A 56,469-nucleotide genomic window follows, 5' to 3' on the forward strand; every position below is an offset into this window, starting at 1 on the left:
GGATTAGAGCAACATGGCTTTAAATTATTGATGCCCATAAAGAAAAAGAAGAATTTCCCGTTATTTAGTGTTGAGAAAAAGTACAATAAACTGATTGGAAAAATACGAGTTGTGATCGAACACATCAATAGTCAATTGAAAACATTTAGAATATTAAGTGAACGTTATCGAAATAGACGGAAAAGATTCGGTTTACGCATTAACTTAATTGCTGCACTGGTAAACCGAATAAACTTGTAATAACCACTTTCGCAAGAGGTCTATTATTTGAAATTAGAATTTCGTGAAAGAATTTATAAAAATGAACTGTCAAAATCTTTGTGGCGGCAATTATCCAAAGATCGACAAGAAATGAATCTAATTATGGCGCAAATTTCTTTACTATTTACTACATGTGAGAAAGCAGATGCGCCTCTTTATATTATTCACAATTTTGTAGACTATTTTGCAAAAAAATTAATAAATAATTTTGGTTGTGAGTATGTCTTAAGTAGTAAAGATTTACGGAAACCTATTGATATAATTAATGAATATGAAGAATATAGTGCTGAATATTTTAATGAATTTAAAAAAGTATGCCAATTGGGTAAGTTTGAAGATATTAGGAAAAGTGAAAGTATGATTATATGTATTCGTGATTATCTGCTATACGAATTTATTAATCACTTCAAAAATATATCTAATAAAAAAGCAGCCTAAGCTGCTTTCTTAATTTCTATTTTGGTTCAGGTGGGGTCATGCCAAACTGCATATACGCCATATTAGTAGCAATACGTCCGCGTGCAGTTCGCATCACATAACCTTGCTGAATTAAATATGGCTCAATGACATCTTCCAATGTACCTGAATCTTCTGCCATAGCCGCAGCTAAAGCTTCAACACCCGCAGGGCCACCATCAAAACGCTCAAGTAACATACTTAAATAACGGCGGTCTAAAGTATCTAAACCGGCTTTATCTACATTGAGCATATCTAAAGCGCGCTGTGCCATTTCTTCAGTGACTTCGCCTGTGCCTTTGACCTGTGCGTAATCACGGACACGACGTAATAAACGGTTAGCAATACGCGGTGTACCACGGGCACGACGGGCAATTTCGATTGCGCCTTCGTCTGTCATGGGTACATCCATCAAACTCGCAGAACGTTTGACAATATGGGTTAAGTCTTCAACCGAATAAAACTCTAAACGCTGTACAATGCCAAAACGGTCACGCAGCGGAGAAGTCAATAAACCTGCACGGGTGGTGGCAGCAACCAACGTAAATGGCGGTAAATCGAGTTTAATCGAACGTGCGGCAGGACCTTCACCAATCATAATATCGAGTTGATAATCTTCCATAGCAGGATAGAGAATCTCTTCAATGACAGGGGAAAGACGATGAATTTCATCAATAAATAACACATCGCCTTCTTCTAAATTGGTCAGCATGGCAGCTAAATCGCCTGCGCGTTCTAATACAGGGCCAGACGTAGACTTAAGACTGCCGCCCATTTCCCGCGCAATAATATTAGCTAGGGTGGTTTTACCCAAACCCGGTGGGCCAAAAATTAAGGTGTGATCAAGCGCCTCACCACGTCCACGTGCCGCACCAATAAAGATTTCCATTTGCTCACGTACCACTGGTTGACCAATATAGTCTTCCAGTGAAGTGGGACGAATGGCACGATCAAAATGATCTTCGGGTTTTTCAGAACCACTAATTAAACGATCTTGCATAATCTCAACTTATTTATTTAAGGACTTCAGCGCAGCACGGATAATATCGCTAGCTTCGGTATAATCTGCCTTCACTGCATTAATCAGTTTTTGCGCCTCTAAAGGTTTATAACCCAAAGACTGTAAAGCAGCCTCAGCTTCTGCCACCGCAGAATGCGAATCAAACTGAATTTGTGTAGTCGTTGCATTGGTGGTGCTAGGTGCAGTCGCCAAAGCTTTAAAACGATCACGCAGTTCAATCATTAAGCGTTCTGCGGTTTTTTTACCCACACCCGGGACTTTCACCAAGGTGTTGACATCTTCATGTTCAACGGTGTGAATCAGCATTTCTACGCTTAAGGTTGATAAAATGCCCAGCGCCATTTTAGGGCCCACGCCATTGACCTTAAGTAAAGTACGGAAAATGGTTTTATCTTGCTGAGTTAAAAAGCCATAGAGTTGCTGCGCATCCTCACGTACCACCAAATGCGTCCATAGGGTGACGTTTTGCCCTTTTTGCAGTTGGCAAAAGGTTGATAGCGAGGTATCGACTTCATAGCCCACACCATTGACATTCAGCACCACAGTTGGGGCTTCTAAGGCAAACACTTCACCAATTAAACATCCAATCATTTGTTTTGATTCACTCTATTTTTACTGGCTCACATAGTAGAGAGGCTAAGTTAAAAAGGCAAAATATTGCTTAAATTAAGCCAACTTTATTGCCTTGCAGTTGCTGCGCCAATTGATAGGCCTGATGATCAGAAAATTTCGAGATAATATCCAATACTTGCATAATGTTGCTGTAATGGTGGTTGCTAAACTGTGCCCCCGAACGCTGTAACATCGCCATTAAACGTTGTTCTTTAAAACTTAAGGTTTTATTGGGCGTGGTTAAGGGGATAAAGGCATCTAAAATATTCTGCAAACTTTGATGGGCAATAATTTCAAGGCCAGCTTTTTGTGGATGTTCAAAAATATGATCACGCGCTAAATTTTTAGCCGCTTGAATGCCGGGAGCAATGTCGCTGGCACAGTATTGCAATAATGAACCTTGTAATTGACCCATTAGAATTTGATTGTGATGGCGAGCAAAGGCATTGGACACTTCTTCGACTAAGCGTTTCATGACACGACCACGGAGCGCGGCAATTTTTTGTTGCCATGTACTCAACGGCATGGCCAATTCTTGCGGCCGTGGATAATCGCCCAATAAATTTAGGAAAATCGGTTCGACTTGCTCATAGGACAGCATGTTCAACACAATGCCATCTTCTAAATCAATTAAGGCATAACAAATATCGTCAGCGGCTTCGAGTAAATAGGTTAGGGGGTGGCGACAATAATGATACTCACCCAATTGGATTAAACCCAATTGCTCCGCAATCTGTTGCAAAATCTGTTTTTCGGCTTGGTAGCAACCAAATTTGGCCCGCTGACTGGCGCTAATATTGCCTTGTTCTTCAATGGTTTTAGACAGCCACGGATATTTTAAATAGGCACCTAAAGTGGCATAGGTTAAGCGCATACCACCATCATGCGGATGATCATCAATTTTGGTGAGGAGTCGTAAGCCTTGCGCATTGCCTTCAAACTGGCGTACATCGGCTTGTTCGGCCGGGGAAAGCGCAGTTAAAAAGTCACCATGTGTGGCATCGTCAAACCATTCGCGAATGGCATATTCACCGGCATGGCCAAAGGGGGGGTTGCCTATATCATGCGCTAAACAAGCGGCTTGAATAATGGCGCCTAAATCAGCAGCACTAATCCAAGGCGGTAGTTGGTCTTTAATTTTTTCTGCGGTGAGCATGCCCAAAGAGCGCCCAATACAAGACACTTCTAAGGAATGGGTTAGACGCGTATGAATACCATCATGCTGTGCCATGGGATGCACTTGCGTTTTACGATTGAGTTGACGGAAGCTTTGCGAAAAAATAATCCGATCGTAATCTTTATGAAATGGGCTACGGGCTTGTTCGGAACTTTGGGTCTTGCTGCCCATCCGTACTGTGGAAAGTAACTGTAACCAACGCATTTGTGTCATGCCATCTCGATCTTATAGGTTTTTGATCAGTCTCATCATGCCAAAAAAAGCGCCTTAAGCCTAGTATAACGCGACATAACTTGTCTTATTACATAATGTAATTATGCTTTGATCAACACAAGGCTATGCTGAAAAAATAATGATAAAGAGATCACGCATGAAAATAGCATATCTAACGGTACTTTTAAGTGCCTTGAGCTTAACCGCATGTAGCAGTTTGCCGCCTCAAATATTGACACTAACGCAGCAGAGCGACATGTGGCAGCACTTAGAAAAATTTCAACAGATTGCGCAACAACATCAAAATAATCGTGCTGTGGGCAGTGAAGGGGGAAGATGGTCAGGTATGTATATTCGTCAGTATGCCAAGGCTTTGGGACTTAATCCACAAGGTATGATCTTTGTGAATACTGACCATAAGATCGGGCAAAATATCATCGTTGAGCTTGTGGGTCAGAATAAAGACCAAGCCATCATTGTAGGTGCGCATTATGATTCGGTGACGATGGGGCCGGGAATCAATGATAATGCTTCCGGCGTTGCGGTAGTCATGTCAGTGATGGAATATTATGCTAAACAGCAGCACCAGCCGCCCGTGAGTCTATATTTTGCCTTTTGGGATTCTGAGGAAGTAGATAATGCGGGATCGAAGCATTTTGTGGATCAATTGACAGCGCAACAGCTGAACGGGATTCGTGCTTATATCAATGTAGACAGGGTAGGCAGCAAACATCCAACTGCTTTACCAATAGATGCCGATACGGCTTTTATAAATGAGTTAAAAAGCACACTTAAACAGCAAGGCTCAGCGCGACAAGAGGATGCGTCAGTAGTCGCAACTTTAAACACTATTCCCACACATTCAGGGGATGCAAAATTGCAACAGCTTTTAAGCCAATATTTAGAAAGCCAAAATATTGCCATGCGTAAAGAGATTGCCACAGTGAGGGGCAGCGACCATACAGCCTTTATGGGGAAAGTGCCTGTAGCCTCACTGATGTTCTTTAATCAACATCTGCAAGAGGGTATTTTGGAATTTGCGCCGTGCGATGACCAAGCCTGTGACAGTTTAGCGCAGATTGATGAACAGTCATTAAAGATTGCGCGTGATGCCGTTTTACAGCTCATTACTGCCCTAGAACAATAATTCATCAGCTGATCTTGATGAGGATGCTGCTATTTTAAGCACAGCGCATCAGTGCATGTGCTATTTTAAGTTGCTGTATTTTTAAGCATTTATATTTTGTCGCAAATATTTTAAAAAGAACACTTGGCAGCAGGTTTTTTTATGATAATCTGTGCGACTACATTCAATTTTTTTGTATGAAAAATAAAGAATTCTTAGAAAAACTTACGCTAATTTTGTGCTTTTAATCTAGCTGATTCCGCGAATTCACAGTAGAATGTGACCCTCTCTCAATTCACATTGTGGCATGGTTTTCGACCTGCCCGTGGAGCCAAAATTAGCATGTTTATCGTTGCCGGTGCACCTGCACACTCTTCTTTTAAGAAAACTCAACTATTATCACGTTTATCGTCAATTAGTTCTGTTGAATCAATTGAAAGCCAATGGGTCTACCTCTTTGACCAAGCGCTCGGCGAGCAACAACAGCAATCCGCTTTACAGCTTTTAAACGACGGCCAGGCCTTTACTTTACGTCAAGCTGCAAGCGATGAAGTTCAAATTCTTGTGACTCCACGTGTCGGCACCATTTCGCCGTGGTCATCAAAAGCGACCGATATTTTCGCCAACTGTAATACGCCGGTTCACCGTCTTGAACGCGGCGTTTTATTTACCCTAAAGGGCGTAAAAGAGCTGTCTAAAGAAGCACTACACGTGCTGCATGACCGTATGACAGAAAGCGTATTTAACGCGCTAGAAGATGCGGCAGCATTATTTACTGAAACTGCACCAAAACCTTTAAACTCAATTGATATTTTGGGTCAAGGTAAAAATGCTTTGGTGAAAGCCAATAATGAGTTTGGTTTTGCTTTGTCAATGGAAGAAATTGACTACTTAACGGACGCATTTATTCAAATGGGCCGTAACCCAAATGACATCGAGCTGATGATGTTTGCCCAAGCGAACTCAGAGCACTGCCGTCATAAAATCTTTGGTTCTGAATGGACCATTGATGGCGAAGTACAGCCATTGTCATTGTTCCAAATGATTAAAAATACCTATAAAGAATCACCAACAGACGTACTATCTGCGTATAAAGATAACGCCTCTGTGATTGTGGGTTTTGACACACAACGTTTCTATCCAACTCAAGAAGAAAACGGTCACCACGTTTATAAATACAAAAACCAAGCTGCGCATATCTTAATGAAGGTAGAGACGCATAACCATCCTACTGCGATTGCGCCATTTGCGGGTGCAGCAACTGGTTCAGGCGGTGAAATTCGTGATGAAGGTGCAACAGGTCGTGGTGGTAAACCAAAAGCAGGTTTAACAGGCTTTACTGTATCTAACTTAAATATTCCGGGCTTTGAACAGCCATGGGAAGAAAACTACGGTAAGCCATCACGTATGGCATCACCACTTCAAATTATGATTGATGGGCCTTTAGGTGGTGCAGCGTTTAACAACGAATTTGGTCGTCCAGCCTTAAATGGTTATTTCCGTACCTTTGAACAAAACGTCAATGGCGATGTGAAAGGCTTCCATAAACCAATCATGATTGCCGGTGGTTACGGCAATATCCGTGCCGATCACGTCGAAAAAGACCCAATTGTACCGGGTGACTTACTAATCGTCCTTGGTGGCCCAGCTATGCTAATTGGTTTAGGCGGTGGTGCAGCGTCTTCTGTAGACAGCGGTACCATGGGTGAGAGCTTAGACTTTGCTTCGGTACAACGTGAAAACCCAGAAATGGAACGTCGTTGCCAAGAAGTGATTGATACTTGCTGGCGCATGGAAGACAGCAACCCAATCGTATCGGTACACGATGTAGGCGCGGGCGGTATTTCAAACGCGATGCCAGAGTTAGTGAACGATCACGAATTAGGTGCAATTCTAAACCTACGTAAGATTCCGTCTTTAGAGCCGGGCATGTCGCCAATGGAAATTTGGTCAAACGAAGCGCAAGAGCGTTATGTATTGGCCATCCGTCCAAGTTCTTTAGCCTTATTTGAATCAATCTGTGCGCGTGAACGTTGTCCGTTTGCGGTCTTAGGTGAAGCGACTGAAGCACGTCACTTAACCGTTGAAGATCCACTGTTTGAAAACAAAGCTGTGGATATGCCAATGCAAGTGATGCTGGGCGGCACACCACGCATGAGCCGTTCATACGAGTCGATTGAACGTCAAGGCGATGACTTTGATGCGTCGAAAGTGACTGATCTTACCGATGCAATTTACCGCGTGTTGAAGAACCCAACCGTTGCATCAAAATCATTCTTAATCACCATTGGTGACCGTTCGATTACCGGTATGGTGGCGCGTGATCAATTTGTAGGTCCTTGGCAAGTGCCTGTAGCGGATGCTGCGGTAACCACAACCAGCTTACAAGGCTTTACTGGTGAAGCAATGGCTATGGGTGAACGTCCACCTGTAGCATTGTTAAATCCAGCCGCTTCTGCACGTTTATCAGTGGCTGAATCAATTTCGAACATTATGTCTGCCAAGATTGCTAAAATCAGCGACATTAAATTATCAGCCAACTGGATGGCAGCGGCAGGTCAACCGGGCGAAGACCAAGCTTTATTTGAAGGCGTAAAAGCTATCGGTATGGAAATGTGTCCTGCGCTGGGTATCGCGATTCCTGTAGGTAAAGACTCATTGTCTATGCGTACCACTTGGAATGATGAAGGCGTTGATAAATCTGTGACTTCGCCAATGTCAGGCGTGATTACTGCATTTGCACCTGTAACCGATGTACGCAAAACCTTAACGCCTGAGTTGAAAAACCTTGAGTCTGTACTGGTACGTATTGACTTGTCTAAAGGTCAATTCCGTTTAGGCGGTTCAATCTTAGCGCAAGTGTATAAAGCCATTGGTTCTGTTACACCAGATGTCGATAACTTTGAAGATTTCAAAGCCTTCTTTGCTTTAGTACAAGATTGGAACCAACGTGGCTTCATTAAAGCTTACCATGACTTAGGTGATGGTGGTTTGTTGGCCACTGTTGCAGAAATGATGTTCGCGTCACGTCTAGGTGTAGCATTAGAAGAGCAAACAGTTGCAAGTCTTTTCGCTGAAGAAATTGGTGCTGTACTGCAAATTGCCAAAGCAGATTGGGATGCATTACAAGCAGAAGTTGCTGCATCAAGCTTAAAAGATGCGATTACAGTTGTGGGTACTGTGAACAACACAGACCAATTAACTGTTAATGGTTTAGTGTTTGAGCGTTCTGACTTACAAGTGGCTTGGACTGAAGTGTCGCACCAAATCCAACGTTTACGTGACAACGTAGAAACTGCGGATCAAGAATTTGCCTTAATCACCGATAAAAACCACAAAGGTTTAATCGCACAGCCTACATTTGACTTAAACGAACAAATTGAAGCGCCATATATCAACCTACGTCGTCCAAACATGATGATTTTACGTGAACAAGGCGTAAACGGTCATGTGGAAATGGCAGCAGCATTTGATAAAGTCGGCTTTAATACCGTTGACGTACACATGAGTGATTTACTTGCAGGTCGCATTAGTCTTGATGAATTTGAAGGCTTAGTGGCATGTGGTGGCTTCTCGTATGGTGACGTATTAGGCGCAGGCGGTGGTTGGGCAAAATCGGTATTATTTAATCCGAAATTGCGTGATCAATTTGAGAAATTCTTTAACCGTAATGAAACCTTCTCTTTAGGTATTTGTAACGGTTGCCAAATGTTGTCACAACTTGCGCCGCTCATTCCGGGTGCAGACAACTGGCCACGTTTCCACCGCAATACGTCTGAGATGTTTGAAGCGCGTGCGGTTAACGTCCGTGTAGAAAAATCAAATTCTGTATTGTTAGAAGGCATGGAAGGTTCGATTTTACCAATCGCGGTTGCGCATGGTGAAGGTCGTGCGGTTGCATCTGATGAAAACTTTGCTGCATTAAATGCAGGTAACCAAGTGTTATTACGTTATGTGGATAGCCATGGTCAACCAACGCAGCACTACCCAATGAACCCGAACGGTTCACCAGAAGCAATTTCGGGTGTAACGTCTATGGATGGTCGTGCAACGATTATGATGCCGCATCCAGAGCGTAACTTCCGTGCGCTACAACATTCTTGGAAACCAGAAGATTGGGATCAAGATGGTGCATGGTTACGTATGTTCCGTAACGCACGTAAATTTATTGGTTAATTAAAACCATAAAAAAAGCCCCTCAGTTGAGGGGCTTTTTTTATGGTTTTAAAATAGCCTTTTGCCGTAAAGATCAATTGATTTTTTTATTATAAAATAAACCCAAGCTTGCTGATGCCATTAAGTTGAATAAATGAACCAATTGGAAAAAACTTAAAAACTGTGTAGAATAAAAGCACTTGACCACCTACGGGTGGTTTTTTGTTGTGCGGTATTTGCATAGTAAACTTTTATTTCTCCCACTGGACTTGGTTTGGATTTTGCTTCTATAGTAAAAGAAACGCCGTGCTGGCATGTGCGTGTTTTACGGGGAAAACAACAATTCAAGTACAGTAGTAATTCTCAGGTATGAGGTGATGACATGGCAAAAACGCTAGCATTATTAGATAAAGTAAGCCTGCGTCAAAAAGGCTGGAAACTTTTTTATTTGGTGTTATTTCTACAGATTTCCTTTATGTGTATTGCATATTTTATGCATTAAAATAGAGGTTTAAAAAGCCACCGTAAGGTGGTTTTTTATTTTTATTTAGAGATTAAGCTGAATTAAGAGGTCATATCTACCTAGCTGAAATAGGATTATTAGACATAGCTATTATTGGTTAATATGATTGTAATTATTCTACTCAACTAAGAATATTCTCATGCTAAAACTCATTTATTACGTTCCTGAAAGCCATTTAGAAAGTACCAAAACAGCAATTTTTAATGCAGGCGCGGGTGGGATAGGTAACTATGAACATTGTGCTTGGCAAGTCTTAGGTACAGGACAATTTAAACCCGTAAAAGGCGCGAATCCCTTTATTGGTGAACTCGATACATTAGAACAAGTGCCCGAATGGCGGGTAGAAACCATTGTGCCTAAGATAAAAGCCCGTGCCGTGGCCCAGGCTTTGCAACAGGCGCATCCTTATGAAGAACCTGCTTTTGAATTTGTGCAAATTCTAGATGTAGACGCGCTATAAGTGATGGCTTAGACTTTTTGAATAAACAGTTCACGGTCAAAACGGTACTGTGGGAAAAATACCCCATCAGCTGCACGTTCACCTGCACCAATCACCATAACTGGGTATTGCTGGCTATTTAAATTGAGAATTTTACGTACTAAAGGTTCATCAAAACCTTCCATCATACAACTGTCAAAACCATAGGCACGTAGCGCGAGTACCAAGTTTTCACAGGCAAGTGCCGTGGTTTTGCTGGCCCAGAGTTTGGCATCACTTGGATTAAAGGCAGAAACTGGCAGTTGTTTATCAAATTTACGGGCCACACCAAAGGCAATTTTACGTGCATGACCTAAGCTATTTAAAACGCCTGTCTTATAATTATAAGGAATAAATTTGTAATACTTCTGCACGGCTTTAGGGGCTTCAGGGAATGGAAATTCGCTTAAATTACGTTTGGCCATTTCGTCAATACGGTCGGTACGCGCTACACAAACAATTAATTCTGAGGCGGTTTTTGCTGCTAATTGACTGAGACAGGCTTTGACCAATTGCTTTTTCTTGGCAGGGTTTTGTACCACATAAAAAGTCCACGGCTGTAAATTAGAAGAATTGGGTGCAAGTAAGGCTAAATCTAAACAAGCATCCAAAACTTCCGCTGGAATTGGGGTGTCGGTAAATTTACGTACTGAACGACGACTTTCCACTACTTTACGGAAATTCGCAACATCAATATCAGTGGGTGCTGCTTCAAAATAACGTTTTTTTTCAGGTGAATTTGACATAAGTTTTACAATCTTAGGTTAGTTAAATTGGCTAAAATCGGGTTGACGTTTTTGCATAAAGGCAGCAACGGCCTCAGCCATCTCAGGTGAGGCTACACGTTTCATAAAGATTTCTGCTTCATGATCAATACATTCAATAATCTCTTTTAGATTATGTTTCATTAAGGCTTTGGTTTGTTTTAGTGATGCTAGCGGTAGCTTGGCTAGATGTTGTGCTTGATGATAAGCATGCTCGTAGACATTGTCATAGATGCCGTTAATTAACTGCATTTGCAAGGCAACTTGACTATCAAATTTGTTGGCTGTGAGCAAATATTCAGCTGCTTTATGGTAACCGGCTTGCTGAACCAATAATTTGCTTGAAGCCCCTTCAGGAGATAACCCTAGGCTGACAAACGGAATTTGGAACAAGGCGCTTGAGTCCGCATAGACTAAATCAGCATGTAATAAAATGGTCACGCCAATGCCAATCGCAACCCCGCGTACCGCACAAATTAAAGGTTTAGAAAAGCGTGCAGCGGCTTTTAATAGTACAAAAGGTGGAGTAAAGCCGGCTTTAACCGTTAATGGTGTTTGAGTAAACTTTAAAAAATCTTTCATGTCGTTGCCGGCGGTAAAGTCTGCATCTACCCCGCGTAAAATCACCACACGCACTAAAGGGCTCTGATCCGCCTCATCTAAAGCTTGGGCAATACTAAGATATAAGTCGCCATAGAGGGCATTTTTAGCTTCACTGCGATCTATGGCAAGGGTTAAAATCCCATCTTGTAAATTTGCCTGTAAATGTTGTTGTGCGTGTTGAATACAGCTTAATGTCATCGTACTATCCTTGCTTTAGATTTTATTAAATGGATTTACAAGTCATTATGTCGCATATTTTTAGGCGCGATACAATAACTTGCTCCATCAAAGTGAAGATATGACAGCATACGCGTTTGACCATTTGGTGTTTATTGGCCGCTTTCAACCTTTTCATCTGGCACATTTGCAAACCATTGAAATTGCCTTACAACACAGCCAAGGGGTAATTTTAGCCTTAGGCTCAGCACAAGACGAACGTAATCTTAAAAATCCGTTTTTAGCTCAAGAACGTGAACAGATGATTTTGTCGAATTTTTCTCAAGCAGACCAAGCCCGAATTCAATTTGTGCATGTGATTGATGTTTATAATGATGTGAAGTGGGTCAAACTGGTCAAAGACTTGGTGGCAGCAGTGACCCAAGCAAGCGATAAAGTCGGTTTAATTGGTCATTTTAAAGATGAATCTTCTTATTATTTACAGCTGTTTCCTGAGTGGGAAATGCTAGAACTTGATAGTTTAGTCGGCTCAATTTCGGCTACGCCATTACGTGAAGCCTATTATCGTGGTGAAATTCAAACTGAATTTTTGCCACAAGGCACCATTGAGTTTTTACAACAATTTCAACACTCAGATATCTATTCACAGCTACAAGCCAAATATCAGCAGCACGATCAAAGTAGCCTATAGCTGTTAGCATAAAAGCAGCAGTTTAATGAGATAAATGGACTGCTGCAAAAAGCTCAATTTTTATAAAACTCGACGCTCCTGTGCTGTAATTTAAACACGCCAAGGTGATTAAAAAGCATAAGATATTGTAATTTATGTTAAAAATAGGTTGGCACATATTTTGAACTCATGAGGAGACTTTATAATAATGAGTATTCTCCATGACTGTTTTACAAAATCTAGGCAAAACCTCACGCTCAGCCCAAGTGAAAGCAGGACTCGATCATCCTGTGATTGATACCGATATCCATACCAATGAATTTAGTCCATTATTAGAAGATTATATTGCTCAATACGGTGGTGCTCAGGTGGTTGATAGCTTTCGTGAGCACTTACATCAGAATGGACTCAATGCCTTAGCAGCAGAGTGGTATAAAGCCACACCACAGCAACGTCTGGATCAGCGTCTATTTCGTCCACCTTTTTGGGCCTTGCCTGCGAAAAATAGCTATGACTTGGCCACAGTGTCACTCCCTGCCTTACTGAATGAGCGTTTAGAAGAGCTTGGCACTGACTATGCAGTGCTATATCCCAATATTTCCTTGTTTCCGATTAACTCCAGTAATGAAGAGTTACGCCGTAGTTTAACGCGTGCGATCAATCACTATCATGCTGATATCTATCGACCATATGCAGACCGTTTAACCCCTGTGGCAGCAATTCCTTTACATACCCCAGAGGAGGGGATTGAAGAGCTTGAGTATGCAGTGAATACCTTGGGCTTAAAAACTGCCCTTATTCCAGGTGCGGTACGTCGTCCAGTGCAAGCGATTGCTGACAAATATCCAAATGACCCAGAATTGGCACGTTATGCATATTGGTTAGATTTCTTTGGTATTGATAGTGCACATCATTATGACCCCTTTTGGCAAAAGAGTATTGAGCTGGGGATTAACTTATCAACGCATTCGGGGAGTCAAAGTTGGGTGGCACGTAATTCACCAAGTAATTACATGTTTAATCACATTAACCACTTTGCTGATGCCTCAGAAGCTCTGGCGAAAGCATTGTTCTTTGGTGGGGTAACCGAACGTTTCCCTCAACTGCGGATTGCTTTACTGGAAGCAGGTGCGGCATGGGGAGCCAATGTCCTGACGCATCTGGTTGACCGCTTTGAAAAACGCGGTAATCAAAATGTACAACAATATAACCCAGCCCATGTGGATGCAGATTTAATTGTCAAATTGTATCGTCAATATGGTCAAGACTTATTCCAAGGGCGTGAATATAGCGACCAACAGTTGCTTGATAGTGTGTTTGGCGTAGCCTCAGCCTTACGTTTCCGTGAGCAAAAGCCAGCAGATATTAATGATTTTGCTTTAGCAAAAATTGAGAAACTGCAAGATATTCATGATCGCTGGGTGCCTAACTTCTATTTTGGTAACGAAGCAGATGACCGTACGATTGTTGCTGCATTGAATCCTAAGGGCAATCCATTTGGGATTAAAGTCAATGCGCTGTATTCTTCAGATTCGGGCCATTGGGATGTGCCTGAGCTGACCGAGCCTTTAGCAGAAGCCTATGATTTGGTGTTAGAAGGTGCAATTAGCCCACAAGACTTTAAGGCTATGGTGTTTGATAATCCATATCGATTTTATACTGCCAATAATCCTGAATTCTTTAAAGGGACACAAGTGGAGCATAAGCTACAGCACGTTCAAGTGGCTTAAACCCCAAGCCCAACAGGGTTGGGCTTTTTACTTTCCATTTAATACATATTGGGCATGTGTCACGAGGGTTTCAGTTAATAGCTTGAGTAAAGTGGGTTGTTGTTGCCAATGGTGCCAATACAGCGGTATAGCTGTTTGCGCTTGGGGTAAGATTTCAATCAGTTGACCTGTCGTTAAAGCATCTGCAATTTGATATTGCGGCACTAAACCAAAACCTAAACCTAACTCGATGGCTTGTACAAAAGCAGTTGAAGATGGAATAAAAAAATGTGGATATTGATGTTGTTGCAAACCAAACAGGCGCAATATTACCTCTTGATGAAGTAGATCTTTGTCATCAAAAATAACCGCAGGAATGTGTTTGAGATGTTCACGGTTGCAGGGATGCTGAAAATAACGCCGAGCAAAATCAGGGCTGGCCACCATTTTATACTGCATTTCTCCCAAATAGGCCGCGACACAGCCGGACATCACCTGATTTTCACTCGAGATACAGGCACTGACTAAGCCCTGTTCGAGCAACTGGTGAGTTTGGCTTTGATCATCTAAATGTAATTTTAAAATAATAGCGTGTTCTAACAGATGAGGCTGTAATAAGGGCAATAACCACGTGGCAAGCGAGTCAGCATTGCTGGCAATCCAAAATTCTTGAAATCCAGATGCATGCGCCTGACCATTTAACTGCTGTAATAGCTGGTGTTCCCTTAATCGTTGCTGTTGTAAGTGCTGCATCAGTTGTTGTCCGGCTTGGGTCACACGGCATGGACGCTCTCGTAACAACAACACTTGTCCAAGCTGTTTTTCAAGACTTTGCACCCTTAAAGTGACAGCTGAGGCGCTTAAATGTAAATGTAGTGCAGCTGCGTCAAAACTGCCCAGTTCTGCCACGGCTAAAAATGCTTCACATGCTTTGGAGGAGAGCATGACTATCCTTAAAAAAAACTCAAGATCACTAATATTTTCTTAATTTTAATCAATTTAATCTAGTCCTTGGCATAATTTCCTGATTTTAAGGAAAGAGTGATGTCATGCTAAGCAGTTTTGCTAGTGGTTTTGTCATGGGGCTAAGTCTAATTGTAGCCATTGGGGCGCAAAATGCCTTTGTACTCAAGCAAGGTTTAAAACAACACTATATCTTTGCCATTTGCTTATGCTGTACCTTGTCAGATGCGCTGCTGATTGCAGTTGGGGTATTTGGCTTTTCACACTGGATGCTCTTCAATCCCAATATGTTGTTATGGGCCAAGTACATTGGCGCGTTATTTTTAATTCTGTATGGCGCGCGGCACGCCTACAGTGCCATTCGAGGTGGGCAAAGCTTAACTTTAGCTAGCGAGCAGCCACCAAGTTTAAAACAACTGCTGATCATTTGTTTAGCACTGACTTGGCTTAATCCGCATGTGTATTTAGACACAGTGGTGCTGCTTGGCGCCATTTCCAGTCAGTATGTGGGTACTGAGCACTATTTTGCGTTAGGGGCCATGCTTGCTTCAGGAGTATTTTTCTTTGCGCTAGGCTATGGAGCAAGATTATTATATCCCATCTTTACTCGTCCACGTGCTTGGCAAATATTGGATGGCAGCATCGCACTGATTATGTGGTCAATTGCCTATTCATTGTTGCAATAAAAAGGCACTCTACAGAGTGCCTTTGAATAACCGCTTATGCGCTTTGTAGCGCTTTAAGCTCTTCCAATACTTGTTCAGCGTGGCCTGCGGCTTTGACTTTACGATATTCTTTAACCAAAGTGCCGTTATGGAAAATAAAGCTTGAGCGTTCAATGCCCATGACTTGCTTACCATACATATTTTTTTCTTTAATTACATCAAAGTGTTTACATAACACCTCTTCTTTATCGCTAATTAAATCAATGGTTAACTCTTGTTTAGCGCTGAAGTTTTGATGGGCTTTAACAGAGTCACGCGATACACCAAAAATAGTGGCACCTAAGGCTTCAAATTGATCTTTAAGACCAGAAAAGCTCACCGCTTGCACAGTACATCCCGGAGTTGAATCTTTAGGGTAAAAATATACAATCAGCCAAGGGGAATGGACTTGGCTTAAATTCACTTCGCCGTGTGTAGTTGGGAAATTTTGATTGAGTAAAGTGGTCATCATAGCATCCAAAAAATAATTCGATCATCATCAAATAGACTGAATTGTAGCAAGTTGAGTAATCAAGGCATAAAAAAAGCCTACATCACAGTAGGCTTTTTAGGCAGAAAAAATTAAGATTTTTTCTGAGAAGCTTGCGCTTGTTCAGTCAACTTTTGCAGTTTGTTGACCAATTGTGGACCAAAGCAAGTTTTTAACTCTTGATTTTGTTTTTGTACAAAGGCAAGGGTTGATGGACTTTTCTTTTGATTAATAGCACTTTGGATTTGCCATTTTTGATCATTGGTTAACTTACCATCGGCATTGACTGCACAGGTACAGTACTTGCTCACTTCAGCTGCAGTAAGCTTATTGCCTTTTTTAGTTTCTTCCTTACAAACATTCACTAAAGCAGTTTTAACATTAGTACTTTTATATGCTTGTTGTAATTTATCTTGCGCCTGTGCACCAGTTGCAAAAGCTGCAACTGCTGCCAATACAGCGCCAGAGAGAATGTTTGATTTTAAAATATTCATAACCTTTACCCTATTATTACGGTATATAACGTGTCGGGTCAGCCACACCTGCATCTTCAAAACCTTGTTTACGAAGACGACAACTGTCGCATGTACCACAAGCACGTCCTTGGTCATCTGCTTGATAGCAAGATACCGTTTGACTGTAGTCTACGCCATGTTCTAAGCCTAAGCGAATAATATTTGCTTTGGATAAATGTAACAAAGGTGTTTCAAATTTAAGCGGTTTGCCTTCGACCCCAACTTTGGTGGCAAGACGTGCCATATTGGCAAAGGCTTCGATAAACTCAGGACGGCAATCTGGATAACCTGAATAATCAACCGCATTAATGCCAATCACAATCGCTTCTGCACCAAAGACTTCAGCTGCAGCTAAAGCATAAGATAAAAAGATGGTATTACGCGCAGGGACATAAGTAATTGGAATGCCTTGTTCTTCATGATCTGGCACGTCAATTGTATGATCTGTTAACGCTGAGCCGCCTAAATTACCTAAGTCAATATTAATCACGCGGTGTTCAACACCCGCGGCTTGGGTCATGGCTTGAGCAGCATCGAGCTCTGTGGTGGAGCGCTGACCATACATAAAACTTAACGCGATACACTCATAACGCGCCTGTGCCCAAGCTAAACAAGTGGTTGAGTCAAGGCCGCCAGATAACAACACAATGGCACGAGGGCGCATATTCATTCTCCAAAAATTGAGTTAATTAACGACCGGTTTCGTCATTCCAAAGCAATTTATGTAGTTGCAGCTGGAAACGAACTGGGAGACGGTCATCTAAAATCCACTGCGCAAGATCACGTGCCAATTGTGGCATATGTACTGCGCCTTTTTCGACTGCAAAGGCAGGTGAGAACCAGACGGTACTGACTTTATCTGCCAATTGATAGTGTTCAAGTTGCTGTTTTGACCACACATAGTCTTCACGATTACAAATCACAAATTTAATTTGATCGTGCGGTGTTAAATGATCCAAATTATTTAGCAAATTTCGTGCAACTTCACCTGAAGTTGGAGTTTTTAAATCTAATACTTTTGAAACACGTGCATCGACCTTAGATACATCTAAAGCACCACTGGTCTCTAAAGAGACCTGACAACCTAAATCACTTAAACGCTGCATTAAAGGCAGGGCATTGGGCTGTGCTAGAGGTTCACCACCGGTTACGCAAACATGCGGGGTCCCAAAATCGAGTGTGGTTTGAATAATCTGTTCTAATGATTGGCGCTCACCACCTTCAAAGGAATAGGTAGTATCGCAGTAGCTACAACGTAGCGGACAGCCAGTTAAACGGATAAACACCGTGGGTAAGCCGGCGCTATTGGCTTCACCTTGTAATGAATAAAAGATCTCCGTAATGCGTAAACCCGCAGACGGATCAGAAACAGGGATAGCGGAAGATCGAAGCGTATTCATAACAAAATTAACCGAGAGATAAATAACAAAGTATAAAAATAAAAATCCCTACGACCAGCGCTGGTCGTAGAGACAAGGAACGCATGTTCCGTAGAGAGCGACGACTAGTTAGTCGTCACGTAATAACTCATTTAGGCTGGTTTTAGCACGTGTTTTCGCATCTACTTTTTTCACGATAATCGCAGCATATAAGCTATACGTACCGCATTTAGATGGTAGGCTACCTGCAACAACAACAGAACCTGCTGGTACACGGCCGTAGTGAATTTCGCCTGTTGCGCGGTCGTAAATTTTAGTCGATTGACCAATAAACACGCCCATGGAAATCACAGAACCTTCTTCAACAATCACGCCTTCAACAATTTCAGAACGTGCACCAATGAAGCAGTTGTCTTCAATAATGGTTGGGTTTGCTTGTAGGGGTTCTAATACACCACCAATCCCTACACCACCTGATAAATGTACATTTTTACCAATTTGTGCACATGAACCGACAGTAGCCCAAGTGTCCACCATGGTGCCTTCATCTACATACGCACCAATATTGACATAAGAAGGCATTAAAATTACGCCTTTGGCTTGGAATGAACCACGACGTGCAACAGCAGGTGGTACAACACGTACACCAGCGGCTTTAAATTGCGCTTCAGTCCAACCTATGAATTTGGTATCTACTTTATCATAGAATTGCAAATCACATGATTCAATTGGCTTGTTGTCGTTCAGCTTAAAAGATAACAATACCGCTTTTTTCAACCATTGATGAACTACCCATTCACCATCAATCTTTTCTGCAACACGTAATGTCCCGTTGTCTAAACCAGCAATTGCTTCTTCAACTGCTGCACGTACTTCAGCTGGGCAATCGGCTGCGCTGAAGTTAGCACGGTCTTCAAAAGCCTGTTCAATAATTGTTGAAAGCTGCGACATGATCTTTTCTTCCAGAAAAAAATTTTTCAAGATTTTACACTATATTTTGCTAAAAGCAGACGAAAAATGAGCTAAGATGCAAAAAATGCTCAAGATTGCAAGTTAAGTTCGATGCTTAGCTTAAAAAACATAAACTAATCGTGTATCAAGCGTAATAAAAATTTTATTTATCAAGAATTAATGCTATTTGTATCAAAAGATAACAAAAAATAATCATTTTTTGGGTGAATTTTACGCAAAAAACAGCATATCATGTGCTGCATAACAATAGACGATCACAAAAAACTCGTTCTGAGGAGAAAAATATGAAATTACGTATGCTTGTTGCAGCAGCCGCTTTAGCGACCGCAGGTTCTGTAATGGCAGACTCATCGGTTGTACGCGATGGCTACCAATTCAACGGTAATCAGTTAATTCCATCAGGCGTACGTGCTGAAGTGGGTACAACAGGTTACGGTGGTGCATTAGTTTGGACTGCAAACCCAAAAGTTGATGTAGTACTTGGTTATAACGGTGGTGACATTTCTTGGTCAGATGATATTTCTGTAGACGGAACCAAGTATGATGCCGATATGGACAACAACGTTGCTTATTTAAATGCGCAAATCCGTCCGTGGTCAAACTGGTTTTATATGGCAGCGGGTGTAGGTTACATCGATTCTAAATATGATTTAAAAGGCCGTCCAGGTAGTGATGGTGAAATCAAGTTAGATGGTAAAACCTTTGGCGCTGACGTTGGTAATGTTGTAGGTAAACTGAAATACGGTAATGATATTGCACCGTATGCAGGTATTGGTTTCTCACCAGCAATCAACAATCGTTGGGGCGTATTTGGTGAAATCGGTGCTTACTACACAGGCAATCCTGAAGTAACACTGTATAACACAGGTAATGCGGGTGCTTTAGATGTCAATGGCACCACAACAGCGGCTGAAGCGCTAGCCAATCAACGTAGCAAATTACAAAATGATGATGAATACGAATGGTTACCAGTGGCTAAGCTAGGTTTAAGCTTCCGCTTCTAATCTATATATGCTAAAAAAACGAGCTACGGCTCGTTTTTTTATGTCTATATCATTTTAAGCTTGATTGGTTTGGTATTCATGAATCACTTCTAAAGCAGCACGAAATGCTTCTTGTGTTGCAGGTGCGCCGCAATAGGGCAAGCTATGCAGTAATACCTCTTGGATTTCTTCTACGGTTGCACCGTTATTTAAAGCACCACGAACATGACCTTTGAGTTCTGCTGGGCTTTTTTGCGCGGTTAAAAAAGCAATGGTAATGAGTGAGCGATATTTACGTGGTAGCACGCCTTCACGTTGCCAAGTTGAACCCCAAGCATGTTCATTAATCCAATCTTGTAAAGGTTGGGTAAATGGCACAGTATTGTCTTGCGCACGTTTGACAAAGCTGGCACCCATGACTTCGGTACGCACTTTTAAGCCATTGTCATAGTCTTGTTGTGACATAAATCCCTCGATGTTTTGATTGTTATTTCAGCATTGTCAGTGTAAACCGCGTGATAGAGGTCGACTACACTGCAAAAGTCGTAGATAAACATCAAGCAGCTTATCGCTGCTTGATGTTCTGCTTGGCGAGATTAAGCGGCTTTTAGGTTTTGGGTATTTAAAGGTACGCCTGTGGCTGCTTGAATCTGTTCAAGCGACACACCTTCCGCCAGTTCAATCAGTTCAACACCATCTGCTGTGATGTCCATGACACCAAGATCAGTGATAATACGCTGTACCACGCCTTTGCCAGTTAATGGTAGGGCACATTGCGGCACAATTTTCGGGCTGCCGTCTTTGGCACAGTGTTCCATCAGGACCACAACTTTTTGTACCCCTGCGACCAAGTCCATGGCACCGCCCATACCTTTGACTTTTTTGCCCGGAATCATCCAATTAGCAAGATCGCCAGTTTGTGACACTTCCATAGCGCCTAAAATCGCAATATTGACATGGCCACCACGGATCATAGCAAAAGATTCTGAGCTTGAGAAAAATGCTGCACCTTTGCGTGCGGTCACGGTTTGTTTACCAGCATTAATTAAATCGGCATCGACGGTGTCTTGGGTAGGAAATTCATCAATCCCCAATAAACCATTTTCAGATTGTAACCAGACGTTAATGCCTTCGGGTAAGTAGTTGGCAACGAGAGTCGGTAAGCCAATGCCTAAATTGACATAGAAGCCGTCTTCAAGTTCAAGGGCAGCACGCGCCGCCATTTGATTACGTGTCCAAGCCATGTTTTAAGCCTCCGCCTTTAACGTCATTTGTTCGATACGTTTTTCAGGTGTTGCATTTAATACAATACGATTGACGTAAATACCCGGTAAATGGATGTCGTCTGGATCAATCTCGCCAATTTCAACCACATGTTCAACTTCGGCAATGGTAAATTTACCCGCCATAGCACATTCTGGGTTAAAGTTACGCGCGGTTTTACGAAACACTAAATTACCCGCTTTGTCGGCTTTATAGGCTTTGACTAAAGCCACATCAGCGGTTAAAGACGGCTCTAAAATATAGTCTTTGCCAGCAAATTCACGTACTTCTTTGCCTTCTGCAATTAAAGTACCCACGCCTGTTTGGGTGTAAAAGGCTGGAATACCTGCACCGCCGGCACGTAATTTTTCTGCCAAAGTCCCTTGTGGGGTCAGTTCAACTTCAAGTTCACCATTTAAATATTGACGTTCAAATTCTTTGTTTTCACCCACATAAGATGAAATCATTTTTTTGATTTGTTTGGTTTGTAATAATTTACCTAAACCAAAATCATCCACACCGGCATTATTTGAAATACAAGTTAAACCCGTAACACCGGTATTTTTAAGCGCTTCAATTAACGCTTCAGGAATACCACATAAACCAAAACCACCCACAGCGAGGGTTTGGTTGTCGGCCACGATATCTTGTAGCGCCACATCGGCACTGGCAACCAATTTATTCATGACTTATGCATCCACCTTGGCTGAAGCCGAATTGTTATCTAATTCAGAAGCATGTAAGAAATGAGTATGATGTGGTGCACGTTTGGTTTTGCTCCACTCTTCCAGCATTTCGTATTTCATTTCTTCAGTAATCATGGCGATTTTTGCAGCTGCAGTTGGATCGTCATAGGCCAATTCTAGGCGGTGACCATTTGGATCAAAGAAATAAATTGAATGGAAAATACCGTGGTTGGTAATGCCTAAAACATCAATACCATTTTCTTCAAGATGTGCTTTAGCAGCCACTAAAGCATCACGATCTTTGACTTTAAGCGCAATATGTTGCACCCATTTTGGCGTGTTTTCGTCACGGCCCATTTCTGGTTGGGTTGGCAGCTCAAAAAACGCTAAAACGTTACCATTGCCTGCATCTAAAAATAAATGCATATACGGGTCAAAGGCTTTAGTCGATGGCACATGGTCTTCTGCAAAGGCTAAAATAAAATCCATATTCAGATTTTTTTTGTACCATTCCACGGTTTCTTTGGCATCTTTACAGCGGTAAGCCACATGATGAATTTTTTCAATTTGAATGGTCATGGTCAATATCCTTATTTATTGTTTATGTCGCATCTGCTTGGTTTTCAGGCGCTGCATGTTGAAATGGCGCCAAGCTTAAGCAGTGCTGATAAATGGCATGAATTTTTGGGTATACGCTGACATCAATGTTAAAGCGTAGCGCATTGTAGATTTGTGGAATCAAGCAGCAATCTGCCAAAGTGGCGTGCTCGCCAAAGCAGAATTTGCCGTTTGAGTCTTGGAGCTGAGCTTCTAAACCTTTTAAACCCAGCTCAACCCAATGGCGATACCATGCCGATTTTTGCTCATCGCTGATCTGCAATTCATTGGATAAATATTGCAATACACGTAAGTTATTGATCGGATGAATATCGCACGCAATGCTTTGACTAAACGCACGAATCAAAGCACGTTGTTTAGGCTCTTGTGGCAGCAGTGCAGTTTCAGGATGCACTTCATCTAAGTATTCCAAAATACTTAAGGATTGGGTCAGAATAAAACCGTCATCATCTAGCGCAGGCACTAAGGCATTGGGATTAATGGCTTGATAAGCAGGCGCATGTTGCTGCCCATCATCTTTGACCAAGTGCACCGGCACCACATCGGCATTTAAACCTTTTAGGTTTAAACCGATGCGTACGCGATAAGCGGCTGAACTGCGAAAATAACTATACAGCTTCACGCGCATCTTCCTCAGTTTGGGCAAAGTTAAACTCAACAGCAGGCAGCACTTTTCCGCTCACTTCACCAAAGCCAATGCGTAGACCGTCTTTTTGGCAGTAGCCTTTCATAATTAAGGTATCGCCATCGGCTAAGAAGCTACGTTGTTCGCCATTTGAAAGCGTTAATGGTTTGGTTGTGTTCCAAGTGAGTTCTAAAAGTGAACCGTAAGAGTCTGGTGTAGGGCCTGAAATAGTCCCTGAGCCCATTAAATCGCCTACTTGTAAATTACAGCCAGCAACGGTGTGGTGGGTTAATTGCTGTGCCATTGACCAATACATATATTTAAAGTTGGTCTGGCAAATCACATCTGCATTGGCAGCATTTTCAGGCTGCAATTCAACAGATAAGTTGATGTCATAGCTGTTGGCGCTTAAGTCTTCGCGTAAGTAAGCCAGTGGTGCAGGCGTTTGTTCTGGGCTGTTGGTTTTAAATGGCTCAAGCGCGTCTAAAGTCACAATCCACGGTGAAATTGAAGAAGCAAAAGTTTTTGCATTAAATGGGCCTAGCGGTACATATTCCCATTGTTGAATATCACGCGCTGACCAGTCATTAAATAGCACCATACCAAAGATGTGATCCCATGCATTTTCAATGGCAACAGGTTCGCCAAGCGCATTGCTTTTACCCACAATAAAGCCCGTTTCGAGTTCAAAGTCGAGCTTACGACATGCCGAAAATACAGGGCGGTCATTGTTAGGTAATTTAATTTGACCCGATGGACGACGCACATCTGTACCGCTGACCACCACAGAACTGGCACGACCGTTATAACCGACAGGTAATTCTGACCAGTTTGGCAGTAAGGCATTTTTAGGATCACGGAACATGCAGCCAACATTGGTGGCATGTTCTTTGGATGAATAGAAATCAGTGTAACCACCAATATGTACAGGCAAGTGCATAGTCACAGCATCTTGTTTAAAAAAGGCTTGATCACGCAGGGCTTGATTGTCACGTAAAGTTGCGTTCTCTGCGCTCAGCAAGGCTTGCAGTTGCTGACGTAATGCTGTCCAGTTGGCACGACCTGATTCAATAAACGCATTTAAAGTGGCTTGATGAAAATAAGGCCCACCAGTCAAGGTCAAAAGACCTGCATTTTCTAACACGCTTAAATCAATCACCCAATCACCAAGGGCCGTGGCACAGTGGCGCTCGCCTGAAGGGCTTTGACTAAATACGCCATAAGGCAAGTTTTGGATCGGAAAATCTGAATCTTGGGCTACATCAATAAATGCGCGAAGTTGAGCTGTCATGGCTGATATCCTTTGTCTCGAAGCATCGCAATCCGTGCGGTATTGCAAAGCGGCATCTGAAAAAAACTTCAAAAAAGGTTGTTTTTGGCACTATAAAATCATTTTCAAAAAATTAAATTAATTAAAAACAATAATTTAAATTCATATTTTTGATCTTATACGCCTAACGTCTAACAACCCTTGATTTTTACTATTAATCTCATCATACTCATTTTCACAGATTACGCAATACATAATTTAGTTACGTATTTCGTAATTAAACTAAAGTTCTAGAGCATAAGGACACGGCCAAGCTGGCAATTAAACAGGCAATTGAGCTGATGTTGTGGCTTTGCAATTGAGCGGCTTCGCGTAGAATGCTCGCTATTGCAATGAGAGTTACAAGATCGATGTCTGAAGAGAAAACCCAAGCTGGAGTGCAGTCACTAGAAGTGGGCTTAACTGTGTTAGATGCTTTAATTGCACACAGCAGTCCCATGATGCTCAAAGAACTGGCAGAAAAACTTGCCATGCATCCCGCCAAAGTGCACCGCTATATGGTGAGCCTAGTACGGATGCAATATGCCAAGCAGTTATTGGATGGACGTTATGCCTTGGGTGATCAAGCATGGCGTTTAGGACTCGGTTGTATTCAACGCACCGATACCATTCAAGCGGCACAAGCACAGATTTACGCGTTGCATCGCCACATTAATTGCGGCTTGCAAATTAGTAAATGGAGCTCACAAGGCCCATTAGTTGTGCAATGGATTGAACCCAATCAGCCGGTATCTGTGATTACCCGTGTTGGTTCAGTCATGCCGATGTTGAATTCCGCAACGGGACGTACTTTTGCGGCTTTTATGCCCGAAGCCATGATTCGACCGCTGCTAGAGCAAGAATGGCAACACAAACAGGCGCAGGGAATTGCGGTTTATCCGGGGAACTGGGCCGAATTTGAACAGATGAAACAGGGCATTCTCCAAGTGGGTGCAGCCACAGTTTCAGGCGATATGCTGGCAGGCGTGAATGCCATCTGCGTGCCGATTTTCAATATTCATGGCGAAATTGAATTTTGTATTGCGGCACTCGGTAGCGAACAACATCTGCCAATTGATTTTAGCCACGAGCGGGTACAGGCCTTGCAAGGAACTGCAAAAGCCTTAACTGCTCAAATCACACAAGGTTAAGTATGCGTGCTTGACCTTGTGCTTTAGACTCAGGGAAAGCACGATGAGAAATTCCAAATTTTTCTACGGCTGGTGGATTGTACTGGCATTGATGGTGATTTCAGGTTCAGCGATTGCGCTGACCATCACCACATTTAATATTTATCTGAATGCTTTTACTCAACAAGTGGGGATTAGCGCGACACAATTTGCCTTGTGCTCGACCATTATTAACATTACGGTGATGTTGTTTTCACCTAAAATTGGCAAGCTATTACAGCAACATACCAAAAAAGCGCTCTTGTTTTTCTTAACTGGCTTTTGCTTAAGCTATGCAGCGTTTTCTTTAGCGACTAACGTGGTGAGCCTGTATGTGGTTGCAGCGCTGTTTGGCTTCTTCTCAACAGGTTTAACCTTTATTCCACCCAATATTTTAGTCAATCGTTGGTTTGTGGAGAAAAAAGGTTTAGCCATGAGTTTGGCTTTATCTGGTAGTGCCTTCTTTGGGATGGGCTTAAGTAAATATATCAGTTACTGCATCGAACATTACAGCACAGGTTTTGCCTATCAGAGCGTGGCGTTGATGATGTTTGTGGTCGGCAGCATTCTCATTTTACTCTTGATTAAAGAGTCACCTGAGCAAATGGGACTAAAAGCGCTTGGTGCTGATCAGGTGAGTCAGCAAAGCAGCACACAATCCAATTTAGCTTTGGTGCATTTACCCGCCAAAGAACTCAAAAAGAAAGCATTTTTTTGGTCAATGTTGGCGGCACAATTTTTAGTCGGCTTTGTCGGTGGCGGTATTGTGTTGCAATTACCCGTTTATCTGCAAAACACCTTTGGCATGCAACAAGCAGCGACTTTATTGGTCATTACCTTAGGGGTGATGATCTTCGCGAAAGTCTTACTGGGCTGGTTGTATGACAAATTTGGTTCGGTATTTTCAACCGCGATTGTGGTGGCATGTATCTTAATGACCTGTATTCCCTTTATTTTCACCACTTCAAGTGAGATGTGGGTACTCGGTCTGGTGGGTGTGTTGTTCTGGGGGATGGGCAACTGTGTAGGTACAGTGACGCCTGCGGTGATTGCCTCTAAAACTTACGGCCCTGAGCATTATGGCGAAGTGTATGGCATTTGCTTACGCTTCCAGACCTTAGGGATTGCCAGTGGGGTACCTGCAATTTCAATGCTCGCTACAGCAACGGGTTCATTTAGTATGGTGTGGATGATCTGTACCGTACTCACCATTTTATTATTTGCTTTTTATGTATATGGATTACGCGGCAGTCAAGCATACCGTTGTATTGCTCAGCCTGATCTATATTCTTCTTTATCAAAATCTTAAAAACGGCAGGACAAGGAGTTCAAGATGCATTTTCCAGAAACTAAGCCACGCGATTCGCTTTACTACAACTACCAAGTATATCCCTATTTTCATAGGCAGAGCGATGTGGTGACAGATGCACAAACCGTGACTGTGGTGGGTGCTGGCCCAATTGGCATGAGCACTGCATTATTGCTGGCGAAGCAAGGTGTTAAGGTGATCTTACTTTCAGCTGAACAGCAATTGTCTGAAGGTAGCCGTGCTTTGGTGTATACCAAGCGTTCAATGGAAATTTTAAATGCCGCTGGCGCTGCAGATAAAATTATGCAACGTGCATTGCCTTGGACACATGGTAATTCGATCTATAAAGGTCAAGTGTGTTTCCGTATGGCAACGCCTGTGAATGAACATGATCAGTTCTATCCACTGAATAACTTACAACAAAATTGGTTAGAACATTATTTATTAGCAACCATTCAAGAGGATGACAATATTGAAGTGCGCTGGGGCAACAAAGTTGTGGCGCAAAGCCAAGACAATGAGCAAGTAACCTTAACTGTTCATACTCCTGAAGGCGAGTACCGTCATCTCTCAAATTGGGTGGTAGCAGCGGATGGGGGGCGTTCACCAATTCGTGAAAGCATGAAACTGTGGATGGAAGGTGCCAGCTACGAAGGTCGTTTCGTGATTGCTGATATCCGTATTAAATTGGATTATCCAACCGAGCGTTTAGCGTTCTTCTCACCTGATTGGAATCCGGGTAACACGATTTTAATGCATCGTGAGCCAGATAATATTTGGCGTTTTGACTATCAGTTAGATCCAAGTATTGCCCCTGAAGAGGCACTAAAACCTGAAAATCTGAGCAAAGCGGTGAATGATCAATTAAAAATGATTGGTCAAGATCATTTAGAGTGGGAAATGGATTGGAGCACAGTCTATTCAGCGCGTGCTTTAACCTTAGACAACTATGTGCATAACCGAATTATGTTTGTTGGTGATGCAGCACATTTATTGCCAATCTTTGGGGTACGTGGTGCCAATACCGGTTTCCAAGATGCACAAGATTTAGCATGGAAACTTGCTGCGGTGGTGAATGGTTGGGCACCTGAAAAACTTTTACAAAGCTATACCTTTGATCGTGTAGGCGCTGCGCGTGAAATCATCGCTGAAGCGGGTAAATCAACCCGTTTTATGGCACCGCCATCACATGGTTTCCGCTTATTACGTAACGCTGTGTTGTCGTTATCTTTACAACATGAGTTTGTGCGTCCGCTGTACCACTGGCGTACCTCGCGTCCACATGCCTACACGCATTCGCCTTTGAACAGTAAAAATGACGATAACGCGTTAATGAATGAAATCACAGAAAATGGTGCTTTAATTCCAAATGTGAAATTTGCCGATGGTTCATTCTTATATGATTCAATTAGCGGTAAATTTAGTGTGATTGCGCTGACTGAAAACGGTCAAGTGGCTGAAGGTTTAGTGGCAGAAGTAGCAGCACTTAAAAAGCGTGGTGTGCCTGCACAATTGTTGGCTTTAAATATTGATGCGGCTAGCGTTGCAGAGGCAGATGTCAACTTAACTATTTCGGCGCAAATTGCTGCAGAACGTTTCTTTGCCGCGGCAGGTGCTGTGTACTTGGTGCGTCCGGGGCATCACATCAATGGTCGTTGGATCAACTACCGTGACAACGCGATTACTGAAACTTTAAATCAATTTATCATGGCGCCAGCAGGAGCAGCAGCATGAGCAATATCTCAATTCCAGAACTCGAAAAAGTCTATGACCATTTAGCAGAGAGCATTGATGCGATTGCTGAAGATAAACGTGAGTTATTTTTAGTGAAACTTGCTTTGTTAAGTGCCAATCAAATCCAAGATGGCAACTTATTTGTACAGTTAATCAATCAAGCCAAAGTGTTTGAAGATTAAGGATAAATATTTAAAAAAGCCCGTGTAAACGGGCTTTTTTTTAAAGTGTTACACGTTATTGGCTTTTGCCTTTAAATTCTTTGAAATCTGCTTTTCGGATCATGGCATGCACGCCTTTGGTTTTATCCACCACTTGTGACACTTCAAAATCAGTGGCTGCACTTAGATACGCATAAGCAATATGCTCTTCAATGCCATATTCTTGATTTAAAAAACGAATGGCTTCACGAGTTGATTTTTTCATGGCTTCATCAAGGTCTTCATCTAAACCGGGCGTAATCCAAAACTGTGCGTTTTCAGCCAATGGCTGGGTGATAGTTCTACCGGGAATATTGGCTTGACCTGCTTTAATCAAGGTTAATTTCAGCGTAGCACGCGTTGAGCCTTCAAGTGCTGTAAGGGAAACCTCGCCATCACCTTGGGCAAAATGACCATCACCGGTATAAAACAGCGCATCTTTCACTTGTACCGGATAGTAAACGGTTGCACCTTTACCCAGTTCATTAATATCAATATTGCCACCATACAGGGCAGGTGGAACCGAATGCACAGGCGCGCTAGTATTGGCAGCCACCCCCATTAAGCCCATAAAAGGTGCAAGTGGAAAACGAATGGCAGCACCACTTGTGGTTTTAATCACGCCTTCATAGTCACCTTGTGCATTTTTCTCAATTGGGGTGAAGACAGAGACATTGCCATAACGCTCAGGATGCTGCGCAGAAGGATTGGCTTGTTGGGCTTTTTGAGGAAACTCACCCACTAAAGCCCCTTTACCATGCCGATTAGAAATCACGCCATAAGGCACACGCGGCTCTACATTTAAGACTTCAACTTTGAGCACATCGCCTGGCATCGCGCCACGAATAGCTACCGGACCTGTCACAATATGCGGGCCATCTTTGTGAAAATCATGTTGAAGCTTGGACTGCGTAATCAGCATGGCTTCTGGCAAAATATGTGCGGCTTTAACCCCTTGTGCTTGGAAATATTTTTTCGCATCACGACCTTGGTCTTCTAATAAACCTTCATGTGAGACGGTATCAAAAACTACTGTACTGCCTGAATCTACGGTGAGTACTGCTTTTGCATCACGATTAGGTAAATAGCCCCACGTAATGGTGTCTAAAGTGGATGGAACATAATAATGCCCTTGATGGGCACCAGTGTTAAGTTGAGTCGGGGTTGAATGGATTTGCTTTAAGATCGTGAAGTCTTCTGCAAAGCTGATTGGGCTTGTAAGCCCTGTGACTAAAGCCAATGAAAGCAATTTAAGTTTAAAACCCGACATAAAGTGTCCTAAAAATCAGAAAAAGATCATGAGAACTGAGCAAAGATTATGCCAAGGTTTTTTGACCTTCTGGTCTAAATATACAAGAAAAGTGCACTAAAATATGGCTACTTTAAAATGTTCAAGCATAAAAAAGCCCTCAACAGAGGGCTTTTAAACACATTGAAGTATTACGCTTCAATGACTTGAACATCAATTTTTTTCGCAGGATCGGCTTTACGACGTACTGCTGGTACTGGCTCACCGTAGTATTGACGGTCAGCAAAGTAGCTTGAACGTACCATTGGCGCTGCCCAAATATTTTTAAAGCCCAGCTTTTGGCCATGTGCAGTATAACGCTCAAACTCTTCAGGCGTTACAAAGCGGTCAATTGGCGCATGCTGTTTTGATGGTTGTAGGTACTGACCAATGGTCACGTAATCCACACCGTGTGCGTGTAAATCATCAAGCAGAGCAATGACTTCTTCTTCCGTTTCACCAATACCGACCATCAAACCACATTTGGTTGGTACATCTGGGCAATATTCTTTAAACATTTTTAAAAGGTTTAAAGAGTGTTGGTAATCTGAACCCGGACGCATGGCTTTATATAGACGCGGTACAGTTTCGATGTTGTGGTTAAATACATCTGGCGGACATTCCGTCATAATACGTAACGCTACATCCATACGACCACGGAAATCAGGCACTAAAATTTCAAGTAAAGTTTTCGGGCTTAACGCACGCGCTTCTCTAATACAGTCCACAAAATGTTGTGCACCGCCGTCTAATAAGTCATCACGGTCAACCGAAGTAATGACTGCATATTTCAGACCTAAGTTGGCAATGGTTTCTGCCATATGACGAGGTTCATCTGGGTCAAGCGCATTAGGACGACCGTGTGCCACATCACAAAATGGGCAACGACGGGTACAAATGTCACCCATAATCATAAAGGTTGCTGTACCACCGCCAAAACACTCAGGTAAGTTCGGACAAGCGGCTTCTTCACATACTGTATGTAATTTTTGCGCACGTAAGGTGGTTTTAATGCGTTGCACTTCTTCTGGTGCCGCCATTTTTACGCGAATCCAATCCGGCTTACGTGGGGTTTCAACCGTAGGAACAACTTTTACAGGAATACGCGCGACTTTCTCTGCGCCACGAAGTTTAACACCCTGTTCAGGTTTACGGTTTTCAGACATATTCAATTTTTCCACTGTTTTTTAACGGGGGAGATATTTCAATCACAATGCGCCATTATAACCAAGTTGCCCATAAATGGGGTAAAAACAGTATTCAATTTAGAAATGTTGTTATTGGTTAATATATGATGACTAAATACAGCAAAAGCATTCTCTTTCGGTCATAATATCTTTAAGATAAACGACAAAATTGAATTTTGAAGGAGCGTTGAATGCCACGTAAGAAAGAGGTCGTTAGTGGGACTTTCGTAAAATATGATGCGGTTGTTCTCGGTTCGGGCCCTGCGGGCGAAGGCGCGGCAATGAAACTTGCTAAATCTGGTAAGCGTGTTGCAATTGTAGATCTGCGTGAGCAATTAGGCGGTAACTGTACCCATGTGGGTACCATTCCGAGTAAAGCCTTACGTCAAACGGTATCGAACATTATTCGTTATCGCCGTGACCCAATGTTTAAAAAAATGGGTGACTGGCGTCAATTTACGATGAAACAAGTGTTGCAAAGTGCACATAAAGTGATTCAGCAACAAGTAGAAACTCACTCCCGATTCTACGATCGTAATAAAATTGATATCTTCCATGGCCGTGCCTATATTCAAGATAAAAACACGGTGCTGATTTTTAGTCCTGAAGGCATTACTGAAACCATTATTTGCCAACAAATTGTCGTGGCAACAGGTTCGCGTCCGTATCGTCCAGCGGCGCTTGATTTTAATCATCCACGTGTGTTTGATTCGGATAAAATCTTGGATCTAGATTATTCAATCCAAAAAATCATTATTTATGGCGCGGGTGTAATTGGCTGTGAATATGCTTCTATCTTTATTGGTTTAGACCATAAAGTGGATTTAATTAATACTCAACCTAAATTACTGAGCTATCTAGATGACGAAATTTCAGATGCATTGTCTTATCACTTACGTGAACAAGGTGTCTTGATTCGTCACAATGAGCAGATTGATCATTTAGAAACCTTTGATGATCATGTGGTTTTACACTTACAAAGTGGTAAGAAAATTAAAGCTGATGCGATTTTGTGGTGTAACGGCCGTTCAGGCAATACCGATGGTTTAGGCTTAGAAAACGTGGGCATTACCCCAAACAGCCGTGGTCAAATTACCGTAAATGATGAATATCAAACTGAAGTTGAGAATATCTTTGCTGCAGGTGATGTGATTGGTTGGCCATCTCTTGCATCTGCTGCCTATGACCAAGGTCGTTCAGCAGGCGGTAATATGAGCGGTGAAGAAGGCATTAAGCCAGTCACTGATATTCCAACGGGTATTTATACCATTCCTGAAATTTCATCGATTGGTAAGACTGAGCAGCAGCTGACTGAAGAGAAGATTCCATACGAAGTGGGTCAAGCGTCTTTCCGTCATTTGGCGCGTGCGCAAATTACCGGTGATACCGTCGGTGAGCTTAAGTTATTGTTCCATCGTGATACTTTAGAAATTTTAGGTGTACATTGCTTTGGTAATAACGCATCAGAAATTATTCATATTGGTCAAGCAGTGATGAATAGCCCAAACAATACTATTAAGTATTTTGTAGAAACCACATTTAACTATCCAACTATGGCGGAAGCCTATCGTGTGGCAACTTTAAACGGCATGAATCGTTTATTCTAAGTTTTTGATTTAAAATAAAAAAACCGTAAGTTTTGGCTTGCGGTTTTTTTATGCCTCGACTATTTTTGAATAGAGATTGCTAAAATCAATTCTTAGCACGGGTGAGTATCTGATAAGTGCAGCAGAATATTCTAGTGGTTGCTTCGACGCGTATAAGTGCAGATTATGTGTCGCAAAAAGATAAAGCTACTGGGTAGCTTATTTTAATTTGCAGTAAGCGCGTATTGTTTTAGCATAAGATAAAAATATGGCGCAAATAAAAAGCTATTTCCAATAATCCAAAAAAGCCGTCATTTTGCTTAGGGCTTTTTTATTTTTACAGGAGTGTTAAAACAGCATAATAAGCGGCAAAACTACCGATTAAGCTGAGCCAAATTGGCAGTTTACTGCGTAATAATGCAATCAGCACAATCACAAAAATGACATCCCAAACGGAGCTAAGATATTTTTGTCCCATCTCTAATACTAAATACAACAATAATCCCACCACTGCGGCATTAATACCCACCAATGCTGCAAATAAACGTGGCTTTTGCATAAGCTTTGACCAAAAAGGCGGTAAGCCAAACATCAGTAAAAAAGACGGTAAAAAAATGACCACTGTAGCAAATACAGCATTCAATAAAGCGGATGATGTTAAGGGCAGTAACGCACCTAAATAACTGGCAAAACTAAATAAAGGGCCAGGCATGAGCTGTGCCAAGGCATAGCCTAGGTCAAACTGTGCTTGTGCTAATACACCCGTTGCGACAAATTCTTGTTGTAATAACGGCAAAATAATATGCCCGCCACCAAACACTAAAGAAGCGGTACGATATAAAGCCATAAAGCTTCCGAGCCAAATATTGGGGTTAACGTGCTGTAAAAGCGCAACCATAACAAAGGGCAGACCAAATAGCAGCAAAAACAAGCGAGCGACAGATTGCTGCTTAGGTGGCAAAGAGGTCTGTATCACAGGGGAGTTTGGACCATTGCTGGCGTAATACATTCCTGCCATAGCTCCCATGACAATCACGATAATCTGACTGACACTATGTGGTAACACATATAACAAACCTGTGGCGATGAGCATAATGATGTATTGCCAACCGCGCTGACAAAAACTGCGCAGCATTTGCCAAAAGGCCCAAATCACTACAGCAAATACCAATAGTTGAATGACATGAAAAAACTCACCCGACAAATAAGGGCTGATCTTTACACCGATGATGGCTGCCAAGGTCATGATCAACATCGACGGTAGGGTGAATCCTAACCAAGCACACACTGCGCCACCATAACCTTTTAATCTATAGCCCAGACCAATACCCACTTGACTACTGGTTGGTCCAGGCAGAATTTGTGCTAAAGCCAAAACCTCACTATATTGCTGCTCGGAAATATAGCCTAAGTCTTTTACCAAGCGCTGATAAAATAAGACTAAATGTGCAGCCGGACCACCAAAAGCGATGCAACCAAGTTGTAAAAATAGCCAAAAAATTTGCCCATAGCTAAGTTGCATGCACCTATCTCCATCCTTGTTAAATGTGTTGAGCAAAGTCATTCGATTGCAGAAAATCAACGATTCTAAATCAAAAGCATGTCGTTCAAGTGACAGATAAAAAAAGAGTATGCCTTAGGCATACTCATTCGCTGTAAAAGAGATACTTATTTTTATTGTTTATTTTTATTCGTTGGGAGTGAATTAAAATGGGCGACTGCCGGCTAAGCTAATGCGTTTTAATAAACGACGTTGCTCACTTGGAAAAGGTTTACGCGAATGTAGCGTCACTTGATTGTCCCAAAACACAATATCGCCTTGCTGCCAATTGTGTTCATAACGAAACTCAGGTTTAAGGAGATGCGCACGTAATTGGGCAATCAGTTTACTGCCTGCTTGATCATCATAATTGACCAATGCTACTTCAGAGCGTTCATTGAGCCACAGCGCTTTGCGTCCTGTTTCAGGATGGGTACGCACTAAAGGATGCGCATAGCCATAGCCAACCGTGGGTTGATCTTTAAAGCGATATAAAGGCGTATTGCCATAACCATTTTGACCTTTATTATTGTTTGCGCGGACAAAAGGGTTATAGGTGATCAATTGCAAACCATTAATATGTGCTTTGGTTGCATCATCTAGCGCATCATAGGCTTGAATGGTGTTATACCATGCGGTTTGTCCACCATCTTGTGGCAGTTCAATGGCATACAGTAATGAACCAAAAGAGGGTTGTGGCGTCCATTGATGGTCGGCATGTGCTGCCAATTCGCCATGACCAGTATAATCACCTTGTCCTACCGCATTGGATACAGGAATGACATCAGGCGGTGTACCTGTGTCTTCTTGGGTGGCTAATACAGGGTTGTCGGCACTTGGGCGGAAAATCGCGCCAAAATAACTGGCAAATGCTAAATACTGTGCATCATCTAAAGTTTGACCTTTAAAAATTAAAATCGAATGCTCGGCCAAGGCTTGTTTTAAACGAAAAATGGTTGCTCCGCTTTGTGCTTTGGCTGCATCTAAGCCCCAAACTTCTGCACCTAATGCACCTTGAATGGGACGGATTTCAATGTCGTGATCGTTTTGTAATTGCTCTGATTGATGCCAATGTGGTGCATCAAAAATGGCTTGAGAAAGTTGGGTGAGTGCAGTCATATTTATTCCTAAGTTTTTTATTGCTTGGGATTAACTTAAGATGAACAGAGGCAAAGACAAAATCATAAAAATATCTAAGTTTATGAAAAACAGCAGAAAATAACTTAAATTATTGTTTTTCTATCTTTTAGTGTTTTGTACGCTCTAAGTTAGATTTTCTGCTGTATAGCATGTTTAAAAAACCACACTAGTGGGCGCAAAAGGCTTGGTTAAAATACTCAAATAACTGTGGGGTTTGCATCCATAAGCCAATAGAGAGGGCTAGCAGCAACAGTAGGATCAAGCTTAAAAACAGTTTGAGTTGCCAAGAATATTCAGTCATGTACCACCGCCTTTTCATTGACCATGAAGTGTACTAACACTCCAAAAATACTCAGTAAGATGGATAAAATCCACACCACATTGTAATTGCCCGTCATGTCATGGTTGAGGCCACCGAGCCAACCGCCTAAGAATGAACCGACTTGATGGGTAAAGAATACCAAACCGCTGAGCATGGTTAAATATTTAACGCCAAACATATTGGCTACAATACCGTTGGTGAGTGGAACAGTGGATAACCACAGGAGTCCCATCACCACGCCAAAGGCGTATACGCTCCAAGTAGTGAGTGGTAATAGCAAGAATAAAATCATGGCGATACCGCGTAGACCATACAAACCCATCAGCAAATGGGGTTTGGAGTATTTGCCCCCGAGCCAGCCAGCAGTATAGGTACCGACAATATTAAATAAACCCACTAATGCAAGAAACACTGTACCTGTAGTTGCGTTAAAACCATGATCAATTAAATAACCGGGTAAGTGAATGCCAATAAACACCACCTGAAAACCACAGACAAAAAAGCCTAAGGATAAAAACCAAAACGGTTTATGGTTTTTGGCAATCGTTAAAATCTGTTTAAAGCTTAAGGCGGGTTTTGTAGAGGGCGCGGCATTCGGATCGACATACATGGGGGCTTTAAGCGTCCATGCCAATGGAACTAACAGTGCTACCAAAATTGCACTAATCAATAAGGCACTTTTCCAACCAAAACTTTGTAATAGCAGCAAGGTAGTAGGCAGCATAATAAACTGACCAAATGAACCTGCGGCACTGGCAATGCCCATGGCTAAACTTCGTTTAGAGGGATGTGCGGCACGCCCTACAGCCGAGAGTAAAACAGGGAATGAGGTTGCCGATAAAGCTAAACCTAAGATCAAACCTGCACTGAGATTCAGCAATAAGCCGGTTGAACTCATGGCCATCAGACCTAAACCTAAGGCATATAACACCCCGCCCACCATCACCACCACTTTAGAGCCGTATTTATCGGCAAAAGCACCGGTAATGGGTTGTACAGCACCCCAAATTAAGTTTTGTAGGGCAATGGCTAAGCTAAAGACATTATGCCCCCAACCAAATTCGTGACTCATGGGCACCAAATACAAACCAAATGCATGCCGAATCCCAAGAGACAAGGCCAAAATAATGGCACTGCCAATCAGCATATAAATGAGTGGTTGAGAAAAGCGCGTGTCTGACATACAACATCCCTATTTTTGGTGTGTGCTTATGTTAAACCATTCAAAATGTGGCAACGATAACTTTAAGTTCGGTGGATTTTTTGTTTTAGTTATATAAAAAAAGCCACCCGTAGGTGGCTTTCAGATCACGGTATTACTTAGTTAAAACGTGATAAATCTTCTTCAGGACGTGCAGTGAGTACTTCTACGCCAGTTTTTGTTACCAATAATGTATGTTCATATTGCGCAGATAAACTATGGTCTTTGGTCACAACAGTCCATTTATCGCCCAGCAATTTGGTTTTCCAATCACCCGCGTTGACCATGGGTTCAATGGTAAAGGTCATGCCTTCTTCTAAAATCATACCAGTATTCGGTTGACCATAGTGCAATACTTGTGGCTCATCATGGAACACTTCGCCAATCCCGTGACCGCAATACTCACGCACCACGCTAAAACGCTCAGATTCGACATATTGTTGAATGGCATGACCGATGTCACCCATTGTTGCACCCGGTTTCACCACTGCCATACCACGATACATCGCTTCTTGCGCGACTTTACATAAACGATTGGCTAAAATAGAGGTTTCTTCACCCACGATATACATCATGTTGGTATCGCCGTGAAAACCATCTTTAATCACAGTCACGTCAATATTTAAGATATCGCCTTTTTTCAGTTTTTTCGCTTCAGACGGAATCCCGTGACACACCACATGATTCACTGAGGTACAGATCACATGTTGGAATGCTGGGCGACCCGGTGCTGCACCATAGCCTAAGCATGCAGGAATAGCGTCTTGTTTATTCACGATATAATCATGACAAATCGTATCAAGTTCTAAGGTCGTTACACCCGGAACAATATGCGGTTTGATCATATCCAAGACTTCTGCTGCAAGTCGTCCTGCTACACGCATCTTTTCGATATCTTCAGCAGATTTGATTAAACGACGTGGAGCTTCATAAGTACTGTTCATGATCTTCAAAAACTTTTGGAAATTTGTATGTGACTATGGTATAAATAGCCGCCCATTTTATCAAATGCTTTTTCGTGAATCTCTTTCACGAGCTTTGTGCGATGGGGCACTAAAATCCGCACATATATCGACACATTTCTCTGGGTGCCTTTTTTAAAGGTGGAGAATGCGGATATATGGAGGCCTAACCCAAATCTTTAAGGTAAAAGAAAATGGCAGATTACAACGTAAGCATGCGCGACCTTCTTCAAGCAGGCGCACACTTTGGTCACCAAACACGTTTTTGGAACCCAAAAATGCGCGACTACATCTTTGGCGCGCGTAACAAAATTCACATTATCAACCTTGAGCACACTGTTCCTGCGTTAAATGATGCGTTGAACTTTGCTAACAACTTGGCTAGCAAAAAGAACAAAGTTTTGTTCGTTGGTACTAAACGTGCTGCTTCTGCAATCATCCGTGAACAAGCGCAACGCGCTGGTCAACCATACGTTGATCACCGTTGGTTAGGTGGTATGTTGACGAACTGGAAAACTTTACGTCAATCGATCAACCGTTTAAAAGACCTTCAAACTCAATCTACTGACGGTACTTTCGCTAAGCTGACTAAACGTGAAGCTTTAGAGCGTACTCGTGAGATGGAAAAACTTGAACGCGCTTTAGGCGGCGTTAAAAACATGGGTGGTTTACCTGACGCATTATTCGTAATCGACGTTGATCACGAAGCAATTGCAATCAAAGAAGCTAAAAACCTTGGTATTCCTGTAATCGGTATCGTTGATACAAACTCTAACCCAGACAACGTAGACTACGTTATTCCGGGTAACGATGATGCGATCCGTGCAGTAACACTTTATGCTTCTGCTATGGCTGACGCGATCCTTGCTGGTAAAGAATACGCTCAAACTCAAGCAAATGCGCAAGCAAAAGCTGAAGACGTTAAAGAAGCTCCAGAGGCTTAATGCGTTGACGCGAGCTTGTCATTTTTGCGACATGTGATGGTGGCATAGTAAGCGTTATGTATGCAGACGGCCCATGAGTATCCTCTGGGCCGTTTCTGTTCCAAACAAGAATACATTTTCTACCGAATTTAGGAGATTCACATGACTGCTATTACTGCAAGCATGGTAAAAGAATTGCGTGATCGTACTGGTCTTGCAATGATGGAATGCAAAAAAGCGTTAACTGAAGCTGGTGGCGACATTGAGCTTGCAATTGACAACCTTCGTAAATCAGGTCAAGCAAAAGCGGCTAAAAAAGCAGGTAACATTGCGGCTGATGGCGCGATCACCATTGCTCAAGAAGGCAACAAAGCGCTTCTTTTAGAAGTGAACTGCCAAACTGACTTCGTTGCTAAAGACGAAAACTTTGCTGGTTTCTCTGCGAAAGTTGCTGCGGCTGCCCTTGCTGCAAACGTAACTGAAGCTGCTCAAATCGCTGAACTTAAACTTGAAGATGGTTCAACTGTTGAAGAAGCGCGTATTGCACTTGTTCAAAAAATCGGTGAAAACATCCAAGTTCGTCGCGCAACAATCGTTGAAGGCGACAACCTTGCAGTTTACAAACACGGTTTAAAAATCGGTGTTGTAGTTGCATTCGCTGGTGATGCTGCGACTGGTAAAGGTATTGCAATGCACGTTGCTGCGTTCAACCCAGTTGCTGTAACTGAAGCTGACGTATCTGCTGAGCTTATCGCGAAAGAGAAAGAAATTGCTGAAGCAAAAGCAATTGAATCTGGTAAGCCTGCTAACATCGTTGAAAAAATGGTGACTGGTTCAGTTCAAAAGTACTTAAACGAAGTTGTACTTGAGAACCAAATGTACGTAATCGACAACGACAAGAAAGTTGCTGACGTACTTAAATCAACAGGTACTACAGTTGCTCAATTCGTTCGCTTCGAAGTAGGTGAAGGTATTGAGAAGAAAGCAGAAATGAGCTTCGCTGACGAAGTTGCTGCTGCTCAAGCGGCGGCTGCTGCGCAATAATTTTTACCTTTAGGTAAAAGTTAAAAAAAGCCCCAAATTTTGGGGCTTTTTTTATATAGGGTGTTAAAGTTTACCCACTAAATGCGCAAATTGATGATGACTATAATCATCACTTAAAAATAGACGTACTTGTGGTACAGAATAAGCCTCTTCAAATAAAAACGTTAAATCTTGTAAAGCACTTGGTTGTGCATGGCTTAAAATAAATTGGAACTTATGCGGATGCATAATCGCAATCACATTAAAACCATTGCGTAAGATTGTATTGAGTAAATTCTCAACAATCACCACAGTCAATTCTAAAACATCATCGCTTGGTTCAAAATAAAAAGACTCTACTTGGTCTAATTCAAGATCTTCATCATATTGTAGCAAGATCAGTTCATCTACAGCATTGTCAGAGGGTATTGTTTCTTGTTCGATAAAATCAGAGAAGGCTTGTTCTTCTTCATGTAATTGCTCAAAAAAATCGTAAACTTCATCTAAAGTTTGATCAATGTCAATTGGCTTTTCCAACACAGATAAAAAATTTAATTTGAGATCAAAGGCATTGGCCCAATCGCGGTAATCACAATCAATCACATATTCGTGCGCAATAGGATATTCACTCAACCATGTTTCAAACCATGCATCACTACTTTCGTGCACATCAATTTGTGGGAAATCATGCGGCTGAAGTTTAGGAAAAATATAGATGAGTAAATCGCGGAGTAATTGACTTGGGTGCATAGTACAAAATGGTGAGGAGGGCAGTCTCTACTATAGAAGATTTTGCATAATAAAGCAGCAACCCATCGGTACGGCGTATAAGTGCAAACACCTATGGTGAGCTTAAGTCGAGTTTTTAAAGTTATGGAGCTAAATTTAAGCCTAAAAAGAGCGAATTAACTTTAATTTCCCTATCAAATGGTTCACTTTGGTTGTGAAAACCGATAACACGCCCTAAATGTGCACCATTTGCGATTTTTGACGTGTTTTCCATTTAAAGCTAGCTTTGCCTAGAAAAGTGTCAAGGCACCAAATAGGGCCAATCAGGAGGAATTGGAGGTCTTTAAAAAAAGATGGTTTTTTACCTTCTACCTGATGACCATAAAACTGTCCAATCCATGCCAAAATAAACACAGTCATATAAACCGCTAATCCGAAAGGTAGGCGATGAATTAAGACAACGATGACTAAATTAAGCACAGCCATGGCACAAGCCAAAACCACATCTAAACGAGCATAAAACATAAAGCTTAATACTAAAAGTACACAAGCCAATAGCCAACTAAAGTGAGCCACAATCGCCACGATGGCAAAATAGATACTAGGTACGCAGAGCCAATGGATTTTTTTATTGAAAGGATTTTGGTGGCTTTGGTTATATTCGGAAAACCAATCTTGTAATGTGCGCATACTGACTTCCTGTCATCAGAGATTGAATAACATAGCACTGACCAAAATAAAAAAGCCACAATAACTGTGGCTTTTTTCGATCAAATGTAGCAGCAACACTGATTAAGAGTTAGGACCATCGACACGCTCAATGCTGACTTTGCCTACACCTGCACTGGTAATTCCCAGTTGCTTGGCTGCACCATAAGATAAATCTAGTACACGATTACCATGGAATGGGCCACGGTCATTCACTTTCACAATCACGCTCTTACCATTAGTTTTGTTGGTCACGCGGATATAACAGTTCAGTGGTAAACTACGGTGTGCTGCAGTTAAAGCATTCATATCAAAAGTTTCGCCGCTCGCTGTTTTGCGACCATGGAATTGACGACCATACCAAGACGCCATACCTGTTTGGCTAAACTTACGTACAGTGTTAGATGCCACAGTATTTAACTTTTCAATCACTGAAGGCTCTTCAGCAGGAATATCAATTTTAGCAGCGATGGTTTGACGACGAACTTGGTCACCTGAACGCTCAGTGATTGAAAGGCTATTTAAATTAGAAAAATGATGATTGAAGTCTTGAGCTTCTTTATTGAGTACACGTGCCGCTAAACGAGTGGTATCTGGATCATTTTTTAGTGATGATGATTGAACCATATCTGCTTGTGATTGACTCAGGACGAAGATACTACTGAGGGCTAAAATATATTTAAACGATGAATGCATAAAAACTCCTATATCAATAATTTGCCAGTGTAGAGGCGGGCAAATCTGGTGATAAATTCATGTTTGCAACTACATTTGACAGCAAGGATAATATTCATGCGCTCTACAAAGTGTCTAGAGCTGATACCAAAATAATGAGAAAAATTACGAAAAAAGCGGTTTTTATGGTTAATAATTATACAATATTGTAACAATTTATTTAAAATGCCGATATTTTGCGCAAAATGATCAAAAAAATTGTTGACTTTTTTGCTATGAATTAAAGCTAGTCTTAACGACTAGCTACTTCATTGCCTAATTGCCATACAGCAGTGGCATACATACGGCTCTTGTTGTAGGTGGTAATCACTTGGAAATTTGGGTAAGTGATGTAATAGCTCGGGCCATAATTTTCCTGTAATTGAATCACATTGACTAAATCTAAATTATCAATGCGTACCAAGGGGTTAAGCGGTGCAATGCCTTGATTTTTGAGCACACCATACGGTGTTGGCTGAGTTAAATCTTTGGCAATGACTTGATCTGGTGTCTGACCACTATAGCGTGCGGCAAAAGCAATCGGTTGATTACGCTGCCAACCATGTTGAGCGAGGTAATTTGCAATCGAGCCAATGGCATCTACAGCAGAATCGCGTAAATCAATATGACCATTGCCATCGTAATCAACACCAAATTTTGGAATATTGCTTGGCATAAATTGTGGATATCCAATGGCACCGGCATATGAACCCTGAATAGAACTGGTTGCGACGCCTTCTTTATAGCTAAATGCAATTAAAGCCCCGAGCTCATCTTGGAAATACGCAGCACGGCGGGGGTAGCCAAAGGCAAGGGTAGCAAGGGCATCACGGGTCATTAAATTGCCTTTATTGGCCCCATAACCGGTCTCTACCCCTAAAATGCCCAAGATAATTGACTGTGGGACACCAAACTGTTGCTCAGCACGATTTAAAGTATCTGCATATTGCTGTTTAAAACGCACTCCGCGGGCAATGGTGCTTTCAGCTAAAAAGTTGGTTTTATAGCTATACCAAGGTTTACTTTCACCTGGACGATTCATGATTTCGATAATATTAGGACGATTACGGCTGCCATTCATAGCCCAATCAATTTGCTGCTCACTGAGACCATAACTACGCATGGTTTTTTGTTTAAAGCTGGCATATTCAGGATGCGCTTGAAAGTCGTTGGCTTGGCTACTCAAACTGGTGAGTGACAAGGCTGCACCTATCAGCGCTAAGCTTTGTAATTTTTGATTGAAACGAAATTTTAACGTCATGTTAAAGTCCAAAAACTGACTACTGGAAAGGAAGTGCAAGATCATCCAAAACAAAATTGGTTATTAGAGGGTGTCTTGCACGGGCTTAACATAGCATTACCGTCCATAGACAACACAAAAACCAATACAAAAGCTTACAAAACCAACTTCTTATTGCAGGATCACCTTATTGTACGTGATTTAAAATTAAATAAAAATCAGAACCCTAAGGCAGATTATATTATCTCGACTACATTGCTTGATCCCACTGGATGTGCCAGAACCACAATATGCTAGTGCCCACAGAGTGGCACATATAAGGCCTATAAAAAAACCAGCCGAAGCTGGTGTTTTATGATTTGGAATGTAATAGCAGGAGATGATAATTGGCCAGTAGTTTCAACTCATTACGGTTTAAATTCATAATGATTTTATCAAGCGCAATATAGATGGCTTTTAAAAGTGTACTGCTTGCACTATCAAGGGTTTTGGCTTTTAACATGTCTAACTCTAGGGTTTGACTAAAATTGGTTAAAAAATGCCGCACGATTGCTTCGGCCCATTGCTTGTAGGTTTCAGCTAGCGCTGCTTGATGAACACGTTCGCCGGCTTGAATGTGCACCAAGCTCTGCTGCAAATTGGTGAATAAGCGTGGGTCTAAACTAAAACCGACTCGATATTGTTGATCTGCCGATTTAAATAAGCTTTGCCCATAAAACTCAATTGAGGTTTTTGCAATTTTGTTGGGGGCATCACTCCAGATAGACTGAAGTAAGGTCACCACACTGGCTTTTAAATATCGTGCCAGTTTTAAGCCGGTTTCACTTTTATCGCTACTCGGGAATTGCTTCATCAAATCAATCAGTAAAATGGTTAAGATTTCCTCATTGATGCTAAGTGCAATTTCATTACGAATAGGGGTTAATGCCTCACCTGAATTTTTAACTCTTAAACCATAGTGCATGGTCTCAAGTAATTCAGTTGATGGAAGAAAGCCAAACTTCGCCATTACAAAAACCTCAGCGTGTATTTATTGACGCGCAAGACGAATTGGGCTCACCAACCAATCTGCATGAGAGGCACGACATGGATTAATGTCTAAACCACCACGACGGGTGTAGGTTGCATACACCATAAGTTTATTGGGGCTTAAATTTTGCCAAATATCCGCATAAATTTGCTCCACACATTGCTCATGAAAGCCATTATGCTGACGATAAGAAATAATGTAGGCCAATAAACTGGCTTGGCAAATTTTGCGACCTTGATAACGGATAAATACTGTTCCCCAGTCAGGCTGACCGGTGACAGGGCAGTTACTGCGCAGCAGATGTGAGTATAAGCTCAGTTCAACTTCTTCCTCACTGGCATCGAATGCTAAAAGAGTCGCATCGGGATGGTGTTCTAAGCGCGTGGGTTGTTCCTGATCTATACAAATCCCTTGTGGCTTAGTTATCTCGAGTTCATCAACATGAAACAGATCAATACCAACGGCTGCACCTGCAGCCTTGGATAAATCTTGTTCGACTGTGGCTTTAAACTCAGCTTGAGATGCAAAAGTCGTGAAGTTCATACTATTAAAGTAGAGCTTTAATGATTTTGACTCAATTAAGTTAGGAGACGTCGCAGGGAGAGTTAAGCGACCAATGGCCACTTGCGGCACACCATTGGGATTAAGCCAAGAAATTTCAAACACATGCCACCAATCCTGACCTTGACGAATTCCAGCCACATGCGCGTATTTTTCACGTGCAGTTTCGCGGGCAATTGGAAACAAAATATCAGGTTGATATTGGGTTGGGTATTGGGTGTCTTTACCCAAGAGAGATTGTTCTACACTCATTATTCACGCATTCCTGAACCACGAGAAAGTAAATAGTAAGCTGTTGCATATAAGCCTGCACAGCATAAGGTAATAATGGTTAAAGAAATGCCAACATTGACATCACTATGCCCCAAAATACCAAAACGGAAGGCATTGACCATGTATACAACAGGATTAATTAAAGATAAGTTTTGCCAAAATGGGCTAAGCGCGCTAATGGCGTAAAACACACCGCCTAAATAAGTTAAAGGGGTGAGGACAAAGGTTGGGATAATCGAAATATCATCAAACGATTTGGCATATACTGCATTAATGAAGCCACCTAATGCAAATAATAGCGATGTAATGAGCACCGTATAAATGGTCACAAACCAATTGCTAATATACAGGTCGGTAAAGAATAGACTCATGGCAGTCACAATCACCGCAACCAATAAACCGCGGCAGACCCCGCCTAACACATAACCCCATAAAATCAGGTGCAGTGGAATTGGGCTCATGATCAATTCTTCAATGCTTTTTTGGAACTTGGCACTAAAGAAACTAGAAGAAACGTTGGCATAACTGTTGGTAATCACCGCCATCATAATTAAGCCAGGCACAATAAACTGCATATAGCTAAAGCCGCCCATATCACCAATACGTGAACCCACTAAATTACCAAAGATCACGAAATACAGACTCATGGTAATGGCAGGTGGTAGTAAAGTTTGCGGCCAAATACGCATAAAGCGACGAATTTCTTTTCTTAATAAGGTGAAGAAGGCGATACTGAGTTGGTTAAAGTTCATTGGGCATCCTCAGCGAGATTTTTTTCCACCATTTTCACAAACAGCTCTTCCAGACGATTGGATTTATTACGCATACTACGAACTAAAATGCCTTGAGCTTGCAGTAACTCAAACAAGTCATTCATGCTATGGGCTTTATCTAAAGTCACTTCTAAAGTGACAGGATCAATTAAGTTAAATCGTACGCCAATAATTTCAATTTGCGGCGCGCTAATGGGTTCAGCTAAATCAAAAACAAACGATTCTTCATTGAGCTGATTCAAAAAGCTTTTCATGCTGGTATCTTCTTTAATCACACCACGATCAATAATCGCAATACGACGACATAACATTTCAGCTTCTTCTAAATAGTGCGTGGTTAAAATAATTGATGTGCCTTGGCTGTTGGCTTCGTTTAAAAACTCCCACATCGAGCGACGCAGCTCAATGTCGACACCTGCAGTAGGTTCATCCAAAATCAGCAGTTTAGGCTCATGCATTATGGCACGTGCAATCATTAAACGACGCTTCATTCCCCCCGAGAGCATACGTGCTTGGGTATTACGTTTATCCCAAAGACCTAATTTTTCAAGGTACATTTCAGCACGTTGTTCAGCCACTTTTTTGGCAATACCGTAATAGCCGGCTTGGGTGACTAAAATATCAAAGGTTTTTTCAAAATGGCCGAAGTTGAATTCTTGCGGTACCACACCCAAGTTCTGTTTGGCATGTGAAGGGTGAGTTTCTAAATTATGACCAAAAATTTCTACCGTACCACCAGTTTTTTTGGTTAAGGAGCTAATAATACTGATGGTTGTCGATTTGCCTGCACCGTTGGGGCCAAGGAGTGCATAAAATTCACCTTCAGGCACATCTAGATTAATCCCTTTTAACGCTTGAAAACCGTTGCGATAGGTTTTGGACAAGTCTCTTAACGTCAAAGCATCAGTCATGAAATTCTCATATACGAAATAATGTGCGTATTGTGAGCGATAAGAACGATGAAACCAAGCACCAGCAACAGAATTTAGCATTGCAAATACAGAACATTGTTTAAAGCATAGACATAAAAAGCAAGAATATTGAGAGAGTTGCTTTACCTTGTGTATTTTTTTGCTATGATGTGCACGCGCGCTTGTAGCTCAGTTGGATAGAGTGCAGGTTTCCGAAGCCTGAGGCCGTGGGTTCGATCCCCGCCAAGCGCACCATTTTCTCTCTCGCCTCTGTTGTAGGTACCTTGAGTTGTACTCATAATTTAAATAAAGCTTCAATTTAGAATCTGTATGATGATTTTTGCTTAAATGTTAAGCATACTTGCCAAGCCAAACATTCAGTTTTATAGTCAACTTACAGTAGGTCGTTAAGACGCTACTTCTTAGTTGGACGGATCAATGACAGCTCGTTGAGTCTCAAGTACATACTTTAGGTATGCCACTAGACAATAAATCAGCACTAGCCTTCCAACACAGAGCCCGCTCCGCGGGCTTTTTTAATATTCCCTTTTGCAGTGATGCAGGCATAAATAAAAATTAATGGCGATGTTTTGTTTAATTTTAAACACTATATTTTCGGAGCATGACCGATGCCTATGCTACAAATTACATTACAAGATCAATTTGATCAGCGCCATTTGGCCAGCGCCTTTTTAAAAACAATTCCTGAACCATGTCATGCTGCCAATATTGCGCGCCATGTTGAGCATGTGGTGGTGGGTAATGAATTGTTGTTGCCTAGCATTGAGTTCCTATTTAGTAGTGATTTGTCCCCGAATATTTATCGTATTGTCGATGAATAAAAAAAGCCCACTGAGGTGGGCTTTTTATACTGAAGGGCTAAGCTTGCACTAGACGTACATCAACGTCATATTTGGCAAACTCTTCAATGATTTGGTTTAGCGCTTGTTGGCCAATTGCATCGTCGCTCGTGACAGAAATTTCTTGCATATTTTGGCTGTTATAACATTCGATTTGTTGAATTAACCATTGTTCGCGATTACCTGAACTTTGAATAATCACCCGTCGGGGTTGTAAGGCTTCGCTGAGCTGGCGTGGTAAGACATAGGTAATCGCCAATTCAATCTGTTGTATTTGCTCTTTAGGACTTAAAAAGGTAATCACCCAATTGCCGACTTTACTTAAATACATTGGATTATCACAAGCATCAAAGACAAGATAATTACGCATTAGATGTGTCCAGCGAAAAGGATGACTATATGAAAAATGCTGTATGTCGCGTTATGCACTAAAGTGGTAGAGCAGTGTATAGTTTTCACATTTTAACGAAGGTTAAATGCGTTTATTTTTATTTTTATTTTTTATATCAAGCACTTTTTTATTTTTATAATTTTTTTATTAAGAACAAAAACAAATCAATTAACATAAAAAGACTATAAGGCAAGTCTATAAAAAATTGGCAAGACCGCGGCCTTGCCAAATAAATTTTATAAAGTCTGAATATTTTGACTTTCTAAAGCCTTGCGTAGATAGGGATCTAGATCAGTTTGACGCAATAACCATTGTACATAATCGCTTGGTAAGTCGCAGATAGCACTGCCTTTATGTTTGCCAAAATTTAAGCTACGTGGAATGCGGGCATCTTCAGAAATCTGATACAGCTCTTCTAAGCTTTGAATATTGAGATGTTGAATGACTTGGTTAAGAATATTGGCGGTTAAAATAATATCCATATCAGCACGATGGGCTTTTTTAATCATGTCACGCGCTTTACTGCTGCCTTTACTAATCATGTAAATTAAGGCGGAAATGTTATGTGCTTCTGCATCTGGCCAGACACGTCGTGCTAAGGCGAGGGTACAAATGGCCTTGATATGACTGGTATCTACACCGCATTTTTCAATGGCACGTAGGTCGTAATCAATATTATGTCCAATCATATAGACCGTGTCTTGAGGCAAGCGGAAGCTGGTATAATGCGGTTGACCTTCTAAATCGCTCTCAAGGATGTGATGGACTGCCATGGCTGCATAGGAAATCGGTTCATCAACGCAATACAGTTGATCAAAAATTTGACTTTTATCTAGACTGAGTTGACCTTGATGAATATCGATAGGCGCATAAGCAATCTCAATCGGTTGTCCATTTAAGGTATGGGTTTCGGTATCGAGAATAATGGCGTGCATGTGCGATCCTAAGGCAATGGGCTAAAAGGGCAATCTACCTGATACGCTTTGAACAATAAAGGCTTTTTAAGGTTGAATTTTCACTTTTAACGCTGCTGCATCTTGTTTAAGGGCTTCATTGGATAAAATCCCTTTATATAAATGTAAGGCAATTTCATCTTCGCTATCGACTCATTGAATGGGATGAATGCCATCGCGGTATTCAAAAATCGCAATGGGCATGTGATCTGGATCGAGGAGTAAAAAGCGCTGTTGTTTAATCGCAATCTCATACGCTGGAAAGGTCTGTTTGAGTAAACGTAAAAACACGCTTTGATTGGCTGAGAGTAAATTCAGCTCACCAATACGATCACTGTCTTTTTGATGTATGGCTTTTAAATATAGGCGCGTTGTTGCTGCGTGGTAGACACGGTGCACAGTAGGGTGAGGTGCTGCGTTTTGGGCGGCCTCTTAAAAATAGCCTAAGATAAAACCAAAAATTAAACATAGAAAGGCAAGTATTCGACACCTTGAAGATTTGGCTTTGAGTTAAAAAATATACGATTGTGGTAATATTGAAAATCTCTAAAGGCTTTTCAATAAGTTGATTTTACTAAAGTCACGATTTTTTTTAACCTAAAAGGCCAAATTTTATGTAAAAGTCGGCCAACTAGCTGCGCTAAATTTGAAAACTTCATGCTACAATACGCGCCAATCTTAGCACGGCTTAAAAGCCCTAATTTAATAGGACCTCGCTAATGTTTGCCAATATCTCTATTGCTGAATTTGACCCAGAATTAGCTCAAGCAATCTCTAACGAAGATGCTCGCCAAGAAGCGCACATTGAGTTAATCGCTTCTGAAAACTACTGCTCTAAAGCAGTCATGGAAGCACAAGGCTCAAAACTTACAAACAAGTATGCTGAAGGCTACCCAGGCAAACGCTACTACGGCGGCTGCGAATATGTAGATGTCATTGAACAATTGGCAATTGACCGTGCTAAAGAACTCTTTGGTGCTGATTACGCTAACGTTCAGCCTCACGCTGGTTCACAAGCCAACTCTGCAGTTTACTTAGCGCTTTTAAACCCAGGCGATACCGTTTTAGGTATGAGCTTAGCGCACGGTGGTCACTTGACTCACGGTGCTAAAGTAAGCTTCTCTGGTAAGACGTATAACGCTGTTCAATACGGTTTAAACCCAGAAACAGGTGAGATCGACTACGAAGAAGTTGAACGTTTAGCGCTTGAGCACAAGCCAAAAATGATCGTTGCCGGTTTCTCTGCGTACAGCCAAATTGTTGACTGGAATCGTTTCCGTGAAATTGCAGACAAAGTAGGTGCTTACCTATTTGTTGATATGGCACACGTTGCAGGTTTGGTTGCAGCTGGCGTTTACCCAAGCCCAGTACAAATTGCTGACGTAACCACGACAACAACACACAAAACACTTCGTGGCCCACGTTCAGGTTTAATCCTTGCGAAAGCCAACGAAGAGATTGAGAAAAAACTTCAATCTGCAGTATTCCCAGGTAACCAAGGTGGTCCACTTGTTCACGCTGTAGCGGCTAAAGCAATCTGCTTTAAAGAAGCAATGGCGCCTGAATACAAAGAATACCAACAACAAGTTGTGAAGAATGCACAAGCAATGGCTGAAGTGCTTATCGAACGTGGCTATGATGTTGTTTCTGGCGGTACGAAAAACCACTTATTCCTATTGTCTTTAATCAAACAAGACATTACAGGTAAAGAAGCAGATGCTTGGTTAGGTGCAGCTCACATCACTGTGAACAAAAACTCTGTACCAAACGATCCACGTTCTCCATTTGTAACCTCTGGTATCCGTATTGGTACACCAGCAGTTACAACACGCGGTTTTGGCGAAGCTGAAGTACGTGAACTTGCTGGTTGGATCGCTGACATCTTAGATGCCAAAGGCGACGAGGCTGTTATTGCTGCAGTAAAAGAAAAAGTTGCTGCTGTATGTGCAAAATTCCCTGTTTACGCTAAATAAGCTTAAACTTGAGAAAAGCCCCCTCAAGGGGGCTTTTTTTATGGTCACGAGAAAAGCACATGCTGTGACTTTTCTGCTATAACTGAAGTAAAGCCAAATTGAGAATAAAACATGCAAAAACCACAAATTATTATTTCTGAACAAGATCTCAATCGTTTAGAAACAATGTTGGAACATCAACAGCAATTGACCGCAACCATGCAGCATTTAGAAGAGGAGTTAGCACGTGCCACAGTAGTTGCTCCACAGGACGTACCTAGCAATGTGGTGACGATGAATGCACGCGTGTTAATTAGCCTTGGCGACATAAATGAACCTACAGAAGTGGTTTTGGTTTATCCACATGATTTTAAAGGTGAAACCAATCAAGTCAACGTGATCGCGCCTATTGGTGCAGCCATTTTAGGTTTAAGTGAAGGACAAAAAATTCAATGGCCGCAACCCGATGGTCAGATCATGCAGGTGAAAATTGAAAAAGTACTCTTTCAACCAGAGCGTGAAGGTGATTTTTTATAATTCAATGTTGCTGGAGTGACTGTTGTTTCGTTGCAAAGATTAGCGATTATTAGCTTAAGATTTGTCAAATTTTTGACAGAAATTTAAATACGCTTACGGCAATCTCATGTCTAACACCATCAATGCATCAGAACATGAGGAACAGCGCCGTGAGCCAAAACTATCAGCCAACATTTAACTATCAATATATTCAGGTCCGTCCAGTGAGTGGGCGTACTGGAGCAGAAATTTCTAATATCCGTTTAGGTGGTCATTTAAGCTCAGAAGTTGTGACTGAGCTCAACCAAGCTTTATTACAATATAAAGTCATATTTATTCGAGGTCAGCAACATTTAACTGATCTAGAGCAAGAAGACTTTGCCCGTTTGCTCGGTGAACCTTCTAATCATCCAAGTGTGCCACTAAAAGATGGGACAGCGCATACCTTAGCGATTGATTCACGTGGGGGGCGTGCAGATTCTTGGCATACCGATATTACTTTCTTGGCCAATTATCCCAAGGCGACCATTTTACGTAACGTCATTGCACCTCAAGTAGGGGGAGATACTGTATGGGCCAATACTGCAACTGCCTACGCGTATTTACCTGAAGCGTTAAAATTATTGGCAGAGGGTCTACGCGCGGTACATAGCAATGATTATGACTATACTGGTCGTGTGTCAGCGCAAAACCTTGAACAGCGTCAAATTTTTACCACAGCTGTAGAAATTGAAACTGAACATCCTTTGGTGCGAGTGCACCCGGAAACTGGTGAAAAAACTTTAGTGCTGGGTCATTTCTTTAAGCGCTTTGTTGGATTTAATTCACGTGATTCACGTCGTTTATTTGAATTATTTCAAGAGCATATTACAGAATGGGAAAATGTGGTGCGTTGGCAATGGGCCGAAGGGGATGTAGCGATTTGGGACAATCGTGCTACGCAGCACCGTGCCATCAATGACTATGGCGATGAATTGCGTGTTGCCACTCGAGTAACCCTTGCAGGGGATGTGCCAGTCGGTGTGGATGGTCGCCCAAGTGAAACCTTAAAACACATTGTGAACCAAGATATTTCAGAACTGCGTGCAGAAGGCGGTAAAATTTATAAAAAAGTCTCTTAAGCCACAGCATCAACCATGCTGAACTTAGCATAAATAATCGTTTTTCTCGACATGAAAAAAAGACCTAATATTTGATATTCGGTCTTTTTTTTATACGGCTATGCGTCAACAAGATTTACACACCCTGTGTCAAAGCGACCCTGTTTTACAGCATTTACAGTTATCCAAGGCTTGGGATCAGCTACAGATCAGTACTTTTGTGCCTGAGCAAGGTTTAGACTTAGCTGAGCAAGATGTTTATTTTTTAATACGTGGCTACATTAAAATGGGCCATTTAGATACTGAGGGTAATTTGCATATTGCTCAATATCTACAAGGACCTAAAGTATTTAACTTGATTGCCTGCTTAGAGAAAAAAGCATTGTATTATGATTATTTTGCTATGAGCTCAGCACAGCTGCTTAAAATTCCCCAAGCCGTGTTTTTACAACAGTTACAGGATAATCCGGCCTTAAAAAATGCAGTCTTTGACTTATTAAGCTCACGGCTATGGCAAAGTGTTGAGGCACAGCGTTATCAGGTGGCAGGTACCTTCAAACAGCGCATCGCTTATCAACTTCTTAAATTACATGAACAGCAAACAGCCAAGGGTGATATTAAAATTAGTCAACAACAATTTGCCGATCTCTTACAGGTATCGCGTCAAACCCTACATAAGCAATTAGGTGTATTTCTTCAGCTTGGCTTCATCGAATGGCGTTATCATCGAGTCAAGATTTTAAATCTGAGTGCTTTAGCAGAGTGGGCGAGCTGGTAAAAATTGCAAAATGCAACATAAAAGCTCACTTAAACCACGTAGTATCAAAGAGTAGTGTTTGGGGGGAGCTTCGTATGGCATATTCACAGCAATTTACGCCTTTATCAGACATTGAGGTTGAGCAGCAAGAACTTTTAGCCATTAAACGGCATGATTTAGTGCCGATGTTACATGATCAAGCACAGCTCAATCGTTACGCTGAGCGTTTGGTACAGGCACAGGCCGTATTACTCAATAGCATTGATCCCAAACTCACGCAAGATTTAAGTCAAAGTATTCAACAGCTGATTCAGGCGCTTAATCAATCCAAAAAATACATGCAAAAAAAACGTTTTAATCGCTTGCAACGTTGGTTGGGCAGTGACCTAGATTATGCCTCTAAACAAATTGCCTATTATAAAAATTTAGAGCGTTTAGTGGCCCGTAGCCATACCTTAAGTCAACAGCTTGAAATTGAAATTCAAAAGTCTGAGTCACGCTATCGGCAGCTGATGGGTTTACGTGAGCAAATGGCGAAATACATTTTGGCGGCAAAGCAATTTTTAATTGAATATCCGGATTTTATTCAGCATCAACATCCGCTCGATCAGTTTTCGCAGCGTTTATCCAAAAAAATTAATACTTTGGAAACGTTGCAAAGCAGTAATGATATTGCCATGCAACAAATGTATCTCAGCCAGCAATTGGCATTTAGCTTACTCGATCGCTTTAAAGAAGCAGAACAGGTGTTATTACCAGCTTGGCAATATCATTTGCAACAAAGCCAAAATCAATATGTTACAGAAAGTAGTCAAGCCCTTGATGCAAGCCGCAATAGCCTGATTAATACTTTAAAGCATGCTTTAGAACATGCATCACCACCTTCACATTCGAGGTAAATATGACTGATTCTCAAAAACCTGCAGTTGTAACCGCGACCGAACAGGATTTTCAGCGCTTAAATTTAACCGAGTTGGGTCTAAAAGACAGCGACTTTGAGGCTGTGTTGCAGGCACGTGCTGAATTAGACGAGATTGATCAGCATAGTGTGGCAGAATATGGCAAAAATATTGCTAGCCAAACCGCACATTATACCGATGAGTTACTCAGTTTAGTGCAAAATAAAGATTTAGACGAAACTGGGCAAAAGCTTAACCAAGTAGTACAAGTGGCTCAGCAGCTCAATACCAGTAGTATTATCAATCCGCAAAAGAGTCGTGGCTTTTTAGGGGGATTATTCAATAAAATCAAAGGTGCTAAACAAAGTTTTGATCAAAACTTTGATCATACCAAAGCGCAAATTGATCGTTTAGTTACTGAAATTGAAACTTCACAAGGTGGGTTGCAGCAGCGTGTGACCACTTTAGATCATATGTTTAATGGCGTGCAGGATGAATATAAACAATTGGGGGTTTATATTGCAGCTGGGCAACTTAAGCAACATGAGTTACAACAGCAAATTGCTGCCTTGAATTCCCAACCTGCAGAGCCTAAAGTGACCCAGCAGATTTATGATTTAAATCATGTGGCCAATAATTTAGAAAAACGTGTCAGTGATTTGCAGATTTTGCAACAGTCAGCTATGCAAACTTTGCCGATGATTCGTATTATTCAATCGAATAATTTAATGTTGGTCGATAAATTTTATGCGATTAAAAACATTACTTTACCGGCTTGGAAAAACCAAATTAGTTTAGCCATTTCCTTAAATGAGCAGAAAAATAGTGTGCAATTGGCCAATGCGATTGATGACGCCACCAACGAGCTATTGCGTCGTAACGCAGAGTTGCTACACCAAAATTCAGTCGATACCGCGCGTGCCAATCAGCGTTCTGTGATTGATGTAGAAACCTTGGAATATGTGCAAAATAGCTTGATTAAAACTGTAAATGACGTGATTGAGATTCAAAAACAAGGGGTGCAAAAACGTGCTGAAGCCAGTACACGCCTACGTCAGTTACAGCATGATTTAGATAATTTAGTGCGTCAATCGAGTCCAAAGCTGGAGCAGCAATCCTCAAAGGAGGCATAAGTTGAGTAAGTTTGCCCATGCGATCATGCCAGAAAGCCAAGTAGAAACTGGCTTAAGGCAGTTAAAAAAGCGCCAACGCAATTTTCTATGGCTATGTTTACTCAGCAGTAGCATGTTTATTGTGTTGTTAATGGCTGGATTTTTGCAGCAGGATTTAGTGGCTGGTTTTTTTGGGCTGACATCTGAAGTAGAGCAACTACATATTCCTGTGTCGGCTCAGCACTTGACCTTGATGGGCCAAGAGCAAGATTATTTTATCAGTCTACTCAGTTGGTTTGGTTGGCTGATTTTGAAAGTCTGCGTGTCGTTTATAGGTGCATTTTTTGTGGTATATCTACTCAAAAAAATCCGCTTTTTCTACCTGCATTTTCAGTCTTTTGTCATTAAGTTTGTGGGGTGGTTGATTGCTTTTATGCTACTGTGGTCAGGCTTAACCTACGTGCAGTATGACCTGCGTGATGAGCAAGATCAGGCGTATACTGCACTAACTCAGTATGCTCAGAATATAAATGAAAGTGTAATGTACCAAGAATTAAATGCCAGTCAGACGCCTGCTACAGTACAAGCTTATTTATTGGCACAAACCGCATTATTGCATCAACCTGCTGATAAAGCAGCAGCTCAACCTTATGTGGCACACTTAATTCAGGCAGAGCAAGATAATCCGCAATTTAACCAGTATGGTTTTAAAACTGAACAGTTATGGAGTATGCAACAGCAGCTTTACGGCAACAGTATGAGTGCAAGTACACATGCCTTGGCAAGCCAAGTACACAAAATGCAAGCCATTAATCAACAACTACGTGTCGGGTTAATTGTGTTGGCTGGGCTGAGTTTGGCTGTAAGTATATTATTTTGGTTATTCAGCCAGTATTTTGCGCGGCGCAGTCAGCAAATTAAGCAGCGTATAGAAAATTAAGCTTAAAGCCCAAA

At 41.7% G+C, this 56,469-nt stretch carries 60 protein-coding genes and 1 tRNA gene; 26 read left to right on the plus strand and 35 right to left on the minus strand.

What is annotated here, in order from left to right:
- The coding region (locus tag AC5YCI_RS01455) for a transposase family protein (RefSeq protein WP_496175127.1) at positions 1 to 240 on the plus strand (240 nt) is incomplete at its 5' end.
- A 27-nt stretch (positions 241 to 267) separates the two neighbouring features.
- Positions 268 to 699, plus strand: coding sequence for a hypothetical protein (locus AC5YCI_RS01460; protein WP_496175128.1), 432 nt, complete (start codon positions 268 to 270; stop codon positions 697 to 699).
- A 16-nt stretch (positions 700 to 715) separates the two neighbouring features.
- Here the strand turns inward: AC5YCI_RS01460 and ruvB are convergent, their stop codons facing one another.
- From ruvB to AC5YCI_RS01475, 3 genes are all read right to left on the minus strand, one after another.
- Complete coding sequence (gene ruvB / locus AC5YCI_RS01465; RefSeq protein WP_496128255.1) at positions 716 to 1,717, minus strand: Holliday junction branch migration DNA helicase RuvB; 1,002 nt, start codon at positions 1,715 to 1,717, stop codon at positions 716 to 718.
- 9 nt (positions 1,718 to 1,726) lie between these two features.
- Positions 1,727 to 2,329, minus strand: a complete 603-nt coding sequence (ruvA, locus tag AC5YCI_RS01470; RefSeq protein WP_496128256.1) for a Holliday junction branch migration protein RuvA — start codon at positions 2,327 to 2,329, stop codon at positions 1,727 to 1,729.
- A gap of 70 nt (positions 2,330 to 2,399) precedes the next feature.
- Positions 2,400 to 3,740, minus strand: coding sequence for a deoxyguanosinetriphosphate triphosphohydrolase (locus AC5YCI_RS01475; protein ID WP_496128257.1), 1,341 nt, complete (start codon positions 3,738 to 3,740; stop codon positions 2,400 to 2,402).
- A gap of 157 nt (positions 3,741 to 3,897) precedes the next feature.
- Between AC5YCI_RS01475 and AC5YCI_RS01480 the strand changes: the two genes are divergently transcribed.
- The 4 genes from AC5YCI_RS01480 (at position 3,898) to AC5YCI_RS01495 (ending at position 10,004) form a co-directional block, all read left to right on the plus strand.
- Positions 3,898 to 4,887 (plus strand): M28 family metallopeptidase, encoded by a 990-nt coding sequence (locus AC5YCI_RS01480; protein WP_496128258.1) that lies wholly within the window; start codon positions 3,898 to 3,900, stop codon positions 4,885 to 4,887.
- A 321-nt stretch (positions 4,888 to 5,208) separates the two neighbouring features.
- Entirely contained in the window at positions 5,209 to 9,042 is a 3,834-nt protein-coding gene (gene purL / locus AC5YCI_RS01485) for a phosphoribosylformylglycinamidine synthase (RefSeq protein ID WP_496175129.1), read from the plus strand.
- Positions 9,043 to 9,403: 361 nt separating this feature from the next.
- Positions 9,404 to 9,523: a KGW motif small protein gene (locus AC5YCI_RS01490; protein WP_496128260.1), complete on the plus strand. Its 120-nt coding sequence runs from the start codon at positions 9,404 to 9,406 to the stop codon at positions 9,521 to 9,523.
- Positions 9,524 to 9,683: 160 nt separating this feature from the next.
- Positions 9,684 to 10,004, plus strand: coding sequence for an NGG1p interacting factor NIF3 (locus tag AC5YCI_RS01495; RefSeq protein WP_496128261.1), 321 nt, complete (start codon positions 9,684 to 9,686; stop codon positions 10,002 to 10,004).
- Between the two features lie 8 nt (positions 10,005 to 10,012).
- Here the strand turns inward: AC5YCI_RS01495 and AC5YCI_RS01500 are convergent, their stop codons facing one another.
- On the minus strand, positions 10,013 to 10,768 hold the full coding sequence (locus AC5YCI_RS01500; RefSeq protein WP_496128262.1) for a nitroreductase family protein: 756 nt from the start codon (positions 10,766 to 10,768) through the stop codon (positions 10,013 to 10,015).
- Positions 10,769 to 10,786: 18 nt separating this feature from the next.
- A complete protein-coding gene (locus tag AC5YCI_RS01505) occupies positions 10,787 to 11,587 on the minus strand; it encodes an enoyl-CoA hydratase-related protein (protein ID WP_496128263.1) in 801 nt (266 codons plus the stop codon).
- Positions 11,588 to 11,687: 100 nt separating this feature from the next.
- On the opposite strand from AC5YCI_RS01505, the gene AC5YCI_RS01510 reads away from it, so the two are divergent.
- Together AC5YCI_RS01510 and AC5YCI_RS01515 are read left to right on the plus strand one after the other, a co-directional pair.
- Positions 11,688 to 12,257 carry a nicotinate-nicotinamide nucleotide adenylyltransferase gene (locus AC5YCI_RS01510; RefSeq protein WP_496128264.1) on the plus strand — a complete coding sequence of 190 codons (570 nt, stop codon included), beginning with the start codon at positions 11,688 to 11,690 and terminating at the stop codon, positions 12,255 to 12,257.
- Positions 12,258 to 12,457: 200 nt separating this feature from the next.
- Positions 12,458 to 13,966 (plus strand): amidohydrolase family protein, encoded by a 1,509-nt coding sequence (locus AC5YCI_RS01515; RefSeq protein WP_496128265.1) that lies wholly within the window; start codon positions 12,458 to 12,460, stop codon positions 13,964 to 13,966.
- A gap of 27 nt (positions 13,967 to 13,993) precedes the next feature.
- Here AC5YCI_RS01515 and AC5YCI_RS01520 read toward each other — a convergent pair whose 3' ends face one another.
- Positions 13,994 to 14,890 (minus strand): ArgP/LysG family DNA-binding transcriptional regulator, encoded by an 897-nt coding sequence (locus AC5YCI_RS01520; protein ID WP_496128266.1) that lies wholly within the window; start codon positions 14,888 to 14,890, stop codon positions 13,994 to 13,996.
- A 104-nt stretch (positions 14,891 to 14,994) separates the two neighbouring features.
- On the opposite strand from AC5YCI_RS01520, the gene AC5YCI_RS01525 reads away from it, so the two are divergent.
- Complete coding sequence (locus AC5YCI_RS01525) at positions 14,995 to 15,594, plus strand: LysE/ArgO family amino acid transporter (RefSeq protein WP_496128267.1); 600 nt, start codon at positions 14,995 to 14,997, stop codon at positions 15,592 to 15,594.
- A 34-nt stretch (positions 15,595 to 15,628) separates the two neighbouring features.
- On the opposite strand, the gene AC5YCI_RS01530 is transcribed toward AC5YCI_RS01525, so the two are convergent.
- The 5 genes from AC5YCI_RS01530 to dapD form a co-directional block, all read right to left on the minus strand.
- Positions 15,629 to 16,081, minus strand: coding sequence for a peroxiredoxin (locus tag AC5YCI_RS01530; RefSeq protein ID WP_496128268.1), 453 nt, complete (start codon positions 16,079 to 16,081; stop codon positions 15,629 to 15,631).
- Positions 16,082 to 16,194: 113 nt separating this feature from the next.
- Entirely contained in the window at positions 16,195 to 16,596 is a 402-nt protein-coding gene (locus tag AC5YCI_RS01535) for a hypothetical protein (protein WP_496128269.1), read from the minus strand.
- A gap of 16 nt (positions 16,597 to 16,612) precedes the next feature.
- Positions 16,613 to 17,281, minus strand: coding sequence for a 7-cyano-7-deazaguanine synthase QueC (gene queC, locus AC5YCI_RS01540; RefSeq protein WP_496128529.1), 669 nt, complete (start codon positions 17,279 to 17,281; stop codon positions 16,613 to 16,615).
- 25 nt (positions 17,282 to 17,306) lie between these two features.
- Positions 17,307 to 18,017, minus strand: coding sequence for a 7-carboxy-7-deazaguanine synthase QueE (gene queE, locus AC5YCI_RS01545; protein WP_496128270.1), 711 nt, complete (start codon positions 18,015 to 18,017; stop codon positions 17,307 to 17,309).
- Between the two features lie 108 nt (positions 18,018 to 18,125).
- The gene (dapD, locus tag AC5YCI_RS01550) at positions 18,126 to 18,947 is read right to left on the minus strand and encodes a 2,3,4,5-tetrahydropyridine-2,6-dicarboxylate N-succinyltransferase (protein WP_496175130.1); all 822 of its coding nucleotides are present in this window, start codon (positions 18,945 to 18,947) and stop codon (positions 18,126 to 18,128) included.
- Between the two features lie 305 nt (positions 18,948 to 19,252).
- Here dapD and carO point away from each other — a divergent pair, with 305 nt between their 5' ends.
- Positions 19,253 to 19,972 (plus strand): ornithine uptake porin CarO, encoded by a 720-nt coding sequence (carO, locus tag AC5YCI_RS01555; RefSeq protein WP_496128272.1) that lies wholly within the window; start codon positions 19,253 to 19,255, stop codon positions 19,970 to 19,972.
- 54 nt (positions 19,973 to 20,026) lie between these two features.
- Here the strand turns inward: carO and AC5YCI_RS01560 are convergent, their stop codons facing one another.
- The 6 genes from AC5YCI_RS01560 to fahA all read right to left on the minus strand — a co-directional run bounded on the left by AC5YCI_RS01560 (position 20,027) and on the right by fahA (position 24,434).
- A complete protein-coding gene (locus tag AC5YCI_RS01560) occupies positions 20,027 to 20,416 on the minus strand; it encodes a carboxymuconolactone decarboxylase family protein (RefSeq protein WP_496128273.1) in 390 nt (129 codons plus the stop codon).
- Positions 20,417 to 20,547: 131 nt separating this feature from the next.
- Positions 20,548 to 21,195, minus strand: a complete 648-nt coding sequence (locus AC5YCI_RS01565) for a CoA transferase subunit B (RefSeq protein WP_496128274.1) — start codon at positions 21,193 to 21,195, stop codon at positions 20,548 to 20,550.
- A 3-nt stretch (positions 21,196 to 21,198) separates the two neighbouring features.
- The gene (locus AC5YCI_RS01570; protein WP_496128275.1) at positions 21,199 to 21,900 is read right to left on the minus strand and encodes a CoA transferase subunit A; all 702 of its coding nucleotides are present in this window, start codon (positions 21,898 to 21,900) and stop codon (positions 21,199 to 21,201) included.
- A gap of 3 nt (positions 21,901 to 21,903) precedes the next feature.
- Positions 21,904 to 22,479: a VOC family protein gene (locus tag AC5YCI_RS01575; protein ID WP_496128276.1), complete on the minus strand. Its 576-nt coding sequence runs from the start codon at positions 22,477 to 22,479 to the stop codon at positions 21,904 to 21,906.
- Between the two features lie 22 nt (positions 22,480 to 22,501).
- Positions 22,502 to 23,140, minus strand: a complete 639-nt coding sequence (gene maiA / locus AC5YCI_RS01580) for a maleylacetoacetate isomerase (RefSeq protein WP_496128277.1) — start codon at positions 23,138 to 23,140, stop codon at positions 22,502 to 22,504.
- Positions 23,127 to 24,434 carry a fumarylacetoacetase gene (fahA, locus tag AC5YCI_RS01585; protein WP_496128278.1) on the minus strand — a complete coding sequence of 436 codons (1,308 nt, stop codon included), beginning with the start codon at positions 24,432 to 24,434 and terminating at the stop codon, positions 23,127 to 23,129. The genes maiA and fahA overlap by 14 nt, the downstream gene beginning before the upstream one ends.
- Before the next feature lie 389 nt (positions 24,435 to 24,823).
- On the opposite strand from fahA, the gene AC5YCI_RS01590 reads away from it, so the two are divergent.
- From AC5YCI_RS01590 to AC5YCI_RS01605, 4 genes are read left to right on the plus strand one after another with little or no spacing between them, the layout of a single operon-like run.
- Positions 24,824 to 25,603 carry an IclR family transcriptional regulator gene (locus tag AC5YCI_RS01590; protein WP_496128530.1) on the plus strand — a complete coding sequence of 260 codons (780 nt, stop codon included), beginning with the start codon at positions 24,824 to 24,826 and terminating at the stop codon, positions 25,601 to 25,603.
- A gap of 43 nt (positions 25,604 to 25,646) precedes the next feature.
- Complete coding sequence (locus tag AC5YCI_RS01595) at positions 25,647 to 26,930, plus strand: MFS transporter (protein WP_496128279.1); 1,284 nt, start codon at positions 25,647 to 25,649, stop codon at positions 26,928 to 26,930.
- A 24-nt stretch (positions 26,931 to 26,954) separates the two neighbouring features.
- Complete coding sequence (locus tag AC5YCI_RS01600; RefSeq protein WP_496175131.1) at positions 26,955 to 28,664, plus strand: FAD-dependent monooxygenase; 1,710 nt, start codon at positions 26,955 to 26,957, stop codon at positions 28,662 to 28,664.
- Positions 28,661 to 28,846 (plus strand): hypothetical protein, encoded by a 186-nt coding sequence (locus AC5YCI_RS01605; protein ID WP_496128281.1) that lies wholly within the window; start codon positions 28,661 to 28,663, stop codon positions 28,844 to 28,846. The genes AC5YCI_RS01600 and AC5YCI_RS01605 overlap by 4 nt, the downstream gene beginning before the upstream one ends.
- A 55-nt stretch (positions 28,847 to 28,901) precedes the next feature.
- On the opposite strand, the gene AC5YCI_RS01610 is transcribed toward AC5YCI_RS01605, so the two are convergent.
- Together AC5YCI_RS01610 and lipA are read right to left on the minus strand one after the other, a co-directional pair.
- Positions 28,902 to 30,134, minus strand: a complete 1,233-nt coding sequence (locus AC5YCI_RS01610) for an acetamidase/formamidase family protein (RefSeq protein WP_496128282.1) — start codon at positions 30,132 to 30,134, stop codon at positions 28,902 to 28,904.
- A gap of 170 nt (positions 30,135 to 30,304) precedes the next feature.
- Positions 30,305 to 31,318 carry a lipoyl synthase gene (gene lipA, locus AC5YCI_RS01615; RefSeq protein ID WP_496128283.1) on the minus strand — a complete coding sequence of 338 codons (1,014 nt, stop codon included), beginning with the start codon at positions 31,316 to 31,318 and terminating at the stop codon, positions 30,305 to 30,307.
- 212 nt (positions 31,319 to 31,530) lie between these two features.
- Here lipA and sthA point away from each other — a divergent pair, with 212 nt between their 5' ends.
- Positions 31,531 to 32,946 carry a Si-specific NAD(P)(+) transhydrogenase gene (sthA, locus tag AC5YCI_RS01620; protein WP_496128284.1) on the plus strand — a complete coding sequence of 472 codons (1,416 nt, stop codon included), beginning with the start codon at positions 31,531 to 31,533 and terminating at the stop codon, positions 32,944 to 32,946.
- A 316-nt stretch (positions 32,947 to 33,262) separates the two neighbouring features.
- Here the strand turns inward: sthA and chrA are convergent, their stop codons facing one another.
- From chrA to map, 5 genes are all read right to left on the minus strand, one after another.
- Entirely contained in the window at positions 33,263 to 34,447 is a 1,185-nt protein-coding gene (chrA, locus tag AC5YCI_RS01625) for a chromate efflux transporter (RefSeq protein WP_496175132.1), read from the minus strand.
- Between the two features lie 183 nt (positions 34,448 to 34,630).
- A complete protein-coding gene (locus AC5YCI_RS01630) occupies positions 34,631 to 35,584 on the minus strand; it encodes a TauD/TfdA dioxygenase family protein (protein WP_496128286.1) in 954 nt (317 codons plus the stop codon).
- A gap of 187 nt (positions 35,585 to 35,771) precedes the next feature.
- Complete coding sequence (locus tag AC5YCI_RS01635; RefSeq protein WP_496128287.1) at positions 35,772 to 35,906, minus strand: hypothetical protein; 135 nt, start codon at positions 35,904 to 35,906, stop codon at positions 35,772 to 35,774.
- Positions 35,899 to 37,110 (minus strand): MFS transporter, encoded by a 1,212-nt coding sequence (locus AC5YCI_RS01640; RefSeq protein WP_496128288.1) that lies wholly within the window; start codon positions 37,108 to 37,110, stop codon positions 35,899 to 35,901. The genes AC5YCI_RS01635 and AC5YCI_RS01640 overlap by 8 nt, the downstream gene beginning before the upstream one ends.
- Before the next feature lie 137 nt (positions 37,111 to 37,247).
- Positions 37,248 to 38,072, minus strand: coding sequence for a type I methionyl aminopeptidase (gene map / locus AC5YCI_RS01645; RefSeq protein ID WP_496128289.1), 825 nt, complete (start codon positions 38,070 to 38,072; stop codon positions 37,248 to 37,250).
- A gap of 212 nt (positions 38,073 to 38,284) precedes the next feature.
- Here map and rpsB point away from each other — a divergent pair, with 212 nt between their 5' ends.
- Both rpsB and tsf read left to right on the plus strand, forming a co-directional pair.
- Positions 38,285 to 39,034 carry a 30S ribosomal protein S2 gene (gene rpsB / locus AC5YCI_RS01650; RefSeq protein WP_496128290.1) on the plus strand — a complete coding sequence of 250 codons (750 nt, stop codon included), beginning with the start codon at positions 38,285 to 38,287 and terminating at the stop codon, positions 39,032 to 39,034.
- Between the two features lie 141 nt (positions 39,035 to 39,175).
- Entirely contained in the window at positions 39,176 to 40,057 is an 882-nt protein-coding gene (gene tsf, locus AC5YCI_RS01655; RefSeq protein WP_496128292.1) for a translation elongation factor Ts, read from the plus strand.
- Between the two features lie 63 nt (positions 40,058 to 40,120).
- On the opposite strand, the gene AC5YCI_RS01660 is transcribed toward tsf, so the two are convergent.
- The 8 genes from AC5YCI_RS01660 to AC5YCI_RS01695 all read right to left on the minus strand — a co-directional run bounded on the left by AC5YCI_RS01660 (position 40,121) and on the right by AC5YCI_RS01695 (position 46,975).
- The gene (locus tag AC5YCI_RS01660; protein WP_496128293.1) at positions 40,121 to 40,786 is read right to left on the minus strand and encodes a hypothetical protein; all 666 of its coding nucleotides are present in this window, start codon (positions 40,784 to 40,786) and stop codon (positions 40,121 to 40,123) included.
- Between the two features lie 213 nt (positions 40,787 to 40,999).
- Positions 41,000 to 41,455 (minus strand): Mpo1 family 2-hydroxy fatty acid dioxygenase, encoded by a 456-nt coding sequence (locus tag AC5YCI_RS01665; RefSeq protein WP_496128294.1) that lies wholly within the window; start codon positions 41,453 to 41,455, stop codon positions 41,000 to 41,002.
- A gap of 102 nt (positions 41,456 to 41,557) precedes the next feature.
- Positions 41,558 to 42,169, minus strand: coding sequence for a septal ring lytic transglycosylase RlpA family protein (locus AC5YCI_RS01670; protein WP_496128295.1), 612 nt, complete (start codon positions 42,167 to 42,169; stop codon positions 41,558 to 41,560).
- A 271-nt stretch (positions 42,170 to 42,440) separates the two neighbouring features.
- Positions 42,441 to 43,448, minus strand: coding sequence for a lytic murein transglycosylase B (mltB, locus tag AC5YCI_RS01675; protein ID WP_496128296.1), 1,008 nt, complete (start codon positions 43,446 to 43,448; stop codon positions 42,441 to 42,443).
- 331 nt (positions 43,449 to 43,779) lie between these two features.
- Entirely contained in the window at positions 43,780 to 44,436 is a 657-nt protein-coding gene (locus AC5YCI_RS01680) for a hypothetical protein (protein ID WP_496128297.1), read from the minus strand.
- 21 nt (positions 44,437 to 44,457) lie between these two features.
- Positions 44,458 to 45,270: an NADPH-dependent 7-cyano-7-deazaguanine reductase QueF gene (queF, locus tag AC5YCI_RS01685; RefSeq protein WP_496128298.1), complete on the minus strand. Its 813-nt coding sequence runs from the start codon at positions 45,268 to 45,270 to the stop codon at positions 44,458 to 44,460.
- Positions 45,270 to 46,043 (minus strand): ABC transporter permease, encoded by a 774-nt coding sequence (locus AC5YCI_RS01690; RefSeq protein ID WP_496128299.1) that lies wholly within the window; start codon positions 46,041 to 46,043, stop codon positions 45,270 to 45,272. Before AC5YCI_RS01690 ends, queF begins: the two co-directional genes overlap by 1 nt.
- Positions 46,040 to 46,975, minus strand: coding sequence for an ABC transporter ATP-binding protein (locus tag AC5YCI_RS01695; RefSeq protein WP_496128300.1), 936 nt, complete (start codon positions 46,973 to 46,975; stop codon positions 46,040 to 46,042). The genes AC5YCI_RS01690 and AC5YCI_RS01695 overlap by 4 nt, the downstream gene beginning before the upstream one ends.
- A 178-nt stretch (positions 46,976 to 47,153) precedes the next feature.
- Here AC5YCI_RS01695 and AC5YCI_RS01700 point away from each other — a divergent pair.
- Together AC5YCI_RS01700 and AC5YCI_RS01705 are read left to right on the plus strand one after the other, a co-directional pair.
- A tRNA-Arg gene (locus AC5YCI_RS01700) sits at positions 47,154 to 47,230 on the plus strand.
- Between the two features lie 374 nt (positions 47,231 to 47,604).
- Positions 47,605 to 47,817: a hypothetical protein gene (locus tag AC5YCI_RS01705; protein WP_496128301.1), complete on the plus strand. Its 213-nt coding sequence runs from the start codon at positions 47,605 to 47,607 to the stop codon at positions 47,815 to 47,817.
- 37 nt (positions 47,818 to 47,854) lie between these two features.
- Here the strand turns inward: AC5YCI_RS01705 and AC5YCI_RS01710 are convergent, their stop codons facing one another.
- From AC5YCI_RS01710 to AC5YCI_RS01720, 3 genes are all read right to left on the minus strand, one after another.
- Complete coding sequence (locus tag AC5YCI_RS01710) at positions 47,855 to 48,205, minus strand: hypothetical protein (RefSeq protein ID WP_496128302.1); 351 nt, start codon at positions 48,203 to 48,205, stop codon at positions 47,855 to 47,857.
- Between the two features lie 257 nt (positions 48,206 to 48,462).
- Positions 48,463 to 49,161: a putative quorum-sensing-regulated virulence factor gene (locus AC5YCI_RS01715; RefSeq protein WP_496128303.1), complete on the minus strand. Its 699-nt coding sequence runs from the start codon at positions 49,159 to 49,161 to the stop codon at positions 48,463 to 48,465.
- A gap of 171 nt (positions 49,162 to 49,332) precedes the next feature.
- On the minus strand, positions 49,333 to 49,578 hold the full coding sequence (locus AC5YCI_RS01720) for a hypothetical protein (protein WP_496128304.1): 246 nt from the start codon (positions 49,576 to 49,578) through the stop codon (positions 49,333 to 49,335).
- 320 nt (positions 49,579 to 49,898) lie between these two features.
- On the opposite strand from AC5YCI_RS01720, the gene glyA reads away from it, so the two are divergent.
- From glyA to AC5YCI_RS01755, 7 genes are all read left to right on the plus strand, one after another.
- Positions 49,899 to 51,152 (plus strand): serine hydroxymethyltransferase, encoded by a 1,254-nt coding sequence (gene glyA, locus AC5YCI_RS01725; protein ID WP_496128305.1) that lies wholly within the window; start codon positions 49,899 to 49,901, stop codon positions 51,150 to 51,152.
- A 111-nt stretch (positions 51,153 to 51,263) separates the two neighbouring features.
- Positions 51,264 to 51,668, plus strand: a complete 405-nt coding sequence (gene rnk, locus AC5YCI_RS01730; protein WP_496175133.1) for a nucleoside diphosphate kinase regulator — start codon at positions 51,264 to 51,266, stop codon at positions 51,666 to 51,668.
- A 134-nt stretch (positions 51,669 to 51,802) separates the two neighbouring features.
- Positions 51,803 to 52,768, plus strand: coding sequence for a TauD/TfdA dioxygenase family protein (locus tag AC5YCI_RS01735; RefSeq protein ID WP_496128307.1), 966 nt, complete (start codon positions 51,803 to 51,805; stop codon positions 52,766 to 52,768).
- Positions 52,769 to 52,868: 100 nt separating this feature from the next.
- Positions 52,869 to 53,525, plus strand: a complete 657-nt coding sequence (locus AC5YCI_RS01740; RefSeq protein ID WP_496128308.1) for a Crp/Fnr family transcriptional regulator — start codon at positions 52,869 to 52,871, stop codon at positions 53,523 to 53,525.
- A 74-nt stretch (positions 53,526 to 53,599) separates the two neighbouring features.
- Positions 53,600 to 54,403, plus strand: coding sequence for a tellurium resistance protein (locus AC5YCI_RS01745; RefSeq protein WP_496128309.1), 804 nt, complete (start codon positions 53,600 to 53,602; stop codon positions 54,401 to 54,403).
- 2 nt (positions 54,404 to 54,405) lie between these two features.
- Entirely contained in the window at positions 54,406 to 55,536 is a 1,131-nt protein-coding gene (locus tag AC5YCI_RS01750) for a toxic anion resistance protein (RefSeq protein WP_496128310.1), read from the plus strand.
- 1 nt (position 55,537) lies between these two features.
- Entirely contained in the window at positions 55,538 to 56,455 is a 918-nt protein-coding gene (locus AC5YCI_RS01755) for a hypothetical protein (RefSeq protein ID WP_496175134.1), read from the plus strand.
- Positions 56,456 to 56,469: the final 14 nt, after the last annotated feature.

It is taken from the genome of Acinetobacter sp. CY17, from assembly GCF_059515825.1.

What these genes read in the sequence shown, in the direction of transcription:
- mltB (WP_496128296.1), bottom strand. Translation starts at nt 43,448, where the DNA reads ATGACGTTAAAATTTCGTTTCAATCAAAAATTACAAAGCTTAGCGCTG.
- chrA (WP_496175132.1), bottom strand. Translation starts at nt 34,447, where the DNA reads ATGCAACTTAGCTATGGGCAAATTTTTTGGCTATTTTTACAACTTGGT.
- AC5YCI_RS01705 (WP_496128301.1), top strand. Translation starts at nt 47,605, where the DNA reads ATGCCTATGCTACAAATTACATTACAAGATCAATTTGATCAGCGCCAT.
- AC5YCI_RS01600 (WP_496175131.1), top strand. Translation starts at nt 26,955, where the DNA reads ATGCATTTTCCAGAAACTAAGCCACGCGATTCGCTTTACTACAACTAC.
- ruvB (WP_496128255.1), bottom strand. Translation starts at nt 1,717, where the DNA reads ATGCAAGATCGTTTAATTAGTGGTTCTGAAAAACCCGAAGATCATTTT.
- AC5YCI_RS01605 (WP_496128281.1), top strand. Translation starts at nt 28,661, where the DNA reads ATGAGCAATATCTCAATTCCAGAACTCGAAAAAGTCTATGACCATTTA.
- queC (WP_496128529.1), bottom strand. Translation starts at nt 17,281, where the DNA reads ATGCGCCCTCGTGCCATTGTGTTGTTATCTGGCGGCCTTGACTCAACC.
- AC5YCI_RS01660 (WP_496128293.1), bottom strand. Translation starts at nt 40,786, where the DNA reads ATGCACCCAAGTCAATTACTCCGCGATTTACTCATCTATATTTTTCCT.
- AC5YCI_RS01490 (WP_496128260.1), top strand. Translation starts at nt 9,404, where the DNA reads ATGGCAAAAACGCTAGCATTATTAGATAAAGTAAGCCTGCGTCAAAAA.
- AC5YCI_RS01510 (WP_496128264.1), top strand. Translation starts at nt 11,688, where the DNA reads ATGACAGCATACGCGTTTGACCATTTGGTGTTTATTGGCCGCTTTCAA.
- AC5YCI_RS01480 (WP_496128258.1), top strand. Translation starts at nt 3,898, where the DNA reads ATGAAAATAGCATATCTAACGGTACTTTTAAGTGCCTTGAGCTTAACC.
- AC5YCI_RS01475 (WP_496128257.1), bottom strand. Translation starts at nt 3,740, where the DNA reads ATGACACAAATGCGTTGGTTACAGTTACTTTCCACAGTACGGATGGGC.
- AC5YCI_RS01530 (WP_496128268.1), bottom strand. Translation starts at nt 16,081, where the DNA reads ATGACCACTTTACTCAATCAAAATTTCCCAACTACACACGGCGAAGTG.
- AC5YCI_RS01595 (WP_496128279.1), top strand. Translation starts at nt 25,647, where the DNA reads ATGAGAAATTCCAAATTTTTCTACGGCTGGTGGATTGTACTGGCATTG.
- AC5YCI_RS01670 (WP_496128295.1), bottom strand. Translation starts at nt 42,169, where the DNA reads ATGCATTCATCGTTTAAATATATTTTAGCCCTCAGTAGTATCTTCGTC.
- AC5YCI_RS01570 (WP_496128275.1), bottom strand. Translation starts at nt 21,900, where the DNA reads ATGAATAAATTGGTTGCCAGTGCCGATGTGGCGCTACAAGATATCGTG.
- queF (WP_496128298.1), bottom strand. Translation starts at nt 45,270, where the DNA reads ATGAGTGTAGAACAATCTCTCTTGGGTAAAGACACCCAATACCCAACC.
- AC5YCI_RS01710 (WP_496128302.1), bottom strand. Translation starts at nt 48,205, where the DNA reads ATGCGTAATTATCTTGTCTTTGATGCTTGTGATAATCCAATGTATTTA.
- AC5YCI_RS01635 (WP_496128287.1), bottom strand. Translation starts at nt 35,906, where the DNA reads ATGACTGAATATTCTTGGCAACTCAAACTGTTTTTAAGCTTGATCCTA.
- sthA (WP_496128284.1), top strand. Translation starts at nt 31,531, where the DNA reads ATGCCACGTAAGAAAGAGGTCGTTAGTGGGACTTTCGTAAAATATGAT.
- AC5YCI_RS01740 (WP_496128308.1), top strand. Translation starts at nt 52,869, where the DNA reads ATGCGTCAACAAGATTTACACACCCTGTGTCAAAGCGACCCTGTTTTA.
- AC5YCI_RS01520 (WP_496128266.1), bottom strand. Translation starts at nt 14,890, where the DNA reads ATGCTCTCCTCCAAAGCATGTGAAGCATTTTTAGCCGTGGCAGAACTG.
- AC5YCI_RS01535 (WP_496128269.1), bottom strand. Translation starts at nt 16,596, where the DNA reads ATGAATATTTTAAAATCAAACATTCTCTCTGGCGCTGTATTGGCAGCA.
- AC5YCI_RS01505 (WP_496128263.1), bottom strand. Translation starts at nt 11,587, where the DNA reads ATGACATTAAGCTGTATTCAACACGCACAACAACATTTACAGGCAAAT.
- AC5YCI_RS01665 (WP_496128294.1), bottom strand. Translation starts at nt 41,455, where the DNA reads ATGCGCACATTACAAGATTGGTTTTCCGAATATAACCAAAGCCACCAA.
- AC5YCI_RS01575 (WP_496128276.1), bottom strand. Translation starts at nt 22,479, where the DNA reads ATGACCATTCAAATTGAAAAAATTCATCATGTGGCTTACCGCTGTAAA.
- dapD (WP_496175130.1), bottom strand. Translation starts at nt 18,947, where the DNA reads ATGTCGCAGCTTTCAACAATTATTGAACAGGCTTTTGAAGACCGTGCT.
- purL (WP_496175129.1), top strand. Translation starts at nt 5,209, where the DNA reads ATGTTTATCGTTGCCGGTGCACCTGCACACTCTTCTTTTAAGAAAACT.
- rpsB (WP_496128290.1), top strand. Translation starts at nt 38,285, where the DNA reads ATGGCAGATTACAACGTAAGCATGCGCGACCTTCTTCAAGCAGGCGCA.
- AC5YCI_RS01560 (WP_496128273.1), bottom strand. Translation starts at nt 20,416, where the DNA reads ATGTCACAACAAGACTATGACAATGGCTTAAAAGTGCGTACCGAAGTC.
- queE (WP_496128270.1), bottom strand. Translation starts at nt 18,017, where the DNA reads ATGAATACGCTTCGATCTTCCGCTATCCCTGTTTCTGATCCGTCTGCG.
- map (WP_496128289.1), bottom strand. Translation starts at nt 38,072, where the DNA reads ATGAACAGTACTTATGAAGCTCCACGTCGTTTAATCAAATCTGCTGAA.
- AC5YCI_RS01590 (WP_496128530.1), top strand. Translation starts at nt 24,824, where the DNA reads ATGTCTGAAGAGAAAACCCAAGCTGGAGTGCAGTCACTAGAAGTGGGC.
- AC5YCI_RS01630 (WP_496128286.1), bottom strand. Translation starts at nt 35,584, where the DNA reads ATGACTGCACTCACCCAACTTTCTCAAGCCATTTTTGATGCACCACAT.
- AC5YCI_RS01640 (WP_496128288.1), bottom strand. Translation starts at nt 37,110, where the DNA reads ATGTCAGACACGCGCTTTTCTCAACCACTCATTTATATGCTGATTGGC.
- carO (WP_496128272.1), top strand. Translation starts at nt 19,253, where the DNA reads ATGAAATTACGTATGCTTGTTGCAGCAGCCGCTTTAGCGACCGCAGGT.
- AC5YCI_RS01495 (WP_496128261.1), top strand. Translation starts at nt 9,684, where the DNA reads ATGCTAAAACTCATTTATTACGTTCCTGAAAGCCATTTAGAAAGTACC.
- AC5YCI_RS01610 (WP_496128282.1), bottom strand. Translation starts at nt 30,134, where the DNA reads ATGTCGGGTTTTAAACTTAAATTGCTTTCATTGGCTTTAGTCACAGGG.
- AC5YCI_RS01525 (WP_496128267.1), top strand. Translation starts at nt 14,995, where the DNA reads ATGCTAAGCAGTTTTGCTAGTGGTTTTGTCATGGGGCTAAGTCTAATT.
- lipA (WP_496128283.1), bottom strand. Translation starts at nt 31,318, where the DNA reads ATGTCTGAAAACCGTAAACCTGAACAGGGTGTTAAACTTCGTGGCGCA.
- AC5YCI_RS01565 (WP_496128274.1), bottom strand. Translation starts at nt 21,195, where the DNA reads ATGGCTTGGACACGTAATCAAATGGCGGCGCGTGCTGCCCTTGAACTT.
- AC5YCI_RS01715 (WP_496128303.1), bottom strand. Translation starts at nt 49,161, where the DNA reads ATGCACGCCATTATTCTCGATACCGAAACCCATACCTTAAATGGACAA.
- AC5YCI_RS01515 (WP_496128265.1), top strand. Translation starts at nt 12,458, where the DNA reads ATGACTGTTTTACAAAATCTAGGCAAAACCTCACGCTCAGCCCAAGTG.
- ruvA (WP_496128256.1), bottom strand. Translation starts at nt 2,329, where the DNA reads ATGATTGGATGTTTAATTGGTGAAGTGTTTGCCTTAGAAGCCCCAACT.
- AC5YCI_RS01735 (WP_496128307.1), top strand. Translation starts at nt 51,803, where the DNA reads ATGAGGAACAGCGCCGTGAGCCAAAACTATCAGCCAACATTTAACTAT.
- tsf (WP_496128292.1), top strand. Translation starts at nt 39,176, where the DNA reads ATGACTGCTATTACTGCAAGCATGGTAAAAGAATTGCGTGATCGTACT.
- AC5YCI_RS01695 (WP_496128300.1), bottom strand. Translation starts at nt 46,975, where the DNA reads ATGACTGATGCTTTGACGTTAAGAGACTTGTCCAAAACCTATCGCAAC.
- AC5YCI_RS01680 (WP_496128297.1), bottom strand. Translation starts at nt 44,436, where the DNA reads ATGGCGAAGTTTGGCTTTCTTCCATCAACTGAATTACTTGAGACCATG.
- AC5YCI_RS01500 (WP_496128262.1), bottom strand. Translation starts at nt 10,768, where the DNA reads ATGTCAAATTCACCTGAAAAAAAACGTTATTTTGAAGCAGCACCCACT.
- AC5YCI_RS01690 (WP_496128299.1), bottom strand. Translation starts at nt 46,043, where the DNA reads ATGAACTTTAACCAACTCAGTATCGCCTTCTTCACCTTATTAAGAAAA.
- AC5YCI_RS01745 (WP_496128309.1), top strand. Translation starts at nt 53,600, where the DNA reads ATGGCATATTCACAGCAATTTACGCCTTTATCAGACATTGAGGTTGAG.
- fahA (WP_496128278.1), bottom strand. Translation starts at nt 24,434, where the DNA reads ATGACAGCTCAACTTCGCGCATTTATTGATGTAGCCCAAGATTCAGAT.
- glyA (WP_496128305.1), top strand. Translation starts at nt 49,899, where the DNA reads ATGTTTGCCAATATCTCTATTGCTGAATTTGACCCAGAATTAGCTCAA.
- rnk (WP_496175133.1), top strand. Translation starts at nt 51,264, where the DNA reads ATGCAAAAACCACAAATTATTATTTCTGAACAAGATCTCAATCGTTTA.
- AC5YCI_RS01750 (WP_496128310.1), top strand. Translation starts at nt 54,406, where the DNA reads ATGACTGATTCTCAAAAACCTGCAGTTGTAACCGCGACCGAACAGGAT.